Origin of the sequence: Sphingobacterium composti, assembly GCF_009829075.1 — a bacterium.
GTDB classification, from domain to species: Bacteria; Bacteroidota; Bacteroidia; order Sphingobacteriales; family Sphingobacteriaceae; genus Sphingobacterium; species Sphingobacterium composti.
Genome location: NZ_WUQZ01000008.1, coordinates 115,343 through 161,393, shown reverse-complemented (window position 1 = coordinate 161,393; position 46,051 = coordinate 115,343). Strand labels below are relative to the sequence as shown.

Here is a 46,051-nt window from a genome sequence, read left to right as displayed (position 1 = left end):
TTAGCTTTAAAAATCTCAAATTGGGATGATAATAGCCAAATAGCATATCCTTATTGACTAAACTTACAATAAGGACCATTAATAAACAATCTTTCAGAAATCCCTTAAACAAAAATGACTGAGTAAGGTTAATACTATACTCAGTCATTTGTTTAAGTCTCTTAAAAAATAGAAAATTTTTCAGTGCCCTCACATTCTGTCGACCATTTTTTTATTTAATATTTTTAAAAACTTTATCTAAAATATGCTGTGCAGTACGCAACTCCTCGATTTCCAATCCTGCAACAGCCTCACTTAATGTTATCGCTGATTGCTTCATCCCCTCTTCTTTCAATCTGCGCCCCTCTTTAGTTAGATAAATAAGATTAGAGCGACGATCTTGCTTATCATTTACACGAATCACCAAAGAAATTTTTTCTAAATTATTTATTAAACGAGTAATACTAGGCTTATCACGAAAAGTAAGATTAGCTAGCTCTTGTTGTGTCAAGCCCTCCTCTTGCCACAAATGATATAAAATTGTCCATTGTTCTGAAGTAATATTCAATTTCGCAAGTTTTAAATTACGTTGCAATCGTCTTGATATAGCTGTTGAAACCTTACCTGTTAGGAAGGAAAAGAACTCATGTGATTGTAATAGCGCGTCACTCATTATTTAGAATTAATTTAGGTTGCTTATGCAATTAAAGAAGAATATGTGAATTTTGCAAATTTTTATGATTTTTCAAATTAAATATTTATAATTTAATATATTTAGCATATGGAAAATTTCATCATAGTGCTAATTGCCATCGGAGGACTTATATACAATGTATATAAAAACTACCAAAAGGAAATGGAAAAGTCCAAATCACGTAGACCAAATGTAAGTCCGCAGTCTATACCTCCTATCGCTCCGTATGAAACTATCGATAGATCGAAACAAAAAAATGCACAAAAAGTAAATACCCACGAAAAAACGTATGAAGAAGAGTTGCCTGAAGAAGTAATTGCTGCGCAACAGCGACGAAGACAAAGTCAAGTTAAAAATCCTATTCCTGCTTTACGTATTCAAGAACAACATGAGGATAAAAATGGCATTAATTTCGATTTAAGGCAAGCGGTTATTCAGGCAGCAATATTGGACAGACCTTATAAATAATAAAAGCTCGTAATTAAATATTACGAGCTTTTATTGTGTATTTTTTATAGAATATTGAATTTATCCCCATCCTGCAAGAAAGGAAAGTTTTCTCTAGCTTTATGTAGATCTTGTGGGTTCAACGTAAATGTGTACAAATCTTCATCCTCAGGCTTATAATACACAACATCTCCCAAAGGAGAGATACACATAGAGCCACCTGAATAATAAACCTCATTACCATCATGCCCTACTCTATTCACACCAATTACGAATGCCTGATTTTCAATAGCTCTCGCTGGAATCAATGTGCGCCAATGTGAAGAGCGTTTGTCTGGCCAGCTGGCGGTATATACTAACAAATCGTATCCATGTTCAGCATTTCGTGACCAAACCGGGAATCGCAAGTCATAACAAATCATTGGACATATCTTCCAACCTTTCAATTGTAACATGATTCGGGACTTACCTGCTTGAAATAATTCACTTTCTTTAGGAACCCCTTCTTTTCCTAAGCCAAACAAATGACGCTTGTCATAATGTACATAACTACCATCAGCAGACATCCAAACGAAACGATTATAATAGACACCATCCTCTCTTATAATTAAAGTTCCTGCCACTACACAATCGAATTTCTTAGCTGTCTCATACAACCAACGCATGGTCATTCCGTCCATTTCTTCCGCACATTTTTCTACATTGGTGGTAAAACCTGTATTAAACATTTCGGGTAAAATAATCAAATCAGTTTTTTCCCGTAGCGACGAAAGACGTAGACTAAGATTTTGAAGGTTTTTTTCTACATTTTCCCAGAAAAGATACGCCTGAAATATAGTGATTTTTATTGGTTCCATTAATAGATACTTCCTTCTTTGATTTTTTTATAATCTAATATACTAAAAATAATAATTTACAAACCCCTATTTACTACGATTCAATAAATTATTTGATAAAATAGTTAAATCTTCCTTCTGTTTAGCATCTACGTTAATGGCAGCTAAACATTCAAAAGATTTGGATGAATACTCTCCTTTTAACGCATTTGCAAGCTCGAATATTTTATATTTTTCGTATAATTTTTTCATTCGAGATACCTTTTCAATGGCCTTTTTTACTTTCAATCCCAATATTTCATTGAATACTCCCTGATCCTCAAGACTTAAAGACTTTTTCAGCATGATATACAAAATAGTCTTTTTATTGACAATAATATCACCGCCTACTTGCTTTCCAAAAGTATCAGGGTCACCAAAAGTATCTAAAATATCATCTTGTAATTGAAATGCTATACCGAGATTCACTCCAAAGTCATACAACTTCTTTCTTTCAACTTCATCAATACCTGCTATAATTGCCCCCATTTCTAAGGCCCCACCTAATAATACAGAAGTTTTCAAGCGAATCATATTGATATACTCTTCTTGCGAAACATCATTTCGCTCTTCGAAGTCCATGTCATGTTGTTGCCCCTCGCAAACCTCTAGCGCGACACGATTAAATGTTTTTAACAATTCGGGCACAGCGTACGAAGGACATTTGGCTAATTCCTCGTAAGATTTCACAAGCAATGCATCCCCAGACAAAATAGCTACGCTATCATTCCATTTTTGATGAACCGTTTGCTTGCCTCGACGTAATGGCGCTTTATCCATAATATCATCGTGCATCAAAGAAAAATTATGAAAATATTCTATAGCAATAGAAGCTGGAAGTACACTATCTAAGTCATCATATCCGAATAAATTAGCTCCCATAAATACTAACTGCGGACGTATCCGCTTGCCAGATAGAGACAAAATATAGTGAATAGGTTCGTATAGATTATTCGGTGATTCAGGTAATTGTATATTTTCTAATGCATTACTGATTTTCTCAGCATAGTACGGATTTCCAAACATATGTAATACGTGAATATAGATACGAAGATACATATATATTTTTAACGCTTTTACAATTCATTGTAATTTGCCTTTCGTATTAATAGTATATTTGTAGAAAAGGTTTTGCATGCGAATTTTAGTTGTCCATAATTATTATCAACACAAGGGTGGTGAAGATGTGGTATTCCAACAGGAGGTGGAGGCACTTCGTGAAAACCATCAAGTGGAGACTATCACCTTTCAAAACAGAAAAGGTATTAAAGGATTACTCCAATTTGCCTTATACCCATGGAATTTTTTCGCCGCCAATAAGATTGTGGCAAAAGCAAAATATTTTAAGGCTGATATCGTTCATTTTCATAACATCCACTACGCAATTGGACCTTGGGCATTCAGAAAATTACATCAAGCTGGTTTCAAAACAGCCATGACGCTGCACAATTATAGATTGCTTTGCCCCTCAGCTACATTGTTTTTTGATGGCAAAATATTTACCGCTAGCCTTCATCAGGATTTCCCAAAAACTGCACTTAGCAAAAAAGTTTTAGACCATTCGTGGTTAAAAACTTTTATTACAGCATTTGTGTATTACTTCCATCGTAAAGTTAAGACTTGGGATATGGTTAATAAATTCATTGTCTTATCTGATTTTGCGAAAAATATATTTCTTACCAGCAGATTTGGACTACAAAAATCAAAATTTGCTATTAAGCCTAATTTTGTTCCTCAGCCTGTAGAATTAGAAAATAATACTGACAATCACTTTCTCTATGTTGGTAGACTTTCTGAAGAAAAAGGCATATTACCACTTCTGGAAGCTATTAAGGATACAACACATCAACTTAAAATCTTAGGAACTGGCCCGCAGCTAGAGGAAGTTTTAGCTATTGTGAATAGTAGTAGAAATCTTGAGTATCTTGGTTTTCTTCCGCAAGAGGATATTAGCAAAGCTTTAAACAATTGTTCTGTACTTCTTGTTCCTTCTGTATGTTATGAAGGGATGCCAATGAGCATAATTGAAGCTTTTGCATTAGGAGTGCCTGTATTGTCGAGTAATATTGGAATCCTCGCAGAAATGGTGCAACCTTATCAAACTGGTCTTCATTTTGATATCTATGATAAAAATAATATCATTGACACCTTACAAAGGTGGGACTCCATGTCAGATGAAGATAAGGATAGAATTAAAGAAAACTGTAAGTTGGAATATTACAGCAGGTATACCGAGCAGCATAGTATTAATTTGCTAGAGAAAATATATTCCGATGTTATAAACGAAAACAAATAGTAATGAGCAATATAATTATTATGGATCATTTGGGTTTGGCACCCAAGATAAAAGAGGTCTTAGAAACCGTTTACGATCCCGAATTAAAGCCAGCAAATATTTTAGATTTGGGTTTGGTATATGAGATTATCACGAAAGAAGGTGGAATAGCAAAAGTAATCATGACATTGACTGCTCCTGGCTGTCCTGTCGCAGGCGAAATCATGGATGAAGTACAGCGAAAAGTAGCCGCGATTGAAGGTGTGAGTGAGTCATTGGTAGAACTTACTTTCGACCCACCTTGGAATAGAGATATGATGAGCGAAGAAGCTAAATTAGAATTAGGTTTTCTTTAGTCATTCTCCACTACAGAAGCTTCCAATTCCGCTAAAGTCTTTTTCGGTTTGGGAGCTTTCTTATCTTCTCCAAATAATGTATTCCACAAATTTCTAGATTCTTTCGTCAACAATGGCGATACAATAGAAAGAATCAACACGTACACTACGACAAATGACTGAATTACAGGCAACAAACCACCTGCCTTACCTATGTTTGCCATAATAATAGAGAACTCTCCTCTAGCCGATAGTGTTAGTCCAATATCGAAAGAAGCTCGTGGTTTCATCTTCGCAAAATGAGCGGCAAAATATCCTGAAGCAACATTACAAATAACTGTAAATACCGCAGCAACTGCTGCCCAGCCCACAGCTCCTCCCAAAGAATATATATCTATAGAAAGACCAAAGCTAAAGAAGAACATTGCCCCAAAAAAGTCCTTGTATGGCAAAACCATAGCTTCAATTTTCTTGATATATTTCGAATCAGCAAATACTAATCCCGCCATCAGTGCGCCAATAGCTTCTGCCACATGAATGGTTTCCGAAAAACCTGCTATTACGAAAAGTAAACTAAAAATAATAAGAATAAAAAGTTCAGAAGATTTGTCGTGTAAAATCTTATCAATAAAAGGTACTAGTTTACGTCCTAGAATCAAGAATGTGAGGATAAAGCCTAAAGCCAACAATGAAGTCCCCACAACTGCCCAAACCGAACTACCTCCAGTCAAAATTAGTCCCGAAAGGAAAGAGATATGCATAGCGATGAATAAATCATCAAACATAATCATACCCATTATGACTTCTGTTTCTGGATTCGCTGTACGCTTTAGGTCAGTCAGTACTTTAGCAACAATAGCTGTCGAAGAACTCGTCATCAAGCCACAAAGTACCATCAATTCTTTGAATGGCAAATCCATTAACCATCCAATCAAAAGCCCTGACACAAAGTTCAAAATGACATACAATGTTCCTCCAGTCACAATGGACTTTCCAGATTTTATTAATCTGCCAACAGAAAATTCTAGTCCTAAATAAAACAACAGAAACAGCACCCCCAATCTACCCATAAAGTCGATAAAGGGTTTGCTTTCAGAAAATGTTAAGAAAGACCAAACACTATCCACCGAAGCAGTGACAGCTGAAATATTAATAAAAGATAGAAAATCAGCAATAAAGCTAGGATACTCTTTATTACCCAATAACATACCGATAATAATAAAAAAGGGGATAACTGAAAAACGCAATCTGTTCGCTAATAAACCTACAGATGCAACTAGTAATACGGCTATTCCTATCTCTAATACTATGATATGCGACATATATTAAACTAATATTTCTTTAAGTAACTTAATGTTTTTTGCTTTACCAGCAATTACTAAGGTATCACCAGGCTCAATTACGTAATCTGGACCGGGATTTATTTTGGTTTCGGAATCTTTGATAGCAGCTATTATAGATGCTCCAGTTTTCTGGCGTACTCCTAACTCACCTATGGTTTTATTCACACCATCATTAGAAGCCTCCACTTTGTACCATTCGATTCGCAAATCATCTAGGGCTACTTCGATTGTCTCCAAAGCCTTGGGCTTATACGACAAGCCACCAATTATTCCCGCCACTTGACGCGATTCTTCATCCGATAATGTCATCACACAATGTGTCTCATTATCTTCGTCATCATGACGATACAACTCACGACGACCATCATCATGAATTACTACGACCATATTGTCTCCAGCCTCTGTTTCGATTTGAAACTTCTTGCCTATTCCAATAAGATCACTTTCTCTAACTACTGACATAGTACTATGCTATTAGTTTTGTAACAACTGATTTATTCAAATATAATAAAAATGAGGCTATTTGTTAGGATCTACTAACATATAAGTGCCATCGTCTTTCAATTTCGGTAGTCCCATAGCTAATGATTTGCCATGGTAAAAAAGATAAATCCAACCTTCTGGAGCACCTTGCTCCCAATATTCTTTACGCTTGTCGCGAGAAGCACGACCATCGTAATCATATTTTGCGATAAAATTCTTGAATAACTCTTCTGGCTCAGGCAATACATCTCCCCCAAAGAAGAAATGTTCACTACCAGTTTCGATATGGAACGCTTGATGGAATTCCGTGTGCCCTCCATTTAATTCATATCGAATTTCGTGATTTACAACTCCATCACCTTCGACCAAAGTCAAGTTTCCAGAACGTTGAATAACATCAAACACTTCAGTACGATACGAAGGAGACTCAGAAGCATATGCATTCTCCCATTCTCCTCTTTGAATCACATATTCTGCTTCTGGAAATGCAATACGACCAACTCCATTTTTGAAATCAACCAATCCGCCCGTATGATCTTTATGCAAATGAGACATTAATACATATTTAACATCTTCTGGATCAAATCCCAACTTACGAATATTGTGATGAATTAATAACTCATCATCTTCTGTACGAACTCCAAGTCCTGCATCACATAATATTAAACCATTACTGGATTCTAACAAAAAGGGATGTACATGAACAAATAAAGATGCTGGACGGCTTTTAGGATCGTCTTTTTGAGGATCGAAAGGAACAAACTTTTTAGTGGCATCAACAGAGAAGGAACCTTCAAATAAAGAATATGCTTGAATCATTCTTTTATATAATTGTAAATATGATAGTTAGGAAATCCTAAATTAATTATCACCGTGGACCATTAGGTTACTACACCAAGATACTGTATATTTACATACAAATACTGTGCAAAGATATGCAAAAAAGGTGGGTCCTAAAACCAAAAAGTAACAGCAACAAAGTTAATCATTTAAAATCAGAACTAGGTGTCAATGACATCGTTGCAAACCTTTTGGTTACTCGTAATATTGAGACCTACGAACAAGCAAAATATTTTTTCAGACCATCTTTGGATCATTTGCATGATCCTTTTTTGATGAAAGATATGGACATCGCTATATCTCGAATCGAAAAGGCAATTGGTAATAAAGAAAAAATCCTTATCTACGGCGATTATGATGTAGACGGTACGACTGCAGTATCTGTCGTGTATAGCTTTTTCCGTACATTTCATTCTCGAATTGAATTTTATATACCAGACCGTTATGCCGAAGGTTATGGTATTTCGACACAAGGAATAGATTATGCAACAGAAAATGGTTTTTCGTTGATAATTGCATTGGACTGCGGAATTAAAGCTGTCGATAAAATTAATTATGCCAATACAAGAGGCATTGATTTCATTATTGGTGACCACCATTTGCCCGGTGATACTATACCCGAAGCTGTTGCTGTATTAGATCCAAAACGCATAGACTGCAATTATCCATATAAAGAATTGTCGGGTTGTGGAATTGGATTCAAAATTATACAAGCCTTCATCCTCAAAAATAATATGGACATGGAGGCCGCTTACCAATATTTGGATTTGGTAGCTGTAAGTATTGCTTCTGATATTGTTCCGATTACAGGTGAAAATCGTACGTTGACACATTTTGGACTTAAAAAGCTCAATTCTAATCCTTCAGTGGGATTTAAAGCTTTAATTGATCTTTCGTCAAATCGTACACGAACATTTTCAGTAAATGATATAGTGTTTCAAATTGGACCGAGAATAAATGCCGCGGGGAGAATAGAACATGCCAAAGATGCTGTGCGCTTATTGATTTCAAAATCGGAAGAGGAAGCTAAAAATTTTTCAAGCGCTGTAGATGATCAAAATAATGTCCGTAAGGATTTTGATCTTACTATTACCCAAGAAGCTTTGGCATTGATAGAGACATCTACAGAAAATCAACGCCGAAAATCAACCGTCCTATATAAAGCCGATTGGCATAAAGGTGTAATCGGTATTGTCGCATCAAGGCTTACGGAGAAGTATTATCGTCCAACCGTTATTCTGACACAAACAAATGGGCATATCGCAGGATCTGCTCGATCGGTTATTGGATTCGATTTATATGAAGCATTAAGCGAATGTAGTGATCTTCTCGAACAATTCGGTGGGCATAAATATGCTGCTGGATTGACTATGCGTGAGGAAAACATTAGTTTGTTTCAACAAAAATTTGAGGATGTTGTTCAGAAGACAATTAAGCCTGAAATGTTGCAACAAGAGGTAAGTATAGATCTAGAGATTGAATTGAAGGATATTGACAGCAAACTATACCGAATTTTGAAACAATTCGAACCATTTGGTCCGCAGAATGAAGCACCAATATTTAAATCAAGCAATGTAAAAGTAGTAGGTTCGGCTTATGTCGTTGGCAACAATCATTTGAAACTTTCTATTGTGCAAGATGGTTCTCCGATTTTTGATTGTATAGCTTTTGGTTTAGCAGAACATTTTGATCATATTCAAAGACAAAAACCATTCGATATTTGTTATTCTATTGAAGAGAATAATTGGAGAGGTAAAAAGAATTTGCAATTAAATATTAAAGCAATACGATATTAAAATATATTTGCAATAGCTGAAATATTGATTCATGATACTTAGAGCAGAACATCTAATAAAAAAATATAAGCAACGTACCGTTGTAAATGATGTTTCATTTCATGTGGAACAGGGTGAAATAGTTGGTCTATTAGGCCCTAATGGTGCTGGAAAGACAACATCATTCTATATGATAGTAGGTCTTATCAAGCCAAATGAAGGCCATGTATTTTTGAATGATGAAGAGATCACCAAAGATGCGATGTTTCAGCGTGCTCAGAAAGGTATTGGATACTTAGCTCAGGAGGCATCCGTATTTCGGAAGCTTTCGGTAGAAAATAATATTCTTGCAGTTCTGGAAATTCATTATCCGAATAAAGAAGAACGCATGGCAAAATTGGAAGAATTGCTAAGCGAATTCAGTTTGCATCGTGTACGTAAAAACCGTGGTGATTTATTATCCGGTGGTGAGCGTCGCCGGACAGAAATTGCACGTGCATTAGCTGCAAATCCTAATTTTATTCTTCTAGATGAGCCTTTTGCAGGTGTCGATCCAATTGCGGTAGAAGAAATCCAATCCATTGTTTCCAAATTGAAAGCCAAAAACATCGGTGTATTGATTACAGATCACAACGTGCAGGAAACACTTTCAATTACGGATAGAGCTTATCTCTTGACAGAAGGTAAAATCATGCTAACTGGAAAACCAGAAGATATCGCCGAAAACGAAATGGCACGTAAATTCTATTTAGGACAGAATTTTGTATTACGTAGAAAAAAACTCTAACTTAAAGCTAGAATACTAACTAGGTCATGGCGCTACTCAATTCTATCTTCACATGGATCATGAAAAAAAGAATTCATCAAATTGAACTCTTTATCAAATATCCACATGATGTACAAGAAGAATGGTTCCAAAACTTAATTTCAGCTGCTGAAGCAACAGAATGGGGAAAAAAATACGACTATAAAAGTATTTATACTACTGAAGAATTTAAAAATAGAGTTCCTATAAGCGATTACGATGATTTAAAAGGCTATATCGATCGTATGATAAAAGGTGAACAAAATATTTTGTGGCCTTCAGACATCAAATGGTTCGCCAAATCATCAGGAACAACAGCGGACCGCAGCAAATTTATTCCTGTTAGTTTAGAAGCGTTAGAAGGCTGCCATTTTCAGGGAGGCAAGGATATGATCACGATTTATTGCCACAATAAACCTAATAATAACTTATTCACTGGGAAATCTGTGGTTATTGGCGGCTCTTCACAAATCAATAATTTTAGTCCAGATTCATATTACGGAGATTTATCATCTATTCTCCTTCGCAATCTTCCTTCTTGGGCTGAATATCTTCGCACGCCAAATTTAGAAGTGACTTTAAACCCTAATTTTGAAGAAAAGATTGAGCAAATCGCACAACTTACCATAAAAGAAAATGTGACAAGTCTAGCCGGTGTTCCGACATGGAATATCGTGATGGCCAAACGCATACTTGAAATAACAGGCAAAAGGAACCTACTAGAGGTGTGGCCCAATCTGGAATTCTACGGGCACGGTGGCGTAAGTTTCAAACCTTACCGCGAACAGTTCAAGCAACTGATTCCTTCGGATACCATGTATTATTTAGAAAACTACAACGCTTCTGAAGGATATTTCGGCATTCAAGATGAATCAGATTCAGAAGATTTATTATTAATGCTCGATTATGGCATTTACTATGAATTTCTTCCGATGGAAAATCTTGATGATGAAAACCCTAAAACATTAGGGCTTCATGAAGTTGAATTAGGAAAAAATTACGCTTTAATCATTACTACCAATGCCGGACTTTGGCGCTATAAAATTGGTGACACCATCAAATTCACTTCACTTTCTCCTTTTCGTTTCCAAATATCTGGTCGTACAAAACAGTACATCAATACATTTGGTGAAGAAGTAATCGTTGACAATGCAGACCAAGCCTTAAAAGTAGCATGTAATGCTACAAGTGCAATTATTAAAGATTATACGGCGGGTCCAGTCTATTTCAGTAATAAGGATGCTGGTGCACACGAGTGGATTATTGAATTTGAGAAACAACCATCCGATTTCAATAAATTTTGTGATATTCTAGACAGCACCTTGCGCGAAATCAACTCAGATTACGACGCCAAACGTTTTAAAAATATGGCTTTAGGACAACCAATCATACACAATGCTCCTAGTGATACTTTTTACAACTGGATGAAATCCAGAGGGAAGTTAGGTGGCCAAAATAAAGTACCTCGCCTTGCCAACAATCGAGATTATCTAGAACCATTGTTGAAATTAATACATCAACTTTAAAAAAGTATATTATCTTTTCTAATTGTAGATTTGAAAACTCTAATCAATTGTATTCAGAGATATCAAAAAAATATTAAGACTATTATTTCTTTAGAGGAATGTCTCAAATATCCTTCTATTTAAAAATTAAGTAAGAAGCTCTTGATCTTTTTTTTTAACTTGCAATCCAATTAAATTATATAAGTGAAAATGAGCGCGACAGAACAAATTTCATTTCGCGTAGAGCCAACAAATTCATCAAGACTCTCGCAAGTAGACTTCAACAACCTTAAGTTTGGACAAATCATGTCAGACCACATGCTGGTCGCTGAATACAATAACGGTAAGTGGGAAGACGTCAGCATCGTCCCTTATGGCGAATTAACTATTAGTCCATCTATGTCTGCTTTGCATTATGGTCAATCAATTTTTGAAGGAATCAAAGCCTATAAATTTGAAGATGGAACGGTGAGTATATTTCGACCTGACAAAAACTGGGAGCGTTTTAACAAGTCAGCATCTCGACTACAAATGCCTGAAGTGCCTGAAGAAATTTTCTTAGGTGGTTTGAAACAATTATTAGATATCGACCGTAACTGGGTTCCCTCAAAAGAAGGCACGTCATTATATATACGTCCATTTATGTTTGCTACGGAATCAGCCTTAGGCGTCCATCCTTCGATTTCATATAAATTCGTTGTGATAACATGTCCTGTAGGCGCATATTATAGCAAACCTATTTCCCTCAAAGTAGAAACGCATTATACTCGTGCTGCAGAAGGAGGCGTAGGCTTCTCGAAAAATGCAGGGAATTATGCTTTGTCATTGTACCCAACACAACTAGCGAATGAAGAAGGTTATGATCAAATCATGTGGACTGATGCGATTGAGCACAAATACATCGAAGAAGCTGGTACGGCAAACTTAATCTTCCGTATCGGTGATACTATTATCACGCCACATGGTGATACTATTTTACACGGTGTGACTAGACGTACAATCATGCAGTTAGCCGAGGAATGGGGTTATAAAGCTGAACAACGTAAAGTGTCAGTTCAAGAATTAATCGATGGTATTGAAGCGGGTAAAGTATCTGAAGCTTTCGCTGCTGGTACAGCTGCTACTATTACACATATTGATAGAATCGGTTTTGAAGGCCAAGACTATACTCTACCTCCAGTAGAAGATCGTGATTTCTCTAATAAAGTATTAGATTATTTGAATCAATTACGTTACGGTAAGATAGCTGATCCATTTGGATGGAATTTTATTGTATAAATTGATTTTTATCACTTCATATCAAAAGTCTAGGCAAATTGTCTAGACTTTTTAGTTGTAAAGACTTCGACGAAAATTCTCACCGAAAAAACCTACATTTTCACCGACTTTCCTATTTCATTGGTCTAAAAGACATTCATGGACGTGACATTACATCCTAACTTTGAGTTATCAAATAGAAATTAAAAAACTAAAACATAACCAACCATGAAAAGAAATTTAACAACAATCGCAACAGTAGTAATGATGGTATTATCATTAAGTTCATTCGCTAACGGAAAAGTAAATCCTACAACTCATTACACTTCAACGGCAATTTTATCAAACTACATTGATTCATCAGTATTAGGAAAACAAAAATTTGTAAAAGAGATGTTGGCTGATAATTTCGAATTCGTAAATGCTTCTAGCAATTCTAAATCAACAAAAAATCAGTATTCACAGTTTTTAAAGAATACGGATAATTTAACTTACAATTGCGCAACATCGTACGAAATTTTGGATCAATCCGGAGATGTGGCAGTAGCTAAAGTGACAATGAAATTTGAGAACTTCACGCGTGTTGATATTATAAATATGTCAACATCAACAGATTTTTCATTTACAACTTTTTGATGTCTGATATAATTTATACAAGCGTTGCGTACAGAAGTATATAAATACGATTTAATCTGTTTCAGGTTATCAAATTGTTTAAAACGATCATAAAAGATTACGAACACATCGGAAACAATATCTTGGGCATCATCCTCATTTGCAATAATTGAATTGCAATAAAAATGAAGCTGTCTGTAATACATATAATAAAGATCGTCGAAAGTTACCGAGCTATCTAAAGTATCTGTATCATGGATATGTCCAAGATTTTTAAGCATTTATAAGTAAAAAGTTTTATTCACAAGTAGATAAATAGAACAATACAAATATTGTTCTATTCGAGCTTAAAATGATTTATTATTGATATTAAGGTAATATAAGGTTAAAAAATGGCTTCTCAGATATGAGAAGCCATTACTTTGTTTAGATAAAAAACTAACTAGCATATTGGTTAATAATAACTCTTGTTGGAATCGGTCCAGCTATCCCTTCTTTATCAAATGCTTTTTTCACTAATTCTTGCGTACCAAAATATACATCCCAGTAGTCCGATTGCTTAATAAAAGAGAGATCAAATATTTAGTAGCTTCACCAAAGCCTAAATTTTTTATCTAAGAAATAACACATAATTTATATTTCAATTAATAAACCACGTAAAATATTATAACTACAAAGATTGTGTTTTACCCAAAACTTTAACTTATCATTTAAGTTAGTCTAAATTAATCTTTAAATATTCCTATTGCAAGCACTAGTAAGTACGCATACAACGTATACTTAGACCATAACGTTTACTGATAGATGGTTGAGTATCTCCTCCTCCCCAACTTTGATCCATTTCTAAAGCTCTAGCATTTGAAGAACTAACCTCATTAGATGTCCAATAATGACCATCATTCGTGTTAGAAGGGCTACAATTACTATTGCCAGGGGTTATCCAACCCGCCTCATGTAGATTTAATCGTTGACCATCCTGGGTGATAAAGTACACAGCACCATTTAAAGGTGTATTGCGATTCGACTTCGGTCCTAAATCGCTAAAATCTTGAGAAGTAGGAAGTCGCCATGCTCCTGCAGGATATACTTTTGAACAAGGATCACCTACATCACTTCCAGTTGGAAGTGTACCTCCAGTAATACTTCTTGGCTTTAAACTCATCCATAACCAATAATGATTACAAGCTGCTGTTTGTCCTGATAACACTGGGGATTCGAATTTATATTTAAACGGATCTGGAGCAAATTCATCATAATACAGATTTCCCTCTGCCCATGTAGCACCGTCGATCGTTCCTCCATCAACTAAATTAATCAAAGCTCGTCTGGTAATAGGTAGAGCAGAGGAATAATTTAGTGTTCCGCTTTTAGCGTTTAATGGGGTAATTAATACTAATGGAACTGTACCATATTTTATAATGGAAAAATCAGAAATATTAACTTTTAAACTAGTTATAGCTGTAGAGGTATAATATGCATTAGAGCTCTTTTTCACTGTCGTTTCAAATCCAGTAGGACCAATATTTTCGAAAGAGATATTATCACTATTCGATATATTTACTGTATTAATAGCCCCACCTATTATATTACCACTTTTCAATGCGAAATTATGTGTAGTTAACACTAAATCCTTAAATTGTAAATTAAGCAATGTAATTGATGATGCAAAGATTAATCGTGAATCAACAACAGCTTCTACTTTTGAAACTTTGTGCTTGAAAGTAATAGAAATATGTTTTGAATTACTTCCGTAAGCACCAGTAAATATTTCTCCTTTAGCGAATAATAAGGGTGCATCAGTCAATGACGGTACTAAGGGGTTATTAACATCTGCAGGCAAATCAGGGATTGTACTAGTATTATACGAGTAGGCATACCAAGTATATGTTTTATTTGCTTTTAATTTTGTTGAAAAAGCAGAAGATGCTGTAGTTATTCCCTCAGATTTATAAAACACTTCATCCGCATTATTCACTTCATAGAACAGGATTCTATACCCCTTTCCTGCAGACATTACTTCTGCAGTTTTAGACTTAATCCCCTTTACATATTTAGATTCCAAATATTCATTGGTTATATTTTCAGACGAGGAGAATTCAATTTCAAACCCCTCACCCCCAACTACAAATTTTTCCTCTTCAGACTTAATCAATCCTTTAACTGAACTGACTTTACCTTTTCCATTATTATTATTATTATTATTATTATTATTATTATTATCATTATCCTGGATTCCGGCAACTGTCAGGTAAAAGGTATTTTCTCCTGTAACCACATTATCATTTGGTATACTAGAATCATTCCTTGAACAAGAAGCCAGTATATTAACTAATAGAAATGCAATAAAAATATTATTTAAGCCCATGAGGTTATAGTTATTCAATATTTTCATATTTATTAATTTTTAAAGTGAAAAATCTATTGCATCTTCCTCAACACCGGCATCTTCAATGTCAGGATACCCATTACCACTATTCCCACCGACAGTGAAATCATTAAATGATCCTGTAGCGACTGAATTTTCAACAAAAATTTTACATACAGCAACTAGCGGTGATATATATTTTTTTCTTTTCATGTTTAAAAATTTATAGTTAGTGAACCAAAAAAGGACTAAAGATCCTCCTTATTTAATATTTCAAATTTAAAATAAATTTAATTTCTAAAACGAAACCATGTAGTATTTAAACTACATTTTTATAAACTGCAATAAAATTAAATGTATTCGTAGGAAAATTTCTACTATTAAGAAATAAAATAAACTGGTTTGTTAAAATTATAAACAATCGTCATAAGTTAAAAACAAAGACCATTGTAACAAACAATGGTCTTTATTTTAATGCATTATAAAATTATATTAGTTACATATTGCTAATAAATTGTAGTATTTCGCTTAATTGGAGAGGCTCAAACCAATTCGTATTACCATACTTTTTGAACCAAGTAATCTGACGCTTAGCGTAGCGACGAGAATTTTGTTTGATGTTATCAACGGCTTCTTGTAGGGAAATAGAGCCGTCTAAGTAGTCGAATATTTCAGAATAACCAACGGTGAGCATAGCGGGATTTTGACGGTAAGCGGACAAAGATTTTACTTCATCTAACAATCCTGCTTCCATCATTTTATCCACACGCATATTGATACGTTCGTAGAGTTTCTCTCTATCCATATTTAGACCTATCGTCACGATGTCGAATGGTCTTTTATTTAAATCTTTCTTTTGGTAGAAAGAAATAGGTTTGCCCGTCGCTTCAAATACTTCCAAAGCACGTATAACACGCTGAGGATTTTCTATATCTGCTATTGCATAATACTGCGGGTCTATAGCTTTTAATCTAGCTTTTAAAGGTTCTAGACCTTGTTCTTTGAAAGTTTTGTTCAGTGCATCACGAACCCCTTCAGGAGCTTTTGGCAAATCATTCAAACCTTCGCAAACCGCTCGAACGAACAAACCTGAACCACCCACCATTATTACTACATCTTTGGTTTTGAATAATTCTTCCAAAAGCTGTAAAGCATCACGCTCGAAATCACCCGCGGAATATTCTTCTTCGATGGAATGAGAATTGATAAAATGATGTGAAGCAGCAGCTAATTCTTCGGCATCGGGCTTAGCTGTACCGATATTCATTTCACGATAAAACTGACGGGAATCAGCCGAAATAATTTCGGTATTAAAATGTTGTGCCAATAAAATAGCCGTAGCTGTCTTACCTACTGCTGTAGGACCAACCACTACGACTAAAGTTTTTTTATCTTTTAAAGATGAAGACATCAATTAATAATCGTCCTCTCCTCCGCCGAATTCTTGTTGCTCCTCTTCTCCTGCTTCTTCCTCGTCATCATCCATTAAATCGAATTCATCTTCATCGTCTACACCGTATTCTTCTGTAGCGATGTCATCTACTACATCATCTTCCTCGTCGTCATCATCAGTGGCTACAGGAAAATTCGCAGCAGCAGCCATCTTAGGTGCTAGACCTACAGATTTAAATAACGAAGGGTACTCTTTACCATCTTCTTCTTTCAAAATCTTGATTAATTCCACATGAAAATCATATGGCCTATCAAAATTATAGATGTAATAAAATTTTTGGTGCGGGTCGTCAATAAATTTACTCAGACGAATATCTTCCATGATTAAGACACCCGACTCTTTTTTACGTGGATTAGGAAGATGTGCGATCTCCGTACCTTTTTTCCATTGGTCATTACTTACATAAAAAGATGATGAAACCTCAGCATTGTAACCTGTGCATTTGTGTATCTCGTGGTGTAATTCCAAAAAAGTACCTTTTGAAGGCATATCTATATCACGATATACATCTTCATAATCTTCGAAAGTAACTCTAAATCTGTAAACTGCCATATATCTTTTTACGCTTAGTAATGCTCCGTTTTCTACCTATAAAATTATAAATTATTTTGTTGTCTCAATAGACAATATTTGTTTTGGTTCCAAATTCAATGATTTCGCTTTATCCATCATGAAATTATACGCTGCTGTACGCTCATTAGGAATATCTCCGTCTAAAATTGCTTCGCGAATAGCATTTTTGATAATTCCAACTTGTCTACTTGGTCCCAAGCCAAACACATGCATGATATCTTCACCAGATACAGGAGGTTGCCAATTGCGCAAATGGTCGCGCTCCTCTACATCCTTTAGTTTTTGCTTTACCAGCTCAAAATTATCACGATATTTCTTCTTTTTGAACTCATTTTTAGTTGTTACGTCAGCATGACATAATAACATCAACGCATCAATATCATCTCCAGCCTCAAACAGCAAACGACGAACAGCAGAATCCGTCACAATATCTTGTGCAAGAACAATAGGTCTTAGATGTAGTTGAACCAGCTTTTGAACAAATTTCATTTTCTCATTCAAAGGCAATTTCATCTCGGCAAACAATTTAGGCACCATACGCGCGCCTTTGTCCTCATGCCCATGAAAAGTCCAGCCAATACGCTTATCGAAACGCTTTGTCGCAGGTTTAGCAATATCGTGCATAATAGCAGCCCAGCGCAACCACAAGTCATCCGACATTTCGGCTACATTGTCCAATACCTCTAAGGTATGATAGAAATTATCCTTATGCCCTTTGCCATCAAAATATTCGACACCGTAAAGATTTGCCATCGCAGGAAAAACCAACTCTAACAAGCCCGTATCAAACAAATATTTGAATCCGATAGAAGGTTTTTTTGACAAAATGATTTTGTTCATTTCGTCCGTAATACGTTCTTTGGAAATAATCTTAATACGATCTTTAGTTTCCACAATAGCTTCAATCGCTTGCACATCAATTTTAAAATTTAGTTGAGTAGCAAAACGAATGGCACGCATCATGCGCAATGGGTCATCAGAAAATGTTTCTTTAGGTGCTAAAGGAGTACGAATTATCCCATTCTGAATATCTGCTAATCCATCGAAAGGGTCAAGCAGTTGACCGTAAGTTGCACTATTCAACGAATAAGCCATGGCATTAATCGTAAAATCACGACGATTTTGGTCATCTTGCAAAGTTCCATCTTCCACGATAGGCTTGCGTGATTCCCTGCGATACGATTCTTTACGTGCGCCTACAAATTCAACATCCAAGCCATCATACACCAACATCGCAGTGCCAAAAGATTTGTAAACCGCAACTTTAGTATGCAATCTTTCGCCTAATTTGGTCGCAAAATCAATACCTGATCCAATAACCAATATGTCTACATCATTTTTGAATGGGCGTCCCATTATCCTGTCCCGCACATAGCCACCAATCACGTACACCTCAGTGCCCGTTTTATCAGCTAAATCTTTGATAATAGAAAATATTGGATGTTGTAAATCTTCAGTCATAGCACACATATCATAGACCTGCCAGTCTATTTAGTTGGCAAAAATACTCAAATAAAAAGAAAAATGAGTTAAAAATATAAAGGTATTATCCCTATGTGACTAATCTCTGTCTCTCGAAAGTTTGCGGAATGCTAATGGATTTTCTAATAATTCAGCTTGTTCGCGACGATTCTTAACAATATGCACTGCAGTAAATATCGCCTCCATAAATGATTCATGTGAAGCCAAATTTTTCCCTGCTATATCATAGCCCGTACCATGGTCTGGTGAGGTGCGCACAATAGGTAATCCTGCTGTATAATTGACACCTTTACGATTAGCAATATGTTTGAAAGGAATAAGACCTTGGTCATGATACATTGCCAAGACGGCATCAAATTTTTTGTATCCTTCACCTGCAAAGAAACCATCCGCAGGATATGGACCAAAGCAGAATATACCTTCTTCATTAGCTTTCTCCAAAGTTGGAGCTATAATAGTGTCGTCTTCAGTACCTATAACACCATTGTCACCTGCATGAGGATTTAGTCCTAATACAGCAATCTTAGGTTTTTGAACCCAAAAATCCTTTTTCAAGGAATCGTTCATCAAACGAAGTTTCTTTAAAATAGATTCTTCTGAAATCTTGCTAGCAACTTCATTCAATGGAATATGACCTGTAACTACACCGATTTTTAACTCATCACAAACCATAAACATCAACACATCATCTGCATTGGTTTTGCTTTGCAAATATTCGGTATGTCCAGGAAAATTAAACTCTTCGCTTTGAATATTGTGTTTGTTGATAGGCGCAGTTACTAAAGCATCAATTTTTGCTGCTGTCAAGTCTTCAACTGCTCTTTCCAATGAAATGAAAGCGTATTTCCCTCCGATTTCATTCTCTTCACCCAACGTGATTTTGACATCTTCTTGCCAGCAATTGATTAAGTTTGGACGCTTTGGATTTGCTTGATCCACATCATTAATGACATTAAAACTAAAGTCATTGATGTTATTTGCTTTGCGATGAAATGAAGCATTCTTGGTATTACCGTACACAATAGGTGTAAAGAAATCTAGCACACGACTATCCAAGAGCGATTTGATAATCACTTCCAGACCTATACCATTGATGTCACCTATACTAATACCAACTTTTAATTTTTCACTCATCGTTTTAGCGTTTTTCAACTCAAAAATAGAAAAAAAATAAGAAAGATAGCGGTAATTCCAAATTCTCTCCTGTAATATTGACCTACAATTAGAAAAATCTTTTTGTAGCAATGTCACATTTACTTTTTAATTTTGAGGCTTATAGCAAAATATGGGTACGGTACGCGCAAAAAAACACTTAGGACAACACTTTTTGAATGACAAGAATGCAGCACAGCGCATCGCGGATGCATTGGATACTTCACTAGGCTTTACACAAGTTTTGGAAGTAGGTCCTGGTATGGGCGTATTGTCTGATTTTTTGTTGCAAAAAGATGATTACGAGACATTTTTGATTGATGTCGATGACGAATCGATTGAATATCTTGCCGATAAATATCCGGAATTAGGCGACCGCTTGATTCATGGGGATTTCTTACAACTAGATTTCAGCAAATATTTCGGAGAAAAAATGGCTGTTATCGGAAATTATCCCTACAATATATCTTCTCAGATCTTATTCAAGATTTTAGAAGAAAGAGACCGTGTGGTACAAATGGCAGGAATGTTTCAAAAAGAAGTTGCCGAACGTTGCGTAGCCAAACCAGGAAGTAAAGAATATGGAATTCTATCTGTTTTCTTGCAAGCATATTACGATGTTGAATATTTGTTTACTGTAAAGGCTGGCGCTTTCAATCCTCCTCCAAAAGTTCTTTCGGGTGTAATGCGTATGACCCGAAATGAAGTTACTGATTTAGGTTGTGACGAGGCATTATTCTGGAAAGTGGTCAAAGCGGGATTTAATCAAAGACGTAAAACGTTACGCAACTCGCTTTCTGGAGTCATCGCAAAAGACAAGATGAGCGACAATCCTTTGTATGAATTACGTGCCGAGCGATTGACCGTGCAGGATTTTGTAGCTTTGACGAATGAGATAACTAAGGCAAAATAATATGCAAATCGAAACTGAATTCGCGATAATTGGCGGAGGCGTAGCTGGATTGACAGCGGCTATAGGTCTTAACCAATTAGGTTGTGAATTTTTAGTTTTCGAACAAGCAAAAGAGCTAAAAGGTATAGGTGCAGGTTTTGGACTAGCAGCTAATGCTATGCAAGCTTTGGATTTATTGGGATTAAAGAAGGGTGTGGAAAAAATTGGATTTTATACCTGTTCTTATAATATTCTTGATCAGTGTGGTAATGTTTTATTAGCGCCAGATACAAAAAAGCTCTCCCGACAATATAATCAAGATAACTTTACGATTCATCGGGCTGATTTACATTTTTATTTGCTAAATCAATTACCTAACGAGAATGTAATTCTAGGAAAAAAAGCAATTCATTTCGAAGAAAACGCCGAAACTATTACAGTTTCATTTGAGGATGGAAGCACAATAAAGTGTAAATATTTACTGATAGCAGATGGGGTAAAATCACCATTGCGGCAGCAACTACTTCCTCATTCTACGCCTCGTTATTCAGGATATACATGTTGGCGTGCAACGATTGACAAGAGCAGTATTCAACTAGACCAAGGTTCAGAAACGTGGGGAAAACAAGGTCGATTCGGAATGACTCCTTTGGTTGGAAATCGCATTTACTGGTACGCTTGCGTCAATAGCGAAGCCAATAATCCTATTTTCAGGAATTATACAGTAGAAGATTTAACCCGACATTTTAAAGATTACCACTCTCCTATTCCGACTATTCTTGCTAAAACAAAAAACGAAGATTTGATTTGGAATGACATCATCGACATTAAACCCTTGACACATTTAGCGTATGGTAATATTTTGCTTTTAGGTGATGCTGGACATGCTACGACGCCAAATCTTGGTCAAGGTGCTTGTCAGGCGTTGGAAGATGTTGCTGTCTTAATGGACGAATTGAAAATAACAGATTCCGTACCGGAAGCATTTCGTAATTTTGAAAAAAGACGTTTGAAACGCACCAAATATATTACAGACACATCCAAAAGAATTGGCGAAATTTCGCAATGGGATAATCCACTAATGGTTTCTTTTAGAAATACCATTATGAAATTACTACCTGCACGCATTGCACAATCGGGATTAGCACAACTTTTATCTGTAGATTTTATGAAAATTGGTAAATAACATCATGAATATTCTTATCGTTGACGACATACACGAGATACTTTTAGAAAAGTTTGATAAGGCTGGAATTGCTTACAATTACCAACCAAATATCACTCGTCTAGAAGTAGAAAAAATCATTTCTTATTACTCGGGATTGATTATTCGTTCCAAATTCCAAGTTGACCGAGCTTTCATAGATTTATCCCCAAACCTACAATTGATTGGACGGTCTGGTGCAGGTACGGACAATATCGACGAAGAATATGCTATTGCAAAAGGAATACAACTTTTTCCCGCCAACGAAGGAAATTGTGATGCCGTTGGTGAACATATGATTGGAATGCTCTTAAGTCTGATGAATAATCTCAATCGCGGTAATGCTGAAATTCGTCAAGGTCAATGGAAACGTGAAGGAAACCGTGGGTATGAACTCAAAGGTAGAACTGTCGCTTTGATTGGTTATGGGCATAATGGGCAAGCTATGGCAAAAAAACTTTCGGGTTTCGATGTCAAAGTGATTGCATACGATAAATACAAAACAGGTTTCTCAAACCAATATGCTACGGAAGTTTCGATGGAAGAAATCGTTAAACAAGCAGATGTAGTAAGTTTCCACGTTCCATTGACACGTGAAACCAAAGGATTAGTAGACGAAGAATACCTATTTCATTTCCGCAAACCCATTTTCTTTCTAATGGGTGCAAGAGGAGGAATAGTCGAAATTCCTGCTGTACTAAAAGGATTGGATACTGGTAAAATAATAGGTGCAGCTTTTGATGTACTTCCTGTTGAGAAATTCCCAGCTTTAGGCGAACAAGATTGGTATGAGGATTTAATTTCAAGAGATAATGTTATCCTAAGTCCACATGTAGCAGGTTGGACATTTGAAAGTTATTTCAAACTCTCGGATATTTTAGCGGAGAAGATTATTGGGTATTTGAACGGTAAGTAACGTTGAATTTAACGTCATTTCGACCGAAAGGGAGAAATCTCACAAATTAGAATGAAGAAGATGATTCGAGCTATGGAAATTCTTAATTGAGAATTATTACACCTATTTTTAGATATCTCCCTGCGGTCGATATGACGGTGTGAATTGCGGTAATTGTGACCGAAAGCGAAATATCTAACCGTCAATCAGGATATTTCTCCTAACGTCGAAATGACGGTTATTCGGTAAAACATTAGATTTACAATACTGCTTATTACGCCAGCAATAAGCTAAATAAACATAAGACATACTGCATCACCAACACCAAATCCAATAAATACACATTCAGAAAACTATTTTGTTCTTTGAATATTTTGGTTTTGAAAAGTATAAACACCAAAACATCACACAATATTAAGCCTATTTTGATATCGTTTGTAGTAGGCATTGCAACTACCAATAATATATGCAATACACCTAAGAGATAACAAAGGTATTGCGCCTTTAGTTGCCCCAAAGCAATGGGAACAGTTTTCAAATGATAATAAGAATCTTGCTTCATATCTCGAATATCGAATGGCAACGTGACCAACAGAATAAACAAAAATTTGCAACCCAGTACATAAAGTAAGCTTTTCCATTCTACAACTTGTAAATTATTGATGCTCTCCACATATACTAATCCCACCGTACTCAATGTCCAAATTAGTGCAATATGAAAAACCTTGATATAAGGCACATGCCGAAAACTTTTCCATAGCCCTTGAATCTTCAATATTGGCAACGCATAGGCCAAACTTAAAACTCCTATTAAACCTAAATATAACAAGGTATGAAAATGAATTTGCGTCAACGTATATATTATCAATAGTGAAGCTATTGCATTCAGCGTCCAAAAAACAAGCATATTTCCGAAAATCCATCGCGTTCGCTCATAAGGTGATTTTCTATAGTCATTTGGTTTAGAAACCCAAATACTCAAATTATAGAGCAATAAAGTCGCTGAAAATTCTAAAACAACAATTTCGTAATTGTATGGAATCTGAAAAATCACATAACTCAATAGCACCTGAGCACCTGCTGCAAAAGCAATCAAGAGATTCGTATAAACGAATATTTTCAAGAGACCTACATGTGATTTCACGACATAAATTTATTCACTTTGACACAGATAATTACTAAGTATCTCCTAAAAATATTCGCTTTTAATAGCGAAAAAAATTAAATTAGCCTCTATATCAGGCGATTTACCACATTGAATAAATGAATGTCTGAAATGGATAACTGAATATAATAATTGTATAAACCTATAGAAAATTTAAGCGTAAGAGAGATGAGTTTTCAAATTAAAACTTTTGAGGAGTATCAGGACACTTATAAGAGAAGTGTCGAAAATCCAGAGGAATTTTGGGGAGATGTTGCGAGCAACTTTTTTTGGAAAAGAAAATGGACTAACGTCCTTAATTGGAATTTTACAGAACCAGATATCAAATGGTTTGAAGGTGGTAAATTAAATATTACCGAAAACTGCCTTGATAGACATATTTACAAGAATGGCGATACGCCAGCCATTATTTGGGAACCAAACGACCCATCAGAGGCACATCGTATATTGACGTACAAACAACTTTTGAGTAAAGTTGAGCAATTTGCTAACGTCTTAAAAAACAACAACATCAAAAAGGGTGACCGTGTATGTATTTATTTACCGATGGTACCTGAATTGGTTATCGCTGTATTAGCTTGTGCCCGTATAGGTGCGATTCACTCTGTTGTATTTGGTGGATTTTCTGCACAATCTATAGCAGACCGTATCAACGATGCAGAATGTAAATTGGTCATCACTGCAGATGGCGGTTTCCGTGGCAACAAAGTTTTGGAATTAAAAACTATCGTTGACGATGCATTAATGCAATGTAAATCAGTAGACAAAGTTATCGTATTAACACGTTCTCGCACACCTATCTCGATGTTGAAAGGTCGTGATGTATGGTGGGAAGATGAAATCAAAAAAGTAGAAACACAAGGTAATCCAGCGTGTCCTGCTGAAGAAATGGATGCTGAAGATACATTATTCATTCTTTATACTTCTGGCTCGACTGGTAAACCGAAAGGTGTTGTACATACAACTGCAGGATATATGGTCTATACAGGCTATACATTTGCAAATACATTCCAATATCAGCCAGGTGAAATATATTTCTGTACTGCAGATATTGGTTGGATTACTGGTCATAGTTATATTGTTTATGGACCACTTTCACAAGGTGCAACTTCTTTGATGTTTGAAGGTATTCCTACTTTCCCAGATGCGGGTAGATATTGGGACATCGTCGACAAATACAAAGTAAATATTTTATATACTGCGCCAACAGCTATTCGTTCGTTGATGGCTTTTGGTGATGAGTATGTTGATTCAAAAGATTTATCTTCATTGCGTGTACTAGGTTCTGTAGGTGAACCAATTAATGAAGAAGCTTGGCATTGGTACAAAGACAAAGTTGGTAAAGGCAAATGTCCAATAGCAGACACCTGGTGGCAAACTGAAAATGGTGGTCACTTGATTACACCAATTGCTGGTGTAACGCCAGAAGTACCAGGCTATGCTCTATTACCTCTTCCGGGTGTTCAGCCTTGCTTGATGGATGAAAATGGTAAAGAAATTGAAGGGAATGATGTTTCGGGAAATCTTTGTATTAAGTTCCCTTGGCCAGGCATGTTGCGCACCACTTGGGGAGACCACGAACGTTGTAAACAAACTTATTTCTCTACTTACGAAAACATGTATTTCACCGGGGATGGCTGCTACCGTAGCCCTGAAGGCTATTACCGCATTACTGGTCGTGTAGATGATGTATTGAATGTATCAGGACACCGTATTGGTACAGCTGAAGTTGAAAATGCAATTAATATGCACTCCGATGTTGTAGAATCTGCGATAGTAGGTTATCCTCATCCAGTAAAAGGTCAAGGAATATATGCTTATGTAATTGCAAATCATCACATCGATGCAGACAAAACACGTCAAGATATTCTTCAAACAGTAACACGTTTGATAGGCGCTATCGCAAAACCTGATATTATTCAATTTGTAACCGACTTACCAAAAACTCGTTCTGGAAAAATCATGCGTAGAATATTACGTAAGGTGGCAGAAAATGAGTTAGGAAGTTTGGGAGATACTTCGACATTGCAAGACCCTACAGTAGTTGAAAAAATAATTGAAGGCGCTGAAAAATTGAGAAAAAAATAACAATAAAAGAAAAGGATAGCCAAAAACTATCCTTTTCTTTTTGACTTCAAAAGTCATTTATATTAACATATTTATTTGCCTGAAAATATCATCATAACTAATCTAATTGAAAGGTAAATTCTTGATTCGCCTCACGTTTAAAAGCTAAGTTTTGTGTACTAGGAGAAATCGCAAATAATGGTGAGAAAGTTTTGACTTTCACTGTTTTGTTATCTGGCATAAATTCCAAATACCTCAACCATCCATCTCCACCATTTCCATGCCACCCGCCTCCCATAGCCTGCGCATTAAAAGTCATCTGTGTAACGGTCTTCCCTGCTGCATTTTTGTCTTGTCGAAAGCCTAAATGTCCATTGAAATTGTCAGGCTCACCAATATGCCCTGAGAATACTAAACGTATATTTTTGGAGGGTTGAATCAACTTTGTAAACAAAGCTTCTCCATAATTAACATCTTCTATCTTGTACCCTTGTTTTTCAATACGGCTACTATTTTTATCCAAGAACACATGAGTCAGAAGTATAACATCATGATCTGTGTATTTAGGTGAATCTACTATTTTTTTTGCCCAATCGACAACCTCCTGACGAGGTCCAAACTCTAGAACCATGACTAAAACCTTCTTATTTGAAGTTGGCTGAAACTCATATATCGCATTTACCGTAGAAGATTGCCCATTCAATTGAGGACCAATTTCGCGAAGTGCTTCGCCATTTAAAATGTTCTGCTCTGGTGAAAAATATTTATCATACTGTGTAGAACGGTATTCTGCACTCGTACGACCATAATCGTGATTTCCAGTTGCTAGTATATATGGCACATGATGATCGAGTTTACTAAAACTATTTCTTACTGCTTTCCATTGCTGTATACTATTCTGATTAGCCTCCATGCCCGTAGGATTTAGTAAATCATTTTGTTCGACTAAATCTCCAGTACACAACACAAACTTCGTATTCATAGACCGATGATTCTCACGAATCCAAGAAGTCATTAATTCTAAAATACCTTGATTACGAGAAAACTTAACATAAGACTGCGGATCAGGAATTAGTACTAGTGACCAAGAATCAGGGTTTGATAACTTTGGCTTTTCATAATTAGATTGAGCAACGGCAATACAAATGAATACCAAATAACATAAAAAGAAGACTCCAATTTTCTTTATCATAATTCATAGGTTTTTATAGATTTCACAATAAATCTACGTAATAAAGTCCAAAATAGGATATTTAGTGCTATAAAAACCACGCAATTTTACTATTTTTATGGAATTCGTAAATCCATAATAAATTGTAAATGCTATTAACAGTATTATCAGGATTAATATTTTCAATTGTTTTAGTTTTTTTTGGAAGGCAATTTAAAGCCAAATGGAGTATTTTACTCCCCATACTTCCTACCCTGTTGTTTCTATATTTTGTTTCCAAAATCCCCGTATTAACTAGTGGAAGTACATTGGTACAACATATAGATTGGGTGCCCAGCTTAGGAGTAAATTTTGATTTTAACTTAGATGGTCTCTCATTACTTTTCGCCTTATTAATAACAGGAATTGGTTCCTGTATATTCTTTTATGGCAGAGCGTACCTAAAAGGACACCCGTATTTTGACAGATTCTTTGGCTATTTGATGTTATTTATGTCGGCGATGTTAGGTGTTGTCCTATCAGATAATATCCTATTGTTATTTGTTTTTTGGGAATTAACAAGTATAAGTTCATTTTTCCTAATTGGATTTAATAACGACAATGCAGATTCAAGAAAAAGTGCATTAACCGCTTTGGGAATCACAGGTATGGGTGGATTCTTCTTATTGTTAGCGCTAGTTCTGATGGGAAATATTGCTGGAACTTATACAATATCAGAACTTATTGACCATCGTGAAATATTATTAAATCATCAGCTATATCCATTAATTATCGGATTACTATTTGTGGGTGCATTTACAAAGTCTGCACAATTTCCATTTCATTTTTGGTTGCCTGGAGCGATGAAAGCTCCTACTCCTGTATCCGCTTATTTGCATTCAGCGACGATGGTAAAAGCGGGTATATTTATTCTCGCGCGATTTACACCTATTCTAGGCGACCATTTCTATTGGAATACCACATTAATCGTGGTCGGTGGTATTACCATGCTTTACGCAGCGATACATTCGCTGTTTCGTATTGACATGAAAGCTATCTTAGCTTATTCAACTATCTCTGCGTTAGGTGTACTTACATTTTTGCTAGGATTAGGGACAATAGAAGCTATGGTTGCTGTATCGGTTTTCATATTAGCTCATGCCCTTTATAAAGCAACATTATTCATGGTGACGGGTATTGTTGACCACGAAACACATACAAGAGATATTACAGTACTTTCGGGACTAAGAAAAGTATTAGGTCCAGTTGCTTTGGCTGGTATTTTAGCAGCGCTATCAAGTGCAGGATTACCTTTTATAACATTTGGCTTTATTGGTAAAGATTTAATTTACGAAGCGACTCTACAATACAGTCTACCAGAATGGGTTTGGATTATAACAGGTCTAGCTGTAGCGACAAATATTGGCTTGGTTGCAGCTGGTTTTATGGCTGGTATAAAACCTTTTGTTGGTAATCTTCCTCAACAATTTGAAAAAGTTCATTTGCCATACAAATCAATGTGGATTCCTCCACTATTGTTAGCATTACTTGGAGTTTTCTTTGGTATATTACCAGCAATAGCAGGTGAATATCTCACAACAGCTGCAGCAAATACCATTTGGGGACAGGACACTGAATCCTACTTAAAAGTTTGGCATGGATTCAATACAGTATTAATCCTCAGTCTTATTACCCTAGCGCTTGGAACAATGGTCTATTTTGTCAACAAACCAAGTCTTTCTAAGTTGCAAGCAGTGGAAAAATTAAACAATATTTCTCCTCAACGTATTATCACCGGCTATGCCAATGATATTCTGAGATTTTCAGAATGGTTTACTAACCTTTTCCACGATGGTTATTTGAGATCTTATCATTTAAAAATTATCCTATTTGCGGAGGCTTTAATAGCCTATAGATTGTGGTTAAGCGGACCAATTAAATTAGATATTTGGACATTGACTTACCCAGATTGGTATGAGATAGCTATTGTGGTCATTTTAATCGGAGCAGTTTACATTGTAGTTACCACACCATCCCGATTAACAGCAGTCGTAGCGATGAGTGTTATAGGCTATTGTATCTGTTTGATTTTTGTGATCTACAGTGCTCCAGATTTAGCGATGACGCAATTTACGATTGATACATTGAGTACCGTACTTTTTGTATTGGTTTTATACAAACTGCCTCCATTTATCAATTTAACAAGTAAAGCAATATTAGTCAGAGACGCTATTGTAGCGGCAGGCTTTGGTATTATTCTATCCCTAGTAGCATTGAAAGTTTGGTCAGAACCTATTTCGGCTGAAATATCAAATTTTTATGGAGAAAATGCTTACCTATTGGCAAAAGGCAAAAATGTAGTCAATGTAATTTTAGTAGATTTTAGAGGAATTGATACGATGTTCGAGACTGTTGTATTGAGTATTGCTGCTATTGGGGTATATAGTTTGATTCGTTTACGTTTAAAATCTACGGAGAAAGAATAACATGAAAAGTCCTATTTTACAATCTGCAACAAAATATTTGCTTCCGATTTTACTATTATTCTCCGTATTCTTATTGTTGCGTGGACACTATTATCCTGGTGGAGGATTCGTGGGGGGACTAGTTGCATCTATTGCATTCGTGCTCCATAGTTTTGCAAATGGTACGGAGGCGACAATGAAAATTTTAAAAAGGAAACCTTTATCCTTGATTCCAATAGGTTTGGGCACATCGGCACTCAGCGTTACCGTTCCCTTATTAATAGGTTATCCACCTATGACAGGATTATGGTTTGAAGAACCAATTCCTTTTATAGGAATGATTGGATCATCTTTATTTTTTGATCTAGGAGTGTATTTAGTTGTTATTGGTGTGGTCTTGACGATTTTATTTACCATTGCCCTCAATAATTTAGAAGAGAAAAATTAATGGAGTTATTACTTATAATATTAATTGGATTATTGTATTCTGCTGGGGTATACCTTATTCTGCGAAGAAGTATGGTAAAACTCTTGTTAGGAATTATGTTTTTAGGCACAGGAGCAAATATCCTCATCTTTTTATTGGGTGGAATTACCAAAGGAAAGCCTCCTGTAATTGATGAAGCAGCCAAAATGTTTCAAGACAATTATGCTGATCCGATTCCACAAGCCTTAATTCTTACGGCGATTGTAATTAGTTTCGCTTTAACGGCATTTGCTATTGTATTACTAAAAAGAGTATACGCATTGGTTGATTCAGATGATTTGGATGATTTAAATACACCGGAGGAGGAAGATATATGATTGATAACCACATTTTAGGTCCGGTATTTATACATTTATTCACCGCCATATTGCAATTAATTGCTTGGCGAAAAACTGTCACGCAACGTTTTATAAGTGGAATTGGCTCGTTTCTGGGTGTTTTAGTGGCAATACGCTTACTTACAAAAGTCTACGATCAAGGTATACTAACTTTAAATACATCAAATTGGGATGCCCCATTTGGAATTGTATTTGTAGCCGATTTATTGAGTAGTACATTGGTATTAATTACATCCATTGCAGGGTTAGCGGTATCACTGTTTTCTTCTACTGGAATCAATAGACAGCGGATGCTCTATGGCTATTTTCCTATTTTCCATTTCTTGGTAATGGGCTTAAATGGCGCTTTTTTGACAGGTGATATATTTAATCTATATGTTTGGTTTGAGGTAATTATTATTTCCTCATTCGTATTGATGACACTAGGAGGTCGAAAAACCCAATTAGAAGGCGCTGTTAAATATATGGCAATCAACATATTAGCTTCCACATTTTTCTTAACAGGAATAGGTATTCTGTATGGAATGACTGGATCATTGAATATGGCAGACCTTTCCCAAAAGATCAAAATGGTCGACAATCAATTTTTAGTTGGAATAACTTCTACTTTCTTTTTAATAGGATTTGGTATCAAATCGGCTGTATTTCCATTATATTATTGGCTTCCTTCATCCTATCACACCCCACCTTCGGCAGTTGCTGCTACATTTGGAGGTTTATTGACGAAAGTCGGAATTTATGCGATGCTTCGCGTTTTCAGTTTAATATTCATACCTGATGAATTCACACGTAATCTGTTGATGATTTTGGCTGTATTAACCATTATCACAGGTAGTTTGGGTGCATTGATAAAACTTAATATCCGACGATTGTTTTCGTACTTAATCGTTTGTCATATTGGCTTTATGCTTGGTGGTATTGGAATGTTTACGAAAGTAGCTTTGATGGGAACAATATTTTATTTATTTCATGACATTCTTGTCAAGACCAACATGTTTTTAATTGCTGGCCTGATCCGTCAGATGCGAGGCACAATGGATATGAAATCCCTAGGAGGAATCTATGCACAATATCCAAAGATTTCATTGTTAATCGCCTTAATATTATTCTCGTTAGTAGGTATTCCACCACTATCTGGTTTTTGGCCCAAAATACTTTTATTCAAAGAAGCGTTTAACTTAGAACAATATGCTTTTATTGCCGCATTAGTGTTGGGAAGTTTTGTGACTTTATTTGTCATCGCAAGAATGTGGTCAGAAGTTTTTTGGAAAAATATTCCGGCAGGTACTGAAATTGAAGATAAGTTTGAGCCAATGCCTCTAGCAAGAAAAATATTATTGGTATTACCCATAGGATTATTAGGGGCAATAACAATTTATTTAGGATTAAATGCTGAAGCTATAGTACAATTAGTAGATAAAATTTCGGATCAATTAGTGGATACCTCAGCATATGTAGAGGCTGTACTAGGAAAACAAAATTAGTAGTATGATTAAACAGTTTTTGATGAACTTACTGCTATCGTTCATTTGGGTAGCACTCACAGGTTCCATGTATTATACCAATTTTGTATTTGGTTTTATGCTGGGATTTGGGATTCTATGGATCATGAACCGTACAGATGGAGATAGAAGTTATTTCTATAAGGTACCACGTATTATTAGCTTTGTATTCTATTTTATTTGGGAAATGATCAAAGCAAATGTTCAAGTTGCTTACGATGTAATGACACCAAAGTATTTCATGAAACCAGGGATTGTAAAATTCCCCTTGACAGCGCAAACAGATACTGAAATCAATTTGTTGTCTACGATGATATCTTTGACACCAGGAACTTTAATTGTTGATATCAGTGAGGATAAAAGGACAATGTACATCCATGTGATGTATTTGAATAATCCAGAGAAATTTGTGAATGATATGAAAACAGGGCTTGAACGCAGATTATTGGAGGCTATACGATGACTTTAGAAGCATATTTCGATTACTTTATACTACCCATATTGACAATATCGGTGATCTTGGTTTTTATACGCTTAATCAAAGGACCTAAGGTTGTAGATCGTGTTGTCGCATTGGATTTGATAATTACTATAGGTATAGGTATCATCACTATTTTCACGATTCGATCTAATCAAATTGTACTGTTGGATGTTGCCATCATGTTGGCCCTAATTGCCTTTCTAGGCACAGTGGCCTTTTCGTTTTACATTGAAAAAAGAGAAGATGATTGATATTTTAATTGGAATTTTGAGCACAATAGGTGCCTTATCTATATTTTTTGCTTCGTTAGGAATTTTGCGAATGCCTGACTTTTATTTACGCCTATCTGTTACGGTCAAGGCAGCAACTTTGGGAGTAGGTTTACTATTATTATGCGCGGCTATTATTTTCCCCGATATCTCAGTGAGTACAAAAGCCATTGCCATAACATTCTTCTTAATTATCACTTCGCCTATTGCAGCACACATGATAGGTCGTGCAGCATATTTTACAGGCACACCACTGTGGAAGGGAACTATAATCGATGAATTGAATGGCATGTATGATAAAGAAACGCACGAGCTGAAAAATGAGAAGCAAATTAATATGGCAGAAATTTGCGGCGATGAACCAGACCAGATTGCCGATACGGAAGAAGAAACTAAATAGAAGAGTCAAACTTAAAGTTTGACTCTTCTATTTATACTGTCGCTCTAAAATTTTGAATTTTAGTTTTTAGTGTTGGATAAACAAAAACAGCACTTAATATTATTATAGCTCCCGCATAAAAACCTACACTCATTTTTTCTGTACTCCCTATAAAGAAAAAAGCTAGTACAATTCCATATACTGGCTCTAGATTAGTCACTAAAGCAACTGTGAAGGCAGTCAGCTCTTTCATCACGGCAACACCTAAGACATACGCTAAAGCAGTACATACACTTCCTAAAAGAAACAAGTAAAAAAAGTCGGTACTCGACAATATCATATGATTATCAAATTGCCCTGTGACCAACAAAACTATTGACAAGCCTATAAAGGCACCTATCATTTCGTATTGTGTAATAATACTTGGGCTCGTTTTTTGCACCATTTTACCATTCAAAATAGAAAAAACACTCGCACATAATGCTGCACCGAGCCCTAATGATATGCCTAGCCAATATTGAAACTCGAATTTAAAAATAAGATAGATTCCAAAAATAATAACAACGCCTACGATAATATCCCCAATAGATAATTTACGTCTATAGAACAACGGCTCTAAAATTGAAGTAAATAAAGTCAATGAAGACAGAGTCACTAACGTTACAGATACCGTTGACACCTTAATTGCCTGAAAAAATAAAACCCAATGCAAACCTACTAACAAACCTACCCCCATAAATTTTAGGATATCCTTCGTTGGCACGACCATTTCTTTCCGAATAATAAAATGGTAGCCAATAAGTGTTAGCGCAGCAATCAACACACGGTACCATACAAGCTGTAGTGCTGGAGTAGAAATTAAAGATCCGAGGACACCCGTAAATCCCCAGATAAGCACCGTAAAATGTAAAATAAACAAATTACGATTGCGCGTGAAAAAATTCATAGATAAATTATTTTGGAGCTTTTTTGAGCAGAATAATTGTTAAAACTAAAAATATAATGCTTGGAGTAAGTACCGCTAGTAATGGTGGAAAACCACCTTTCAAAGCGAACATTGTTGTAAATTGATTTAGAACTAAGAAAGTAAAACTCAACCCAATCCCAATCCCCAAACTTAAACCAATACCGCCACGCACCTTTTTGGATGACAAAGCAACGCCCATCAATGTCAATATGAAAGCTGCAAATGGATTAATCCAACGTTTGTATTTCTCTAACAACATATCCGTCATTAATCCTGTACCTCTCGTTTCCTCTTTCTCAATCCGTTCGTTCAACTCTTTCGTCGTCATCGCGGTAAAAGCATTTTCGTAAATTTCAAAATCTCGAGGTAGCATATCTAATGTTGTATCACGTCTATCCCCCTTTTCCATCTTTTCTTGCAACCCAGTGATGATACGATTGGTATAATTTTCGATCCGCCATTTACTCAACGTTGAATCCCAAACTACCCGATCTGCCATGAGCTTTTCTGTCATTTCGATTCCATCAAACTTTTCTAAAACAAAATTATAACCTATAGATGTTTTGGTATCAAAATTTTCAATAAAAACATACGTATTACTGTCAATTTGCATGTGCGTAGACGTCGTATTCGTACTTACCTTATGCGGTTTGACATATACATTTTCAAAATTCACCTTGATGCGATTGGTTGCCGGTAGAATCCAGAGATTAGAAACTAGCGTAAATCCAAATATTATAGCAGCACCATAGATGTATGGTCTAAGCATCCTGTTGAAACTCATCCCTCCATTTAGAATAGGAACTATCTCGGTCTGATCCGCCATCTTGGATGTAAAAAAGATTACCGCAATAAAGTTGATGAGCGGAGTCAACATATTGAGGAAAAATGGAACTGAACCTAACGCATAGTATTGGAATAACACATCGACAAATGAAGCTTTATTTTTCAGAAAGTCATCCAACTTCTCCGAAATATCAAAAATCACAATAACGACAATAAATATGGCTACCGTAAAGACAAAGGTAGTCATGTACTTCTTGAAGATATAGCGATCTATGAGATTCATTGATTCAAAGTAAATAGTAAATATTGAAATCTAAAAATATTTACAGACGTTGACCTAATATTTTAACCATTTTCTCTTTCCAAACATAGAAGGCACCTTCAATGATTTTCTCTCGAGCTTGTTTTACCAACCACAAGTAGAAATGCAAATTGTGTAAAGAAGCAATTTGTGCACCCAATATTTCTTGCGAACGAATTAAATGTCTTAAGTATGCCTTTGTATATACTTGGTCCATCATCAAATCACTTTCTGCTTCGATTGGTGAGAAATCATCTTTCCACTTTTCATTTTTGATATTGATAATTCCATTACGAGTGAATAGCATACCGTTACGAGCATTACGTGTCGGCATCACACAGTCAAACATATCAATACCTAAGGCAATATTTTCTAAAATGTTAATTGGCGTACCTACCCCCATCAAATAACGAGGCTTTTCTTTTGGAAGAATGTTCGTAACCACTTCGGTCATTGCATACATTTCTTCTGCTGGCTCCCCTACCGATAGACCTCCAATAGCATTTCCTTCACGCTCAAATGAAGCTATTACTTCAGCAGACTTAGCGCGTAAATCCTTGTAAACCGACCCTTGAACTATCGGGAATAATGTCTGGTCATAACCATATAAAGGTTCTGTGCTATCAAAACGGTCACAACAACGCTTCAACCAACGATGCGTCATATCCAACGAACGACGCGCATAATTGTAATCACAAGGATATGGCGTACACTCATCAAATGCCATAATAATATCTGCACCAATGATACGTTGGGTATCCATTACATTTTCCGGAGTAAACAAATGTTTCGAACCATCCACATGCGAACGAAATGTTACACCTTCTTCACGAATTTTACGTACTTCTGTCAAGGAATAAACTTGATAACCTCCAGAATCTGTCAAAATTGGCTTATCCCAACCATTGAATTTGTGCAAACCACCAGCTTTCTGCAATACATCCAATCCTGGTCTTAGATATAGATGATACGTATTACCAAGAATAATTTGTGCTTGAATATCGTTTACTAATTCATGTTGATGTACAGCTTTGACAGTTCCTGCCGTACCCACAGGCATAAAAATTGGCGTTTCTATTGTTCCGTGGGCCGTCTCTAAGGTCCCTGCACGTGCACTGGAAAGTTTATCTTGAGCTTTAAGCGTAAATTTCATATTTGTATTAAAATCAGGTGCAAAAATACTATAAAAATCCGACCCTACGTCATGCGTTAAATTTTATTAATATTTCTTAACGCTTTTCTGATACTTTTAGCAAATAACGTTCTATCTTTGAATCTTCATGATGAATATTGATTTACAAAACATCGAAATTTCATACGTATTATACGCTGTTTTAGGCATACTCTTGCTTATACAATTGTATTACATACTTTTTGTATACAGCAAGTTAGCATTACACAAAGTAAAATCCTTTCAGCAGAGCACTACAACAACTCCTCTATCGGTGATTATTTGTGCGCATAATGAAGAACAAAATCTAAAACAATTTCTACCGTCTGTTCTCAACCAAGACTATCCAGATTTTGAAGTCATCGTCGTAAATGATTATTCTACCGACGAGACCAAGTGGATTTTAGAAGATTTCAAACGTCAGTATAGCAACCTGTATGTGGTAGATATCAAAGAGCATATCCGCCTCAAAAATTCTAAGAAATTTGCACTTACTCTCGGTATTAAAGCTGCAAAAAATGAGATTTTGATTATGACGGATGCAGATTGCGAGCCACAAAGTAATCAATGGCTCAAAGAAATTGCGGGAGCATATGCAGAAGGGACAGAACTCGTTTTAGGCTACTCTCCTTACTTCAAAAAATCAGGTTTTCTAAATAAACTAATACGTTTTGAAACTGCTCATACTGCTATGAGCTATCTCTCCTATGCACTCAAGCGCAATGCGTATATGGGTGTAGGACGTAATTTATCCTACCTCAAGTCATTATTTTTCAAAGGAAAAGGTTTCAATGCACATATGCATATCAAATCCGGCGATGATGATTTATTTGTCAACCAAAATGCGACGCGTCACAATGTGAAAATTGCTATATATCCCGATGCACATGTTTATTCCAAACCGAAAGAAACTTGGAAAAGTTACTACAAACAGAAAGCACGTCATGCAGGAGCTTCAGTGATTTATAAAAAAACGCATCAGCGTATGTTAGGAACACAGTTAATTTCGGCATTTGCTTTTTACATTATGCTTATCACTTGTCTAGTGTGTTTCCCATCTCTATGGTATATTGGGCTAGGTGTATTTTTTTTGCGTTATATTTGCCAATTAATCGTCTTTTCGTCGATTTATAAAAAATTAGCAGTTCGAGATTTGCTAGTTTGGCTATTGGTCTTAGATGTCTTTTATTATTTTTACATCTGTCTCAATGGTCTATTCAATCGTAAAAAGAAACAAAAATCTTGGTAAAAGTTCGCATAGCAGAACTATTTAATTAGTGAATTTTAAAATCAAACAATCGTGAATCCAACAGTAGATATTATATTCAATTACTTTCCACGTCTTACGGAAAAACAAAAAGAACAATTCAGCAAATTGGCAGAAGTTTATCCTTTTTGGAATGACCAAATCAATGTTATTTCTCGAAAGGATATCGACAGTCTTTACCTAAAACATATTTTACATTCTTTAGGTATTGCGAAATTTGTTCAAGAATTAACCCCTGGCACGCGCATATTAGACGTGGGAACTGGAGGAGGATTTCCAGGTATTCCATTAGCAATTATGTTTCCAGAAGTGCAGTTTCACTTAGTAGATTCTATTGGAAAGAAAATAAAAGTAGTTCGTGAAGTTGCTGCCGCAATTGGTTTGACAAATGTCGAGGCTGACCATATTCGTGCAGAACAATTGGATTATAAATACGACTTCGTCGTTTCAAGAGCGGTTACACGCTTGGCAGATTTTACTCCTTGGATTCGTAATAAATTCGAGAAGAAAGATAAAAATGGTATTCCTAACGGAATTCTTTACCTTAAAGGTGGAGACCTCAAAGAGGAAATAAAAGAATCCAAACTGAAAGCAGAATTACATCCTTTATCTTCCTACTTTAAAGAAGAGTTTTTCGATACAAAATATGTGGTCTACGTACCGATGTAAACAAAAAGGGTTTGATAAAATCATCAAGCCCTTTTCACTATTAATTTTTATTTTCCTGGTTTCTTTGTTGCTGCCAAATGCATTTCAACAAGATATGTCCCAGGCATATTAAATTTCAAGCCAAAACGAATTTGTAAGATATAAGATTTTGTATCAGTTTTGTGCGTAATTTCATAAGGTGGATTCCACACATCAGCATAATCAGCTGACTCGATATATTCATCATAAATTCTGTAATAGCACAAAATATTATTAGTTTGTGAATCCCAATACACATCCGGGAATCTCGCTTGTGCATAGTCATGAATCACTGCATCATCTGTCACTGTAGTTTTATAGGCAAATGTTGCCATTGTGTTCAAAAATCCGTTTCCATCAGGTCTACGTTGTAAGGCTTTTCCTGGAAATATTGCTCCATTTTTATCATATACTTTTAAGATAATCTGATTCGGACCTTGTGCATCTCTAGTGATCTTAAAGCGCATATTAGCACTTTGTTGATTATTAATATCAAACCAATCCACATCGTGAGGATATCTTTTACTTGAACCATCTTTAGGATCAACCATAATAAAATATGGCGCTGTAGTATGCTCAAAAAGCAAAGGCTCCTTTACTTGTAATGTAGTTATACCTTTGTATTCTTTTCTTCCTTTCGAATTTTCTACTACGATATCCAACAAATATTCACCTGGAGGAATACTTTCTGTAGCCTGCGTAAACATCAATTGACCGCTTTTTTCGATAATCTCAAACGGTAACTTTTTTTGCTTCTCACGTTTAGCATCGATAAGCGCTAATGTAGTATCCGTTTTAGGATCATACTTTTCTTTCCAAACTGTAATCTCTGATTCTTTAAAGAACGCTTCTTCACGTAATCCCGTTTCTTTATTTCTAACATCCAAGATACTAACTTTAAAGGGAGGTGTAGAGTTATCAGGAATGATACCTGTTACAATTTTAAACACACCTTTGTCAACTACTACAGGGTTAGAACCGTAGCGAATGTTGTCACTCAAATATCCGACTTCCACCTTCTTGCAACTTGTTGCACACAATATCACAACAAGCAGAATATTAAAAGCTATTTTATATAAATTTTTCATTCGGCTAGTTATTTTATATTTAATTTTAATGATCTGATCCAAGCATGACTGTTATTCAAGACGTGCAAGACTCCCGTATTCGTATGAATACCTGTTGTTTGACAGATAGTTTTAACATCCAAAAGATTCGCATTCCCACTTGGATCTTGCATTTGACCCGCAGAAAGTACATCTCGCTGTCCAATAACACGATTATAGTACATAAACTTCGGTCGTTCAGGAATCAAACCACCAGCGTCATAATCGTTGTTTGAATGCTCTTCCAATGTGATTAAAAAGCTATAACCATTCAATGCACTATTAAATGATTTTCCTGTTGCATCCAAATTATCACGAACAATTTCGTCAGAGAATAAATATACTGACATAGAATCTCTTAACATCTGAGGAGTAAACTGCTTAAATAATGAATCTAGATTGAAGTTTTTACGTTCATCAACTCTTCTTATTTCAGACTGACGAATACTGATAAAAGCATTGATACTATAATCTGTTGGCGCAAAGAAAGTCTTTTGGCTATTGATTAAATCTTTCATTTCACCTTTATCAATTATCATAATCAACGTATCAAAAAGACCTCTTGGATGTGACTTTAAGTAATCGTATGTTGTCATATTTACTTTCGGGTTACTTACTCCTCCATCAATAATTTGATCTTTGGTACATGAGGATAAAAGTAAAATGGATAAGAAAGTAGCAAAACTATATTTTATAAAATTCTTCATTTTCATTGTATTAAAATTATTATTTACCCATCCAATATGGAATTTGCGTAATTAATCTATTAGAGTTAAGATTTGAGTTTTCTATTGGGAAATAATATCCTTTTAGTGCTAATCTGTCCGATCCGCCATCACCTAATGTTAGGCTCCAACTAATTAGGTCAGAAGGATTAAATTGAAATTGTTGTGCTGAATTCTTTTTCCAAATGTTACGCACAATATCAAAATAGTTATGACCCTCGCCGATTAACTCACGCTGTCTTTCTTTTAAGATTTCGGTATAATAAGCTCTATCATTCAAAGTTGCATCAACAGGCCCCAGCCCTGCTCTCTCACGAATAATATTTAAAGTAGCACGCGAATCATTGATTCGGCCTAATTGAAATAAGGCTTCCGATTTTAACAATAAAATATCTGCTAGACGAAATATTACTATATTACTTTCTGCACGCAAATCGCCTAATGTTGCCGCATTCTTAAATGTGAAATTTGCATATTTTGTCAACTGAAACCTTTCCGTACGCGCATTGTTATCAACTGTTACAGTTCCATCATCAAATTTTAAAAAGAATTTAGATTTTCTTTTATCCTCATTACTATATAGTCTATCCAATCTGGATTTATCTATATAATAGTTCGGAACAGTGAATGGAAATCCTGGATAAGTAATTGAACTTGTCGTACTGAAAGACACTGAGGTAGTAAATATATTACCTGTATGTGCAGCGGATTCATTTTCACTGTCTTTTTGCGTTATCACAAAAATATTCTCTTTAGCGACATTGTCAGAAAACACATCAGTAACATTATCTGCACTCATCAAACTAAATCTGGCTGTCTGATTGATAAGTGAATCTGTATACAATAATGTTTTTTGATAGTCATTTTGAAATGCAGAAGCATGTGCTAAAAGTGCTAATGCAGATCCTTTATTAGCTCTTCTTCGCTCTGATTTCTCTACGGATTCCCATGTCATCAGAGAAGAAGCTTTCTGCGCATCTTCCATTATCAAATTTAAGATCTCCGTACTTGGAGTAGCTCCTAACAACTCGACATCACTACCACTTTCTGTAGCCTTTAATTGCATTGGTACATCACCCCACACTCGAGTGAGGTAGAAGTAAGCCAATCCACGCATGAAATATGCTTGACCAATTAGATTATTCTTTTGTCCTTCGACAAATTTATCGTCAGGTATTGTTGGCGTCTTTTCGATGATAAGGTTTGCAAGATTGATGATCTTATACCAATTTACCCAATTCAACGTTCCGCCTTCACGATAGTACGGAATCAACCAACCTCTCGTAAAAATATCCGAGTGCAGTGTTCCATCATTCGTAACCAAATTTCCTATTGGCGTGTCCCCCCAAACAAAGAATGCCTGATTGTTATTTAATGCATTTCTAAATAATCCGTATGTACCATTAATTGCACCTTCTACATCAGATTGATTTTTCCAAAAAGCATCGCTATATGTGTCATTCTTTAATATGTTTTCTAATTCTTTTTCACATGACACAAAAACGCCTGTTCCAGTAAGTAGAAAAATGCTTAGAATTAACTTTGATATATTTATTTTTTTCATAATTTCTTAGTATTAAAAATCGAACTGAAGACCTAATGTTACTTTTCTAGGAAGAGGATATCCATCAGCCATATCATACCCCTGTCCATCTACACGCTCAGCATCTATACCCGAAAAAGATTGGAACATTGCCACATTATCCACTGTAGCATACAATCGAAGTGTATTTAATTTTGATCTTTGCATCCAACTATGTTTAGCTGGATCGAAACGATAAGTTAAGTTTACATTTTTGATACGTACATACCATCCCGGTTCCATAAACATAGATTGTCCAGTTCTCCAAGTATATAACCCTAAATATGGATTGAATGCAGGATACGTTGCGACATCACCTTCTTGTTTCCAATAACTATATTGCTCTAGATCACCAATCGAACGTCTAGCCATATCAAAAGGATTGCCATAGAAGAAACTGTTAGACATACGTTGCGCAAAAGATTGATTCATGATGTCGCGACCAAGTGTAAATGTTGTTAACACCTGCAAAGAAAAATCCTTATACGTGAATAAATTATTGAATCCTCCTACTACTTTAGGATTGGAGTCTCCGAAAAAAGTACGATCATCTTCGCCAATATTATCTGAAATACGGTAATCACCATTTACATCTATCCAATTTGCATATCCTGGTTTTAAACTCCCCCATTTGGTACTTCCTACAGCTCCAGTATATGGATTTACAATAATGTCATTAGATGAACTAATAGCACCATCCACTAAGAAGCCATAATACATATTTAGAGGTTTACCAACTACATATACAGCTTGACCATAATAGATATCGCGATTACCATTTGGCAATGAAGTTACCATGTTCTTGTTGAATGCCATATTGATAGAAGGTGTCCATTGGAAAGCTTTGTCATTATCAAATACACGACCTCCTATGTTCAACTCCAAACCTGAATTTCGTACAGAAGCTGCATTAGTAAATGTACTCGCGTATCCTGTATATTCAGGAATAGTAATGCTAAGCATCTGACCAGAAGTCTCACGAGAATATGCGTCGATATTAAAAAACAATCTGTTGCTGAAGAGACTACCATCTACACCAAGATTCCATGTTTCAGTTTGTTGCCATGTGATATCATCATTGGTAATACCTGCATAATTTGGAATAATCGCAGATGAGCCTCCGTATGAATTTACGTTACCCGAGCCAGCGTATGCCGCATCACCTGGAATGAACGCATTATATCGGTCAAAATCTGTAATACTAGATTCATCACCCGTACGCCCCCAACTTGCTCTTAGTTTAAGTTCATTCATCCAGCCAAGCTCTTGTGCAAAAGATTCATTGGAAATAATCCACCCTACTGCTACCGAAGGAAAATTACCCCACTTATTATTTTTTCCAAATCGAGAAGAAGCATCTTTTCTCCAAACTGCATCAATCAAATAGCGACTGTCATAATCATAGTGCACAGCACCTAGAAATGACAATTTTGCATAAGAAGATAAATCTGTGTATCCACTTAAGTTATTTGAACTAATACCTTTTATAACCTGAATGTTGTCATTAGGAATGCCAATACCTAACAAATACATTCCAGAGTTAGTACGTGTTTCATACTCATGAATAAGATTTGCTGTAAAATTGTGTACATCACTAAAAGTTTTTGTCCACAACAAATTATTTGTCATCAAATACTTACGATATTGGGTATGCGTTGACTTCCCCGCAGCCAAATTATCCGAATTCATATAAGATGGAGAGAAAAAATCGTTTTTGGCGGTCGAATAATTAATGATACTTCTTGAACTAAGTCTAAAATCATTCAAGAACGTATATCTCAACTCTCCTACCCCAGTAAGATCCACATTAATATTATCATTACGTTGATGTTCGTAAGGATTCAAAATACCATCAATAGTCTCGTCAGACAACTGATATAATGAGGAATACATATTTATTGGATTTACACCATACACATTTCTGTAGGATCGCTCTCGCAAAAATGCCGTAGTACCACGACCTTCTTTACGATCCATTGTTGACACCTTGAAATTTGTTAGTAATTCCAAAGACTTTGAAAAGTTGAAATTCACATTACTTGTAAAAGAATATCTTTTGAAGCCTGTGTTTTTAACTATACCCTTTTCATCATAATATCCTCCGGAAATACGGTAATTAATATTTTCCGTACCACCAGCAACAGATAAATCATAATTCTGGATCGCGCCACTTTGGAAGAATAAATCCTGATAATCAGTATTACCATTAAATGATGGATTCAAACTATCTGTTAGCATGATAGGTAGATTGCCTTGTTGTGCATGTGTCCCATAACGGTATAGCAATCCTAGTTTCTGATTACGTTCAGCACGCCCCAACAACGTATTCAATTTTTCAGGCTGCACAATGAACCCTTGGTAAGTGTTTAGACTGATTCTTGGTTTACCCACTCTACCACGTTTGGTTTTTACTAGAATAACACCATTATTAGCACGTGAACCATACAATGCCGCTGAAGAAGCATCTTTTAAAACGTCAACTGACTCTATATCATTTGGATTCAGACTAGAAAGAAAATTAGTTCCAGTAACATTGAATGCTCTAACCTCATCATCAGCAATTGGTACTCCATCAATTACATACAAAGGATTACTAGTTAAATTCTCCGTATCAAACTGACTACTTGATCTTGGAATATTAGAATTACCACGAATTACTAATGATGTCTTTACACCGGGCATCCCCGTAAAATTTTGCACATTTACCCCAGGAAGTTTTCCTTGGAGCAAAACATCTATACTAGCTGCTGGCAAATTCTCTATATCTTTTGCAAGAATACTAGATATTGACCCAGTGTTTTTTGCACGGTTGATAGTAGTATATCCTGTCACAATAGTTTCTTCAAGCATATTTTCTAAAGACTCGAGCGAAACATTTATTACAGTACGATTATTTACAGCTTCTTGTTTTTGCTTATATCCAACAATACTGAAGATTAATACATCTGATGCCTCAACATTCACACGAAACGCCCCGTCCGCATTTGTGGAAGAAATAACTTTATTACTATTCTTGGAACGTATTGATACACTACTCAAGGGTCCATTGCTATCAGATACATTACCTGTAACTGTAAGTTGTCCAAAAGCAGTATAACTACATAGGAGAATGAATAACAAAGTAAAAAGAAAATTCTTAGTCCTAAGGAATAAATTTTGATTCATAATAAGGTTATTTTTTATTTTACTTAGCGCTAAAACTAGCACCATGTGAAATAAAAAGCAAACATTTTAGAATCCAAGAGAGAAGAAATCGATTGCGCAAATTAAACAAACGTTTGCTTAAACAACAAAAATGTCACAAGATAAAAAATAAACCACAAAAACACTTAATGTCTCAATAGTAAATTAAATAAAGATCGTTCCGTGTAAAAATTTTAAAAACGACTTAAATGATAACTTAATAAATAATTAGAGTTAAAATAAATACTAATAAGACAACAACATGAATAGTATAAGATATTCATTTTCTTCATTCAATTTGAATTGAATAAATGAAAAACCTATAATAAATACAGCTAGATTAAACAATTAGTTTTATATGCAAGCAATCATAAAATCAAATTTCATCATATTATTCTTCTTGCAAAGAATAAACTTTTATGGATACATCTCGTTGCTGATAACTACCAAAAAACAGTAAACACAAAACAAATGAAAGATATAGAATAGATTTCATAAAAAAGGGTTATATCTATTAAAGATACAACCCGTTCATCCTGACAGTTAATTTTAATTTTAATTAACCACCCAATTCCTTCGTAATCTCCGCACCAATCAAATTCACCTCTTCGTCCATACCGAAAAGTGGCAAGCCTGTTTCAGGACTTAATTTTAACCAGCTGGTCTCCGTATCTTTGATTATTTGCACATATTCTTTTCCGTCTTTGAAGATGGTGTAGGTATCCTTTT

The 46,051-nt window shown here is 35.5% G+C and carries 44 protein-coding genes (1 of these 44 only partly in view); 21 read left to right on the top strand and 23 right to left on the bottom strand.

Features of this window, described 5'->3' with window-relative positions; all coding sequences use genetic code 11:
- Window positions 1-211: 211 nt before the first annotated feature.
- Entirely contained in the window at window positions 212-652 is a 441-nt protein-coding gene (locus GOQ17_RS07965; RefSeq protein ID WP_159636777.1) for a MarR family winged helix-turn-helix transcriptional regulator, read from the bottom strand.
- A 108-nt stretch (window positions 653-760) separates the two neighbouring features.
- Between GOQ17_RS07965 and GOQ17_RS07960 the strand changes: the two genes are divergently transcribed.
- Window positions 761-1,141 carry a hypothetical protein gene (locus GOQ17_RS07960; RefSeq protein ID WP_159636776.1) on the top strand — a complete coding sequence of 127 codons (381 nt, stop codon included), beginning with the start codon at window positions 761-763 and terminating at the stop codon, window positions 1,139-1,141.
- Window positions 1,142-1,185: 44 nt separating this feature from the next.
- Here the strand turns inward: GOQ17_RS07960 and GOQ17_RS07955 are convergent, their stop codons facing one another.
- A complete protein-coding gene (locus tag GOQ17_RS07955; RefSeq protein WP_159636775.1) occupies window positions 1,186-1,977 on the bottom strand; it encodes a nitrilase family protein in 792 nt (263 codons plus the stop codon).
- A gap of 66 nt (window positions 1,978-2,043) precedes the next feature.
- A complete protein-coding gene (locus GOQ17_RS07950; RefSeq protein ID WP_236537099.1) occupies window positions 2,044-3,054 on the bottom strand; it encodes a polyprenyl synthetase family protein in 1,011 nt (336 codons plus the stop codon).
- Between the two features lie 76 nt (window positions 3,055-3,130).
- Here GOQ17_RS07950 and GOQ17_RS07945 point away from each other — a divergent pair, with 76 nt between their 5' ends.
- Window positions 3,131-4,291 (top strand): glycosyltransferase family 4 protein, encoded by a 1,161-nt coding sequence (locus tag GOQ17_RS07945; RefSeq protein WP_159636773.1) that lies wholly within the window; start codon window positions 3,131-3,133, stop codon window positions 4,289-4,291.
- Window positions 4,292-4,293: 2 nt separating this feature from the next.
- Window positions 4,294-4,626 carry a metal-sulfur cluster assembly factor gene (locus GOQ17_RS07940; RefSeq protein ID WP_159636772.1) on the top strand — a complete coding sequence of 111 codons (333 nt, stop codon included), beginning with the start codon at window positions 4,294-4,296 and terminating at the stop codon, window positions 4,624-4,626.
- On the opposite strand, the gene GOQ17_RS07935 is transcribed toward GOQ17_RS07940, so the two are convergent.
- From GOQ17_RS07935 to GOQ17_RS07925, 3 genes are read right to left on the bottom strand one after another with little or no spacing between them, the layout of a single operon-like run.
- Entirely contained in the window at window positions 4,623-5,927 is a 1,305-nt protein-coding gene (locus GOQ17_RS07935) for a cation:proton antiporter (protein ID WP_159636771.1), read from the bottom strand. The genes GOQ17_RS07940 and GOQ17_RS07935 overlap by 4 nt on opposite strands.
- A gap of 3 nt (window positions 5,928-5,930) precedes the next feature.
- Entirely contained in the window at window positions 5,931-6,410 is a 480-nt protein-coding gene (locus GOQ17_RS07930) for a cation:proton antiporter regulatory subunit (RefSeq protein WP_159636770.1), read from the bottom strand.
- A 57-nt stretch (window positions 6,411-6,467) separates the two neighbouring features.
- Window positions 6,468-7,250 (bottom strand): MBL fold metallo-hydrolase, encoded by a 783-nt coding sequence (locus GOQ17_RS07925; protein ID WP_159636769.1) that lies wholly within the window; start codon window positions 7,248-7,250, stop codon window positions 6,468-6,470.
- A gap of 116 nt (window positions 7,251-7,366) precedes the next feature.
- Between GOQ17_RS07925 and recJ the strand changes: the two genes are divergently transcribed.
- From recJ to GOQ17_RS16205, 5 genes are all read left to right on the top strand, one after another.
- The gene (gene recJ / locus GOQ17_RS07920; protein WP_159636768.1) at window positions 7,367-9,067 is read left to right on the top strand and encodes a single-stranded-DNA-specific exonuclease RecJ; all 1,701 of its coding nucleotides are present in this window, start codon (window positions 7,367-7,369) and stop codon (window positions 9,065-9,067) included.
- 31 nt (window positions 9,068-9,098) lie between these two features.
- Window positions 9,099-9,833: an LPS export ABC transporter ATP-binding protein gene (gene lptB / locus GOQ17_RS07915; RefSeq protein ID WP_159636767.1), complete on the top strand. Its 735-nt coding sequence runs from the start codon at window positions 9,099-9,101 to the stop codon at window positions 9,831-9,833.
- 26 nt (window positions 9,834-9,859) lie between these two features.
- Window positions 9,860-11,377, top strand: coding sequence for a GH3 auxin-responsive promoter family protein (locus tag GOQ17_RS07910; protein WP_159636766.1), 1,518 nt, complete (start codon window positions 9,860-9,862; stop codon window positions 11,375-11,377).
- A gap of 189 nt (window positions 11,378-11,566) precedes the next feature.
- Entirely contained in the window at window positions 11,567-12,634 is a 1,068-nt protein-coding gene (locus GOQ17_RS07905) for a branched-chain amino acid aminotransferase (RefSeq protein WP_159636765.1), read from the top strand.
- Window positions 12,635-12,841: 207 nt separating this feature from the next.
- Window positions 12,842-13,249 carry a hypothetical protein gene (locus tag GOQ17_RS16205; protein ID WP_201288587.1) on the top strand — a complete coding sequence of 136 codons (408 nt, stop codon included), beginning with the start codon at window positions 12,842-12,844 and terminating at the stop codon, window positions 13,247-13,249.
- Here the strand turns inward: GOQ17_RS16205 and GOQ17_RS16585 are convergent.
- From GOQ17_RS16585 to pdxA, 7 genes are all read right to left on the bottom strand, one after another.
- Window positions 13,138-13,434 carry a sigma-70 family RNA polymerase sigma factor gene (locus tag GOQ17_RS16585; RefSeq protein ID WP_394350603.1) on the bottom strand — a complete coding sequence of 99 codons (297 nt, stop codon included), beginning with the start codon at window positions 13,432-13,434 and terminating at the stop codon, window positions 13,138-13,140. The two genes, GOQ17_RS16205 and GOQ17_RS16585, sit on opposite strands and share 112 nt — an antisense overlap.
- Before the next feature lie 548 nt (window positions 13,435-13,982).
- Window positions 13,983-15,620: a hypothetical protein gene (locus GOQ17_RS07895; RefSeq protein ID WP_159636763.1), complete on the bottom strand. Its 1,638-nt coding sequence runs from the start codon at window positions 15,618-15,620 to the stop codon at window positions 13,983-13,985.
- Between the two features lie 12 nt (window positions 15,621-15,632).
- A complete protein-coding gene (locus GOQ17_RS07890) occupies window positions 15,633-15,806 on the bottom strand; it encodes a hypothetical protein (protein WP_159636762.1) in 174 nt (57 codons plus the stop codon).
- 283 nt (window positions 15,807-16,089) lie between these two features.
- Entirely contained in the window at window positions 16,090-17,004 is a 915-nt protein-coding gene (gene miaA / locus GOQ17_RS07885; RefSeq protein WP_159636760.1) for a tRNA (adenosine(37)-N6)-dimethylallyltransferase MiaA, read from the bottom strand.
- A 3-nt stretch (window positions 17,005-17,007) separates the two neighbouring features.
- Window positions 17,008-17,598, bottom strand: a complete 591-nt coding sequence (locus GOQ17_RS07880) for an IS1096 element passenger TnpR family protein (RefSeq protein WP_159636759.1) — start codon at window positions 17,596-17,598, stop codon at window positions 17,008-17,010.
- Between the two features lie 51 nt (window positions 17,599-17,649).
- The gene (locus GOQ17_RS07875; protein ID WP_159636758.1) at window positions 17,650-19,080 is read right to left on the bottom strand and encodes a CCA tRNA nucleotidyltransferase; all 1,431 of its coding nucleotides are present in this window, start codon (window positions 19,078-19,080) and stop codon (window positions 17,650-17,652) included.
- A gap of 99 nt (window positions 19,081-19,179) precedes the next feature.
- Complete coding sequence (gene pdxA, locus GOQ17_RS07870) at window positions 19,180-20,235, bottom strand: 4-hydroxythreonine-4-phosphate dehydrogenase PdxA (protein ID WP_159636757.1); 1,056 nt, start codon at window positions 20,233-20,235, stop codon at window positions 19,180-19,182.
- Between the two features lie 151 nt (window positions 20,236-20,386).
- On the opposite strand from pdxA, the gene rsmA reads away from it, so the two are divergent.
- Genes rsmA through GOQ17_RS07855 form a run of 3 tightly spaced genes read left to right on the top strand, consistent with a single transcriptional unit; the run spans window position 20,387 to window position 23,265 of the window.
- Window positions 20,387-21,166, top strand: a complete 780-nt coding sequence (rsmA, locus tag GOQ17_RS07865; RefSeq protein WP_159636756.1) for a 16S rRNA (adenine(1518)-N(6)/adenine(1519)-N(6))-dimethyltransferase RsmA — start codon at window positions 20,387-20,389, stop codon at window positions 21,164-21,166.
- A gap of 1 nt (window position 21,167) precedes the next feature.
- Window positions 21,168-22,331 carry an FAD-dependent monooxygenase gene (locus tag GOQ17_RS07860; protein ID WP_159636755.1) on the top strand — a complete coding sequence of 388 codons (1,164 nt, stop codon included), beginning with the start codon at window positions 21,168-21,170 and terminating at the stop codon, window positions 22,329-22,331.
- A 4-nt stretch (window positions 22,332-22,335) separates the two neighbouring features.
- Entirely contained in the window at window positions 22,336-23,265 is a 930-nt protein-coding gene (locus tag GOQ17_RS07855) for an NAD(P)-dependent oxidoreductase (RefSeq protein ID WP_159636754.1), read from the top strand.
- A gap of 253 nt (window positions 23,266-23,518) precedes the next feature.
- On the opposite strand, the gene GOQ17_RS07850 is transcribed toward GOQ17_RS07855, so the two are convergent.
- On the bottom strand, window positions 23,519-24,388 hold the full coding sequence (locus GOQ17_RS07850) for a UbiA prenyltransferase family protein (RefSeq protein ID WP_159636753.1): 870 nt from the start codon (window positions 24,386-24,388) through the stop codon (window positions 23,519-23,521).
- A 189-nt stretch (window positions 24,389-24,577) separates the two neighbouring features.
- Here GOQ17_RS07850 and acs point away from each other — a divergent pair, with 189 nt between their 5' ends.
- Window positions 24,578-26,497 (top strand): acetate--CoA ligase, encoded by a 1,920-nt coding sequence (gene acs, locus GOQ17_RS07845; protein ID WP_159636752.1) that lies wholly within the window; start codon window positions 24,578-24,580, stop codon window positions 26,495-26,497.
- A 97-nt stretch (window positions 26,498-26,594) separates the two neighbouring features.
- On the opposite strand, the gene GOQ17_RS07840 is transcribed toward acs, so the two are convergent.
- Window positions 26,595-27,668, bottom strand: a complete 1,074-nt coding sequence (locus GOQ17_RS07840; protein ID WP_159636751.1) for a metallophosphoesterase — start codon at window positions 27,666-27,668, stop codon at window positions 26,595-26,597.
- 128 nt (window positions 27,669-27,796) lie between these two features.
- On the opposite strand from GOQ17_RS07840, the gene mbhE reads away from it, so the two are divergent.
- The 7 genes from mbhE to mnhG are packed head-to-tail and all read left to right on the top strand — an operon-like array spanning window position 27,797 to window position 33,568.
- Window positions 27,797-30,112 carry a hydrogen gas-evolving membrane-bound hydrogenase subunit E gene (gene mbhE / locus GOQ17_RS07835; protein WP_159636750.1) on the top strand — a complete coding sequence of 772 codons (2,316 nt, stop codon included), beginning with the start codon at window positions 27,797-27,799 and terminating at the stop codon, window positions 30,110-30,112.
- A 1-nt stretch (window position 30,113) separates the two neighbouring features.
- The gene (locus tag GOQ17_RS07830; protein WP_159636749.1) at window positions 30,114-30,539 is read left to right on the top strand and encodes a Na+/H+ antiporter subunit B; all 426 of its coding nucleotides are present in this window, start codon (window positions 30,114-30,116) and stop codon (window positions 30,537-30,539) included.
- Window positions 30,539-30,895: a Na+/H+ antiporter subunit C gene (locus tag GOQ17_RS07825; protein WP_149913246.1), complete on the top strand. Its 357-nt coding sequence runs from the start codon at window positions 30,539-30,541 to the stop codon at window positions 30,893-30,895. The genes GOQ17_RS07830 and GOQ17_RS07825 overlap by 1 nt, the downstream gene beginning before the upstream one ends.
- The gene (locus GOQ17_RS07820) at window positions 30,892-32,400 is read left to right on the top strand and encodes a proton-conducting transporter transmembrane domain-containing protein (RefSeq protein WP_159636748.1); all 1,509 of its coding nucleotides are present in this window, start codon (window positions 30,892-30,894) and stop codon (window positions 32,398-32,400) included. Before GOQ17_RS07825 ends, GOQ17_RS07820 begins: the two co-directional genes overlap by 4 nt.
- Window positions 32,401-32,422: 22 nt before the next feature.
- Window positions 32,423-32,881, top strand: a complete 459-nt coding sequence (locus GOQ17_RS07815) for a Na+/H+ antiporter subunit E (protein ID WP_236537098.1) — start codon at window positions 32,423-32,425, stop codon at window positions 32,879-32,881.
- Window positions 32,878-33,150: a monovalent cation/H+ antiporter complex subunit F gene (locus tag GOQ17_RS07810; RefSeq protein WP_159636745.1), complete on the top strand. Its 273-nt coding sequence runs from the start codon at window positions 32,878-32,880 to the stop codon at window positions 33,148-33,150. Before GOQ17_RS07815 ends, GOQ17_RS07810 begins: the two co-directional genes overlap by 4 nt.
- On the top strand, window positions 33,143-33,568 hold the full coding sequence (mnhG, locus tag GOQ17_RS07805) for a monovalent cation/H(+) antiporter subunit G (protein WP_159636744.1): 426 nt from the start codon (window positions 33,143-33,145) through the stop codon (window positions 33,566-33,568). Before GOQ17_RS07810 ends, mnhG begins: the two co-directional genes overlap by 8 nt.
- 31 nt (window positions 33,569-33,599) lie before the next feature.
- Here mnhG and GOQ17_RS07800 read toward each other — a convergent pair whose 3' ends face one another.
- Genes GOQ17_RS07800 through tgt form a run of 3 tightly spaced genes read right to left on the bottom strand, consistent with a single transcriptional unit; the run spans window position 33,600 to window position 36,754 of the window.
- Window positions 33,600-34,493, bottom strand: coding sequence for a DMT family transporter (locus GOQ17_RS07800; protein WP_159636743.1), 894 nt, complete (start codon window positions 34,491-34,493; stop codon window positions 33,600-33,602).
- A 7-nt stretch (window positions 34,494-34,500) separates the two neighbouring features.
- Complete coding sequence (locus tag GOQ17_RS07795) at window positions 34,501-35,583, bottom strand: LptF/LptG family permease (protein ID WP_159636742.1); 1,083 nt, start codon at window positions 35,581-35,583, stop codon at window positions 34,501-34,503.
- A gap of 40 nt (window positions 35,584-35,623) precedes the next feature.
- The gene (tgt, locus tag GOQ17_RS07790; RefSeq protein WP_159636741.1) at window positions 35,624-36,754 is read right to left on the bottom strand and encodes a tRNA guanosine(34) transglycosylase Tgt; all 1,131 of its coding nucleotides are present in this window, start codon (window positions 36,752-36,754) and stop codon (window positions 35,624-35,626) included.
- A gap of 127 nt (window positions 36,755-36,881) precedes the next feature.
- On the opposite strand from tgt, the gene GOQ17_RS07785 reads away from it, so the two are divergent.
- Both GOQ17_RS07785 and rsmG read left to right on the top strand, forming a co-directional pair.
- Complete coding sequence (locus GOQ17_RS07785) at window positions 36,882-38,021, top strand: glycosyltransferase (RefSeq protein WP_236537097.1); 1,140 nt, start codon at window positions 36,882-36,884, stop codon at window positions 38,019-38,021.
- A gap of 51 nt (window positions 38,022-38,072) precedes the next feature.
- Window positions 38,073-38,708 carry a 16S rRNA (guanine(527)-N(7))-methyltransferase RsmG gene (gene rsmG / locus GOQ17_RS07780; protein ID WP_159636740.1) on the top strand — a complete coding sequence of 212 codons (636 nt, stop codon included), beginning with the start codon at window positions 38,073-38,075 and terminating at the stop codon, window positions 38,706-38,708.
- Window positions 38,709-38,755: 47 nt separating this feature from the next.
- On the opposite strand, the gene GOQ17_RS07775 is transcribed toward rsmG, so the two are convergent.
- The 5 genes from GOQ17_RS07775 to GOQ17_RS07755 form a co-directional block, all read right to left on the bottom strand.
- A complete protein-coding gene (locus tag GOQ17_RS07775) occupies window positions 38,756-39,814 on the bottom strand; it encodes a DUF5007 domain-containing protein (RefSeq protein WP_159636739.1) in 1,059 nt (352 codons plus the stop codon).
- 8 nt (window positions 39,815-39,822) lie between these two features.
- Entirely contained in the window at window positions 39,823-40,539 is a 717-nt protein-coding gene (locus GOQ17_RS07770; protein WP_159636738.1) for a hypothetical protein, read from the bottom strand.
- Between the two features lie 19 nt (window positions 40,540-40,558).
- Window positions 40,559-42,121, bottom strand: coding sequence for a RagB/SusD family nutrient uptake outer membrane protein (locus tag GOQ17_RS07765; RefSeq protein ID WP_159636737.1), 1,563 nt, complete (start codon window positions 42,119-42,121; stop codon window positions 40,559-40,561).
- Window positions 42,122-42,133: 12 nt separating this feature from the next.
- Window positions 42,134-45,304: a SusC/RagA family TonB-linked outer membrane protein gene (locus tag GOQ17_RS07760; protein WP_159636736.1), complete on the bottom strand. Its 3,171-nt coding sequence runs from the start codon at window positions 45,302-45,304 to the stop codon at window positions 42,134-42,136.
- Window positions 45,305-45,881: 577 nt separating this feature from the next.
- On the bottom strand, window positions 45,882-46,051 hold the 3' portion of the coding sequence (locus GOQ17_RS07755) for a hypothetical protein (protein WP_159636735.1). The gene runs 64 nt beyond the window's last position; 170 of the gene's 234 nt are visible here — the last part of the coding sequence; the start codon falls outside the window, past its right edge — the gene reads right to left on this strand; it ends in the stop codon at window positions 45,882-45,884.

Excerpts from the sequence above, each read along its gene's own strand:
- miaA (WP_159636760.1), bottom strand. The coding sequence starts at position 17,004 with ATGTCTTCATCTTTAAAAGATAAAAAAACTTTAGTCGTAGTGGTTGGT.
- GOQ17_RS07950 (WP_236537099.1), bottom strand. The coding sequence starts at position 3,054 with ATGTATCTTCGTATCTATATTCACGTATTACATATGTTTGGAAATCCG.
- GOQ17_RS07855 (WP_159636754.1), top strand. The coding sequence starts at position 22,336 with ATGAATATTCTTATCGTTGACGACATACACGAGATACTTTTAGAAAAG.
- rsmA (WP_159636756.1), top strand. The coding sequence starts at position 20,387 with ATGGGTACGGTACGCGCAAAAAAACACTTAGGACAACACTTTTTGAAT.
- GOQ17_RS07785 (WP_236537097.1), top strand. The coding sequence starts at position 36,882 with ATGATGAATATTGATTTACAAAACATCGAAATTTCATACGTATTATAC.
- GOQ17_RS07905 (WP_159636765.1), top strand. The coding sequence starts at position 11,567 with ATGAGCGCGACAGAACAAATTTCATTTCGCGTAGAGCCAACAAATTCA.
- GOQ17_RS07775 (WP_159636739.1), bottom strand. The coding sequence starts at position 39,814 with ATGAAAAATTTATATAAAATAGCTTTTAATATTCTGCTTGTTGTGATA.
- mbhE (WP_159636750.1), top strand. The coding sequence starts at position 27,797 with ATGCTATTAACAGTATTATCAGGATTAATATTTTCAATTGTTTTAGTT.
- GOQ17_RS07840 (WP_159636751.1), bottom strand. The coding sequence starts at position 27,668 with ATGATAAAGAAAATTGGAGTCTTCTTTTTATGTTATTTGGTATTCATT.
- GOQ17_RS07925 (WP_159636769.1), bottom strand. The coding sequence starts at position 7,250 with ATGATTCAAGCATATTCTTTATTTGAAGGTTCCTTCTCTGTTGATGCC.
- GOQ17_RS07795 (WP_159636742.1), bottom strand. The coding sequence starts at position 35,583 with ATGAATCTCATAGATCGCTATATCTTCAAGAAGTACATGACTACCTTT.
- GOQ17_RS07945 (WP_159636773.1), top strand. The coding sequence starts at position 3,131 with ATGCGAATTTTAGTTGTCCATAATTATTATCAACACAAGGGTGGTGAA.
- recJ (WP_159636768.1), top strand. The coding sequence starts at position 7,367 with ATGCAAAAAAGGTGGGTCCTAAAACCAAAAAGTAACAGCAACAAAGTT.
- GOQ17_RS07810 (WP_159636745.1), top strand. The coding sequence starts at position 32,878 with ATGACTTTAGAAGCATATTTCGATTACTTTATACTACCCATATTGACA.
- GOQ17_RS07940 (WP_159636772.1), top strand. The coding sequence starts at position 4,294 with ATGAGCAATATAATTATTATGGATCATTTGGGTTTGGCACCCAAGATA.
- lptB (WP_159636767.1), top strand. The coding sequence starts at position 9,099 with ATGATACTTAGAGCAGAACATCTAATAAAAAAATATAAGCAACGTACC.
- GOQ17_RS07760 (WP_159636736.1), bottom strand. The coding sequence starts at position 45,304 with ATGAATCAAAATTTATTCCTTAGGACTAAGAATTTTCTTTTTACTTTG.
- GOQ17_RS07815 (WP_236537098.1), top strand. The coding sequence starts at position 32,423 with ATGAACTTACTGCTATCGTTCATTTGGGTAGCACTCACAGGTTCCATG.
- mnhG (WP_159636744.1), top strand. The coding sequence starts at position 33,143 with ATGATTGATATTTTAATTGGAATTTTGAGCACAATAGGTGCCTTATCT.
- GOQ17_RS07860 (WP_159636755.1), top strand. The coding sequence starts at position 21,168 with ATGCAAATCGAAACTGAATTCGCGATAATTGGCGGAGGCGTAGCTGGA.
- GOQ17_RS07895 (WP_159636763.1), bottom strand. The coding sequence starts at position 15,620 with ATGAAAATATTGAATAACTATAACCTCATGGGCTTAAATAATATTTTT.
- GOQ17_RS07935 (WP_159636771.1), bottom strand. The coding sequence starts at position 5,927 with ATGTCGCATATCATAGTATTAGAGATAGGAATAGCCGTATTACTAGTT.
- GOQ17_RS07765 (WP_159636737.1), bottom strand. The coding sequence starts at position 42,121 with ATGAAAAAAATAAATATATCAAAGTTAATTCTAAGCATTTTTCTACTT.
- acs (WP_159636752.1), top strand. The coding sequence starts at position 24,578 with ATGAGTTTTCAAATTAAAACTTTTGAGGAGTATCAGGACACTTATAAG.
- GOQ17_RS07960 (WP_159636776.1), top strand. The coding sequence starts at position 761 with ATGGAAAATTTCATCATAGTGCTAATTGCCATCGGAGGACTTATATAC.
- GOQ17_RS07820 (WP_159636748.1), top strand. The coding sequence starts at position 30,892 with ATGATTGATAACCACATTTTAGGTCCGGTATTTATACATTTATTCACC.
- GOQ17_RS07800 (WP_159636743.1), bottom strand. The coding sequence starts at position 34,493 with ATGAATTTTTTCACGCGCAATCGTAATTTGTTTATTTTACATTTTACG.
- GOQ17_RS07830 (WP_159636749.1), top strand. The coding sequence starts at position 30,114 with ATGAAAAGTCCTATTTTACAATCTGCAACAAAATATTTGCTTCCGATT.
- GOQ17_RS07965 (WP_159636777.1), bottom strand. The coding sequence starts at position 652 with ATGAGTGACGCGCTATTACAATCACATGAGTTCTTTTCCTTCCTAACA.
- GOQ17_RS07875 (WP_159636758.1), bottom strand. The coding sequence starts at position 19,080 with ATGACTGAAGATTTACAACATCCAATATTTTCTATTATCAAAGATTTA.
- GOQ17_RS07910 (WP_159636766.1), top strand. The coding sequence starts at position 9,860 with ATGGCGCTACTCAATTCTATCTTCACATGGATCATGAAAAAAAGAATT.
- GOQ17_RS07880 (WP_159636759.1), bottom strand. The coding sequence starts at position 17,598 with ATGGCAGTTTACAGATTTAGAGTTACTTTCGAAGATTATGAAGATGTA.
- tgt (WP_159636741.1), bottom strand. The coding sequence starts at position 36,754 with ATGAAATTTACGCTTAAAGCTCAAGATAAACTTTCCAGTGCACGTGCA.
- pdxA (WP_159636757.1), bottom strand. The coding sequence starts at position 20,235 with ATGAGTGAAAAATTAAAAGTTGGTATTAGTATAGGTGACATCAATGGT.
- GOQ17_RS07770 (WP_159636738.1), bottom strand. The coding sequence starts at position 40,539 with ATGAAGAATTTTATAAAATATAGTTTTGCTACTTTCTTATCCATTTTA.
- GOQ17_RS16205 (WP_201288587.1), top strand. The coding sequence starts at position 12,842 with ATGAAAAGAAATTTAACAACAATCGCAACAGTAGTAATGATGGTATTA.
- GOQ17_RS07825 (WP_149913246.1), top strand. The coding sequence starts at position 30,539 with ATGGAGTTATTACTTATAATATTAATTGGATTATTGTATTCTGCTGGG.
- GOQ17_RS07890 (WP_159636762.1), bottom strand. The coding sequence starts at position 15,806 with ATGAAAAGAAAAAAATATATATCACCGCTAGTTGCTGTATGTAAAATT.
- GOQ17_RS16585 (WP_394350603.1), bottom strand. The coding sequence starts at position 13,434 with ATGTATTACAGACAGCTTCATTTTTATTGCAATTCAATTATTGCAAAT.
- GOQ17_RS07930 (WP_159636770.1), bottom strand. The coding sequence starts at position 6,410 with ATGTCAGTAGTTAGAGAAAGTGATCTTATTGGAATAGGCAAGAAGTTT.
- GOQ17_RS07955 (WP_159636775.1), bottom strand. The coding sequence starts at position 1,977 with ATGGAACCAATAAAAATCACTATATTTCAGGCGTATCTTTTCTGGGAA.